The sequence below is a fragment of the Bradyrhizobium sp. CCGE-LA001 genome (assembly GCF_000296215.2).
Classification (GTDB): domain Bacteria; phylum Pseudomonadota; class Alphaproteobacteria; order Rhizobiales; family Xanthobacteraceae; genus Bradyrhizobium.
The window spans coordinates 562,139-618,331 of record NZ_CP013949.1 but is presented as its reverse complement, the minus strand read 5'-3'; the positions used below and the strand labels follow the sequence as shown (position 1 = coordinate 618,331).

The following is a 56,193-nucleotide window of genomic DNA, read 5'->3' as shown; positions in this document are numbered from 1 at the left end:
CACCGCTTCGGTGGCACCGGCCCAGACCACCCCGACGCCGCCGACGGCAGCCTCGCGGCTCAAGGCCGCGGTGACGAGATTCGTGCCGGGCAACGACAAGAAGGAAGCCGCGAAGGAGGCGCCGAAGCCGGCCGTTGCCGCCGCCAAGCCTGCCGAGCCACCGAAGCCGCAACCCGACACGCGGCTGGCCGCAACGCGCCCGGCGCTGAAGCCGTCAGTGTCGGATAGCGCCGCCGACAGCGGCCTGATGGCGGGTTCTGCACCGGTTGTGCAGTCGAACTCGTTCGAGAGCCGGTTTGGAGCGATGAGGTAGGCGGCGAGCGATAACCGCTCCCTCCTCCAGCCCATCCAAGCTTGACGCCGTCATTCCCCGCCACCGGGTCTCGCCTTCGGCGAGCCCGATGACAGGCTCCGGCGGGGAATCCAGTATTCCAGAGACAGTCGTTTTCAATCGAGACGCCGCGGCGTACTGGATGCCCCGCTTTCGCGGAGCATGACAGTTGAGGTTGGCGTAAGAGCGGAGCGCTTCACACGCGCTCCCTACGGTGCCAGATACCGCATCAGCTCCGGATTGCCCCGCACCTGCCCCGCCTCGCCTTGCAGCGCGACGCGGCCGCGGTCGAGCACGTAGGCGTAGTCGGCAACGCGCAGCGCCAAATCGAGGTGCTGCTCGACGATGATGACGGCGATCGACTTCGCGAGCTCGATCAGGCGCTCGGTGATCTCCTCGATCACGCCGATCCAGACGCCTTCGGTCGGCTCGTCCAGCAGCAAGAGTTTGGGATCGCCCAGCATGGCGCGGCCGATGGCGAGCATCTTGCGCTCGCCGCCGGAGAGCGTGCCGGCGGGCTGGTCGAGGCGCTGGCCGAGTTTCGGGAAGATGGTCAGCACGTGATCGACTGCATCGGCCTTCTTGCTCGCGAGCGAGCCGACGGCGAGATTGTCGCGCACCGACAGGCGCGCGAACACCGAATGCTCCTGCGGCACGTAGCCGATACCGGCGCGCACGCGCTCCTGGGTGGCGCGGCGGCTGATGTCGCGGCCGTCGAAGGCGACCTCGCCCTTCCACGCCGGCAACTCGCCGACAATGGTCTTCATCAGCGTGGTCTTGCCGGCGCCGTTGCGGCCGAGCACGGCGACGCCGCCGCGCCAGGGAATGCCGAGGGTGACGTCGAACAGGACCTGGCTGCGACCATAGCCGGCGTCGAGATGCTTGATATCCAAAAATTCAGGCACGGCGCAGATAGATCTCCTGGACGGATGTGTTGGCCTGGATCTCGGACACGGTGCCCGAGGCCAGCACCTTGCCCTGGTCGAGCACGGTGAGGCGATCACAGATGTCGCGGATGAAATCGAGGTCGTGCTCGACGATGACGAGCGAGCAGTGCTGCTTGATCGGCTGCAGCAGCTCGCCGGTGACGCGGCGCTCCTCCAGGCTCATGCCGCCGGTCGGCTCGTCCAGCAGCAGCAGTTTCGGCTTGCCCGCCAGCGCCATCGCGATCTCCAGCCATTGCTGCTGGCCGTGCGAAAGCGCGGCGGCCGCGTCGAAGGCGCGGTCGGCGAGGCGGAACTGCCTCAGCATGGTCATGACCTGGTCGTGCAGTGCGCCGCGCGTGCGCGAGAACACGAGGTCGAACAGCGAGCACTGCGCCTGCAGCGCGAGCAGGATGTTGTCGTAGAGCGTCAGCGACGGCAAGACCGACGTGATCTGGAATTTCAGGCTCATGCCGGCGCGGGCACGCTCGGTCGGGGTGAAGGCGGTGATATCGGTGTTGACGAAGCTCACGTTGCCCTGGGTCGGCACCTCCGCGCCCGCAATGCACTTCATCAGCGTGCTCTTGCCGGAGCCGTTCGGACCGATCAGCCCATGAAACTCGTTCTCGCCGACGCTGAGCGCCGCGCCGTCGAGCGCGGTGAGCTTGCCGAAGACCTTCTTGATGCCCGCGGCTTCAAGGAGCATTGCGCTTCTCCTTGACGTTTTCCTTGGGTTTGGCACCGAAGCTGCCGACCCGCTCGCGCTCGCCAAGCACGAAGCTGATCAGGCCGAGCGGCCGGAACAGGATCACGAGCAGCAGCAGCAATCCCAGAATGATGGGCCAGATATCGCGGTAATTGTCCGACAGCCAGAAGCTGACGCCTTCGACGATGACGGCGCCGATGACGGCACCGATCAGCGTGCCGGAACCACCGAACAGCACGTAGAGCACCACCTGCGTCGAGACCACGACCCCGACCATGTTGGGCCAGACGAAGCCCTCGTGGAACGCGTAAAGACTGCCGGCAAGGCCGGCGACGGCGCCGCCGATGGTGAAGATGATGGCTTTCAGGTGCTGCGCCTTGTAGCCGAAGAAGGCGATGCGCTGCTCATTCTCGCGGAGGCCTGCGAGCGCCAGGCCGAATTGCGAGCGCACCAGGAAGCGGCAGAGCAGATAGACCACGACGAGGATGCCGAGCACGAGATAGTAGAACGCCGGCCCTTCCGTGAAATCATATGACCCGAGCGACATCGGCGCGATCGAGGGGATGCCGTTCTGGCCGCCGAGATAATACCAGCCGCGCGCCAGGCGGTCCGCGGCATAGGAGCCCGTCAGCGTACCCAGCGAGACGAAGATCACGCTGGAAGGATGCCGTCCCAGCAGCAGGAAGCCGCCGAGCAGCAGCGCGAAAGTGAGGCCGATCAACGTGCCCGCCGGCAGCACCAGGAAGATATTGGTGATGTCGAGGTCACGCGCGAGCAACGCGACGCCATAGCCGGCCGATCCGAAGAACAGCGCCTGGCCGAAGCTCATGATGCCGGCATAACCCCAGACCAGGTCGAACGACAGCGCGAACAGCGCGAGGATGAGCACGCGCGTTGCGAACACGGTGAGATAGTCCTGCAGCACCAGCGGCGCGAGCAGCGCCGCGAGCAACACGACGCCGTCGACGATCGGCAGGATCTTGCGGCCTGACGAACGCTCGGCTCCCGCGCCTTCTGCCATTGCACCGCCCGCTTCGTCGCCGGCATCGGCGACGACGGCCTGTCTTACCACGCTCATCGGCTTCAGCATTCCACCTCAGCATTCCACTCTAGCATTCCTTGGGATCGACGAGGCCGCTGCTGCGCGCGACGATCTCATAGTTGCCGCCCTTGGCGACCGCGGTGTACATCTTCATCTTGCAGTGCCGCTTGCCCGGGACCATCTCGGCGGGCCCGCCGGGACCTTCGGCGATCTTGGCGTGGTCGAGCGCGGCGGCGACGGACTCGCGATCAATCTTGCCGGCTTCCTTGACCGCGGCTTCCCACAGCTTGAGGCCGCGATAGGTGCCGGTGGCGGCGCTGCCGGCGGCAAACAGGAAATTGCCGGGGAAATCCTTCTCGTAGGCCGCCTGGATTTTGGCGTCGAACGGGTTCTCCTTGGTCAGCACCTTGAAATAGTCGAGGCAGCTCGCGAGCCCCTCGATCTCGGCGGCCTGATTGATGTTGAGGGTATTCTCGTCATAGTAGACGCAGGCCAGGCGACCGCCATTCTTGAGGAAGCCGGCTTCGTAAAGCTGCTTGAAGAACGGACCGACGCCGGGCGGAATGACGGTGTTGAAGACGACGTCGACCTTGTTGGAGACGATGCGGTTGACGGTCGCGGAGAAGTCGACCTGGTCGAGCGGGTAATATTCCTCGAACACGACCTCGCCGCCATTCGATTCGATCACCTTGCGGGCGTAGACGTTGAGCGTGTGCGGCCAGACATAGTTGGCGCTCGGCAGCGCGAACTTCTTGCCGCCGTTCTTGATCAGCCAGGGGATGAACTCGTCGCATTGCTGCGCCGGGGTAGGCCCGGTGCAGAACAGATAGGGCGTGCACTCCTTGCCCTCGTAGAGCTGCGGATAGATGTAGAGGGTCTTGCCGCGTGCGACGATCGGGTCCTTGATCGCGTTGCGCATCGACGAGGTGATGCCGCCGAGCACCATGTCGACCTTGTCGCGCTGGATCAGCTTGCGCACGTTGCCGACGGCGACGGATTCATTGGACGCGGTGTCCTCGATATAGAGCTCGAGCGGACGGCCGAGCAGGCCGCCGGCGGCATTGATCTCCTTGATCACCATCTTGGCGACGTTGGCATCGGCATTGCCGGCATAGGCAATCGGGCCGGTGAGGTCGGTGGCGATGCCGACCTTGATCGGGCCTTCGGCCGCATTGGCCCAGGGGGCCGGAATCACCCAGCTGCCGACCCCGGTTGCGACTGCACCGGACGCGAAAGCGAAATTGGAGAGGAAGCGGCGCCGTGAAAGCTGCGTGCGATCGAACATGTGACTATACCCCTTTTCCAGCGATGAGGCCCTGCGGGCGGAATTTGATGAAGACAATGGCGAGCACGAAGACGAGCACGTCGGCGACGACGGGCGCCATCACCCAGGGCAGCGCCGCGCTGAGCGTGCCAATGACGCCGGCACCGGCGACCGGGCCGATGAAGGAACCGACACCGCCGACCATGACCGCGACGAAGCCCTGGATCAGGAAGCGCAGGCCGAGATCGGCATAGAGACTGAACACCGGAACGATCAGCGCGCCGGCAAGACCCGCGAGGGCGGAGCCGAACGCGAAGGTGGCGCCGTACATCAGCGGCGTGGAGATGCCCGAGGCGCGCGCCAGCGACGGATTTTCCAGCGTGGCGCGCATGCGCAGGCCGAAATTCGTGCGCGACAGCAGCAGGTAGCAACCCGCCATCACAAGCAACGTGATGAGGATGATGGTGAAGCGCCAGGCCGAGATATGGACTGTGCCGAAATCGATCGAGCCGCCGATCGGTTCGGGCACGGTGAGATAGAAGCCACCGATCAACCCGCGCACCGCTTCGCGGATGATGAGGCCGAGCGCATAGGTGCCGAGCATGGCGACGATGGGCGCGGCGTAGAAGCGGCGGATGATCAGCGCCTCCAGTACGAAGCCGAGCGCGCCGACCACGAAGGGGGCCGCGGCCATGCCGGCCCAGATCGGCAGTCCCTTTGCATAAGCGAGATAGGTGATGTAGGCCCCGAGCAGGACGAACTCGCCCTGCGCGAAGTTGAAGATGCCCATCATGCTGGCGATGATCCCGAGCCCCAGCACGATCAGGACGATGATCGCGCCGAAGCTCAGGATCTCGAACGCCGCGACGAACGCGTTAGCCATGCATCGGGTTTCCGTCGGTCTGCATCTGCTCTCCGCTCACATCTTCTTCCAGTCGCCGATCTGCTCGAAGGCATGGGCGGCGCGGTAGATGGTGGATTCCTCGAACATGCGGCCGACCAGCATCAGGCCGACGGGGAGGCCATCGACCATGCCGCAGGGCAACGACATCGCGGGGTGATGGGTGATGTCGAACGGCGCGGTGTTGGAGATCATCTCGAGCGCACGGGCGACGTATTCCTCGCGGCTGGCATTGGGCTCCGGCAGCTTGGTCGCCTTCATCGGCGTCGTCGGCATCAGCAGCAGATCGTAGTCGTTGAACGCCTTGTCGTAGGCCGCGGTCAGCCGGCGCGAGATGTTGAGTGCCTTACCGTAGAAGCGCGGACCGAAATTGTTGTTGATGTAGGTGCCGAGCATCATGAACAATTTCGTTGTCTCCGACAGCGAATCGGCCTGCCGGCGCCAGCCGCGATGGAAATCCATCAGCGAGGTAGAATAGAGATCGCCGCGGGACAGGCCGTAGCCGTCGCCGAACATCATGGTCTGGGTCAGGCCTTCGGTGCCGATCGGGGTCCAGATCGCGCCGCCCAACAGATGCATCGGGATCGACACGGTCTCGACGCTGGCGCCGAGGTCCTTGAAGCGTTTTGCCGCCTCGCGCACGCTCTCGTTCACCGCGGCCTCCGCGGTCGGCTGCTCGAAGCCCTCCTTGACGATGCCGATCTTCATGCCCTTGACGCCCTGGCCGAGCGCCTTGGTGTATTCCTCGACCTTCGGCGCCTTGATGCGGGGATCGTAACCGTCGTCGCCGGCGAGCACCTCGAGCAGCAGCGCGTTGTCCTCGACCGTCGCAGTCATCGGGCCGGTGTGATCGACATAGATCTCGATCGGCATGATGCCGGTATAGGGCACGAGGCCCCAGGTCGGCTTCATGCCATAGGTGCCGCAGAACGAGGACGGCATGCGGATCGAGCCGCCCTGATCGCCGCCGATCGCCATGTCGACCTCGCCGAGCGCGACCACGACGCCCGAGCCCGAGGACGAGCCGCCGGCCGAGTAGCCCATCTTGTGCGGATTATGCACCGGGCCGTAGGAGTTGGTGTGGCTGCCGCCGGACAGGCAGAAATGCTCGCAATGCACCTTGCCCTTGATCTCGGCGCCGGCGTCCAGCATCCGCGTGACGATGGTGGCGTCGAAATCGGGCACGTAGCCTTCCAGCGTCGACGAGCCGTTGGTCATGGGCACGCCGGCCAGCATGATGTTGTCCTTCAGCGCGACGGTCTTACCCTTGAGCTTGCCGCTGGCGGCGCCCTTCACGGTCGACTTGCGATACCAGGCGTTGCGCGGGTTCTCTTCCGCCGAGGGCCGATAGCCCGGCGTGCGCGGATATTTCACCTCCGGCAGTTCGTCCGGCATCGCGCCAACGAGATTGTAGGCCTCGATCGAGCCCTGCATCAGGCCTCGGAACGAGGCGACGTCGTCATCGGTGAGCGAAAGGCCGCACTGTTCGGCGACGGCACGAAGTTGGGCGGGCGTTGGAAGGGCAACTGTCACGGCGCTCTCCTGAGTTTTTTGGATCAGTCCTTGGGCGTGCGGCCGCGTTTGGCGCGACGAGCGCACCGGCCCGGCCGAAACATTCAAAACGGAAATATTTTCCTTTTCAAGTATTATTTTGCGACGGCGCGTGAGCCGATTGCCGCGCCGGGCTCAGATCGGCTTGATCAGCTTGAAGTCGAGGCCGTCGGCCTCGGCGAGATGCATCGGCATCCGCGCATGTCCGTTGCGCACGGTGACCTGGCCACGGGCGCCGCTGTAGACGATGTTACGTCCGGCTGCGAGCAGCGGTCCCATCGACAGCGAGCCCGCCTTGTTCGCGACCGCTTCGAGAAAGCGCAGGCCCTCATAGCTGGACTGCCCGACGGAGCCGATGGGAGGCGCGTTCGGCCCGAACATCGCGCGATAGCGACTCTGGAAGTCATCATTGGCGCGCGCGCCGGTGCCGATGAAATAGCCGGATGCGCAGAACATGTTCTCGCTGTTGTCCGCGCCGATGCCGAGCAGCACGGTGTCGTCCATGGCGCCCGCGAGCCGCAGCGTCGTGGCGCCGAGACCGCATTCGCCGAAAGCACGGTTGAAGGTGATGCTGTCGGTGCCGATCAGCGAGATCAGCACGACGTCGGGCCTCGCGGCCCGGATGCGCGCCAGATGCGCCTCGTGATTGTCCTCCCCGAGCGGAACGAACTCTTCGCCGACGACCTGTCCGCCGGTCTCCTTGATGTAGTTCTTCACCGCGCGGTGCGACTGCCAGGGCCAGACATAGTCGCTGCCGATCAGGTACCAGCGCTTCGCCTTCTTGACGTCGGCGAGCCAATGGATCGACGGCCGGCTCTGCCAGCGCGGCGTCTCACCGATCGCCATCACACCGGGCGTGCGCTCGCCACCCTCGTAGACCGGCGTGTAGATGTAGGGGATGCGATGACGCGTGGTGACGTCGCGCAGGCCGACGCGGACCGCGCTGGTGTGCAAGCCGACGATGAGGTCGACCTCGTCGAAGGCGATCGCCTGTTCGGCCCGGTTTAGGACCTCATCGAGCGGCCCGCCGGCGTCGTAGATCGACAACTCGATCTCGCGCCCGAGGATGCCGCCGCGCTTGTTGATCTCGGCAACGGCGAGCTGCGCGCTGTTGGTCGCACAAGGGCCCCAGACCCCGGGCGAGCCGGTGCAGCAGATGAAGCCGCCGATCCGCAGCTTGTTGGCGCCGCGCCGCCTGAAGAGAGCGTGATCGCTGGGCGACAACACGCCATCAGCCGCCGATGACGACAGATTCCTGAACAGCAAGGACGGCGGCAACGCCGGGCCGCCGTGAGCCGGGAAGTTCACCGTCGCGCGCACGCCAACTCCTGTCTGATATCAGACCCGAAAGCACATTGATCAGGCGGCCGCGGCTCTCCGCCCTTTTGTTGGGCAATGATCCTATTTTGAAAATATTGAATATTCAACAATTGAAGTGCATATAGATGCAGCATTGATTGCAAGACATTCACTCATTTGGGTCAAGACGAAGTCTTAGCCGTGGCAAAACCCTCGAAAGAAAACACCCCGATCACCGAACACCTCGCCTACCTGCTGGCGCAAGCCAACCGGGAAATCAACCGGCAGCTCGAACTGCGCTTGAGCAAGGAGGGCGTGCCGGTCGAGCAATGGCGCATCCTGAAAGTGCTGTCGGACGGCAACGGCCATTCGATGGGCGAGCTCGCGGACGCCGTGCTGCTCAACCATCCGACGCTGACCAAGATGATCGACCGCATGGTCTCGGACACGCTGGTCTACCGCGTGCAGGACCCGAACGACCGCCGCAAGGTGCTGATGTTCATCTCCGACCGCGGCAAGGTGCTGTGCAAGAGGCTGAACTCGCTCGCGGTCGACCAGGAGGAGCACATCCTGGAGAGCTACGGCGACAAGCCGACCAGCGAATTGAAGCGGCTGCTCGAAAGTTTAATCGACAGTTCGAATTGAGAAGGTGGCTTCTCACTCTCGTGGTCCGGCGAAGGGTGGAGCTGTGAGCCACTCACTCGGCTGTCATCGCCCGCGCAGGTGGGCGATCCAGTATTCCAGAGACTGATATGATTGAGTCGAGAGGCCTCGGCGTACTGGGTCGCCCGGTCAAGCCGGGCGACGACGGCGGAGAATGAGGCGCTGGCATCGCGCCTCACCATCCCATTCAGGCCTTACGCGTACCGCCCGTGGCAGTGCTTGTACTTCTTGCCCGAGCCGCAGGGGCAGTCCTCGTTACGGCCGATCTTGCCCCAGCTGGCGGGGTTCTTGGGATCGCGTAGCGAGGCATCCGTGGCCTGGGCCCCGAGGGTGACGCTGGCAAGCGCCATTTCGTCCTCGCCGGTATTCGGATCGAACTTGTGCGCTTCCATCGGCGGCAGCACGGGCGCTTCCTGCTCCGGCGGGACGATCTCGACGCGCATCAGCTGCGCCGTGACGGCCTCGCGCAGATGCGCGCTCATCTCCTGGAAGAGATTGAAGGCTTCGGTCTTGTACTCTTGCAACGGATCGCGCTGGCCGTAGCCGCGCAGGCCGATGACCTGGCGCAGATGGTCGAGCATGATCAGGTGCTCGCGCCAGAGGTGGTCGAGGGTCTGCAGCAGGATGGTCTTCTCGACGTAACGCATCACGTCGGGACCCCATTGCGCCACCTTGGCTGCCATGTGCTCGTCGGCCTTGGTCTCGATGCGCGTCAGCAGCTCCTCGTCGGCGATGCCCTCTTCCTTGGCCCATTCGTCGACCGGCAGGTCGAGATCGAGCACGCGCTTCAATTCGTCCTTCAGGCCGGCGACGTCCCACTGCTCGGCATAGGCATGCTCGGGCACGTGCTTGGCGACGAGATCGTCGATGAAGGCGTGTCGCATGTCGGTGACGGTCTCGGCGACGCTCTCGTCCTTCATCAGGTCGACGCGCTGATCGAAGATCACCTTGCGCTGGTCGTTCTGGACGTTGTCGAACTTGAGGAGGTTCTTGCGGATGTCGAAGTTGCGCGCCTCGACCTTCTGCTGCGCCTTCTCGAGCGCCTTGTTGATCCAGGGATGGATGATGGCCTCGCCCTCTTGCAGGCCGAGACGCTGCAGCATGCTGTCGAGACGATCCGAGCCGAAGATGCGCATCAAATCGTCTTCGAGCGACAGGAAGAACTTCGAGCGGCCGGGGTCGCCCTGACGGCCGGATCGGCCGCGGAGCTGGTTGTCGATGCGGCGGGATTCATGCCGCTCGGAGCCGATGATGTAGAGGCCGCCAGGCTTCTTCACGGTCTTGGCGGGCTTGGATCCCTTCGCCGGCTCGATCTCGACGGTCTCCTCGGCCTTCAGCACGATGTCGCGGAAATGGGCGATGTCGGCCTTGATCTGCTCGATCTTCCTGGCCTTCTCGGCCTCGTCCTCGATGCCCGCGGTCTCCTGCTGGATCCGCATCTCCAGCGAGCCGCCGAGCTTGATGTCGGTGCCGCGGCCGGCCATGTTGGTCGCGATCGTGATCGCGCCGGGCACGCCCGCTTCGGCGACGATATAGGCTTCCTGCTCGTGGAAGCGCGCATTCAGCACCGCGAACAGCTTTGCCGGCTTGCCGGCGCGGGCCGCGGCATAGAGCTTGTCGAGCGCGTGCTCCTTGCCGAAATCGATCTGCTTGTAGCCGTTCTTCTTGAGGAATTCGGCGAGCACTTCCGACTTCTCGATCGAGGCGGTGCCGACCAGGACCGGCTGCAGCCGCGAGTTGGCGCGCTCGATCTCGGCGAGGATGGCGGCGTATTTCTCCTGCTGGGTGCGGTAGACCTCGTCGTCCTCGTCGAGGCGCGCGATCGACAGATTGGTCGGGATCTCCACGACCTCGAGCTTGTAGATGTCGAACAGTTCGTCCGCTTCGGTCGCGGCGGTGCCGGTCATGCCCGCCAGCTTCTCGTACATGCGGAAGTAGTTCTGGAAGGTGATCGAGGCCAGCGTCTGGTTCTCGGGCTGGACCTGGACGTGCTCCTTGGCTTCCAGCGCCTGGTGCAGGCCTTCGGAATAGCGCCGGCCCGGCATCATGCGCCCGGTGAACTCGTCGATGATGACGACCTCGTTGTCGCGGACGATGTAGTCCTTGTCGCGGGTGAACAGCGTGTGGGCACGCAGCGCCTGGTTGATGTGGTGCACGACGGAGACGTTCTCGACGTCGTAGAGCGACTCGCCCTTGAGCTGGCCGGCATCGCGCAGCAGGGTCTCGATCTTCTCCATGCCGCCTTCGGTCAGCGTCACCGTGCGCTGCTTCTCATCGACCTCGTAATCGGTCTTGTCGAGCTTGGGCAGGAAGCCGTCGATGGTGTTGTAGAAGTCGGAGCGATCGTCGAGCGGGCCGGAGATGATCAGCGGCGTGCGCGCTTCGTCGATGAGGATGGAGTCGACCTCGTCGACGATGGCGAAGAAATGCGGCCGCTGGACCATGTCCTCGAGCCGGTACTTCATGTTGTCGCGAAGATAGTCGAAGCCGTATTCGTTGTTGGTGCCGTAGGTGATGTCGCAGGCATAGGCCGCCTTGCGCTCGGCATCGTCGAGGCCGTGCACGATCACGCCGGTGGTCATGCCGAGGAAGCCGTAGATCTGGCCCATCCAGCCGGAGTCGCGGCGGGCGAGATAGTCGTTGACGGTGACGACGTGGACGCCCTTGCCGGCCAGCGCGTTGAGATAGACCGCCAGCGTTGCCACCAGCGTCTTGCCTTCGCCGGTCTTCATCTCGGCGATGTCGCCCTCGTGCAGCACCATGCCGCCGATCAGCTGGACGTCGAAATGGCGCTGGCCAAGCGTGCGCTTGGCGGCCTCGCGCACCGTGGCGAAGGCGGGGACCAGGAGGTCGTCGAGGGTCTTGCCGCCCGCGAGCTGCTGCTTGAATTCCGCAGTGCGGGCCTTGAGCGCCTCGTCGGAAAGTTTCGAGACCTCCGGCTCCAGCGCATTGATCGCGTTGACGCGAGACTGATATCCCTTCACCCGCCGGTCGTTGGCGGAGCCGAAAAACTTGCGGGCGAGCGCGCCGATCATGCCTAGTTCCTGTGTTCGCGATTCAACCGCGTTGCAGCCAAGAAGTTGTCACCCGCCTGCCTATTCAACTCACCGTGACGCCGATGGCGCCCTCAGCCCGCGGGGGGTCGTCCGCCATATGGGTGGGAGTTGAGCAAGTCTGGGTTCAACGGCCAAAAACGCAGCAAAATAAACGCCATCGCCATGGACGCGACCGGCCAGAGATATGGCCGGCCCCCAGCCTTGTCAACGGCGGCCGCATTGCGGCTAATTCATCATTTTGACAGACTTTTCGCGTTGCCAAGCCACCTTGATTGGGCGAGTGTCCGCCCCGCTCGAGCAGCCCCCTGCTTCAACAAAAGGATTTTCCATGACCACCTCGTTCCCGGTAACCACCGGCCAGCGTTTCCGCCATGCGTCCGCCCTGGCTGGCTGCCTCACTTTGGCGCTGTCCCTGGCCTTCGCCGGGCCGTTGCGCGCCGCCGACGATCCGGTGCTCGCGAAGGTCAATGGCGCTGAAATCAAGAAGAGCGACGTGACCATGGCCGAGGAGGAGCTCGGGCCGAGCCTCGCCCAGATGGATCCGGCGACCAAGGACGAGAACGTCCTGTCCTTCCTGATCGACATGAAGATCGTCAGCAAGGCTGCCGAGGATAAGAAGATCGCCGACAACGAGGAGTTCAAGAAGCGCCTGGCGTTTGCCCGCAACCGGCTCCTGATGGACAGTCTGCTCGCCAATGAGGGCAAGGCCGCCACCACCCCCGACGCCATGAAGAAGGTCTATGACGAGGCCGCCAAGCAGATCACCGGCGAGCAGGAGGTGCGCGCCCGCCACATCCTGGTCGAGACCGAGGACGAGGCCAAGGCGGTGAAGGCCGAGCTCGACAAGGGCGCCGATTTCGCCGAGCTCGCCAAGAAGAAGTCCAAGGATCCGGGCTCGGCCGACGGCGGCGACCTCGGCTTCTTCACCAAGGAACAGATGGTGCCGGAATTCTCGGCCGTGGCCTTCGCGCTGGAGCCGGGCAAGATCTCCGACCCCGTGAAGTCGCAGTTCGGCTGGCACATCATCAAGGTCGAGGAAAAGCGCAACCGCAAGGCGCCGGACTTCGAGCAGGTCAAGGCCCAGATCGAGCAGTACGTGACCCGCAAGGCCCAGGCCGACTACGTCGCCAAGCTGCGCACCGAAGCCAAGGTCGAGCGGCTGGACCAGCCCGCGGCAGATGCCGCCAAGCCGGACGCCAAGCCCTCCGACAGCAAGATGGCGCCGCCGGCGAAGAAGTAAGAATTCGCTGTCACTTCGCGGACGCCAATAGTATCTAACGTCGCAATGGCCGGGGATTCCCCGGCCATCTGCATATCCAGACCCCACCAAGGCGCCCCGCGATGTCCTCCTCCGTCTCCCCGCTCGCCCCGAAAACCGTTCCCGACATGCCCGTGATCGCAGGCATCCGCCTCGCGACGGCCGAGGCCGGCATCCGCTACAAGAACCGCACCGACGTGCTGCTGGCGGTGATGGACAAGGGCACCGCGGTCGCGGGCGTGTTCACGCGGTCGAAATGCCCCTCGGCGCCGGTCGAATGGTGCCGCGCCAAGCTGAAGGGCGGCAAGGCGCGCGCCCTCGTCGTCAATTCCGGCAATGCCAACGCCTTCACCGGCAAGACTGGCCGCGCCTCCACCGCGCTGACCGCGAAGATCGCGGCCAAGGCGGTCGGCTGCAGCGAAAGCGAGATCTTCCTGGCCTCGACCGGCGTGATCGGCGAGCCGCTGGACGCGACCAAGTTCGACGGCGTGCTCGGCCGTCTCGCCGAAACCGCGGAAGCAGGCGATTATCTCGCCGCGGCCAAGGCGATCATGACCACCGACACCTTCCCGAAGGTCGCGACCGCGACCGTCAAGCTCGGCAAGGCCAAGGTCACCATCAACGGCATGGCCAAGGGTGCCGGCATGATCGCGCCCGACATGGCGACGATGCTGTCCTTTATCTTCACCGACGCGCCGATCGCGCCGGCGGCGTTGCAAGCGCTGCTCAAGGCCGGAGTCGAAGACACCTTCAACGCCGTGACGATCGACGGCGACACGTCGACGTCGGATACGCTTTTGGCGTTCGCAACGGGCGCCGCCGCCGAGCACGGCGCGCCGAAGATCAGCCGCGCCAGCGACCCGCGCCTGAAGGCGTTCGTCAAGGCGTTCAACCAGGTGCTCGCCAACCTCGCCGAGCAGGTGGCGCGCGACGGCGAAGGGGCCCGCAAGCTGGTGGAGATCACGGTCGAGGGCGCCAAGACCAAGGCTTCCGCGCGCAAGATCGCGATGTCGATCGCGAACTCGCCGCTGGTGAAGACCGCGATTGCCGGCGAGGATGCCAATTGGGGCCGCGTGGTGATGGCGGTCGGCAAGGCCGGCGAGCCCGCCGATCGCGACAGGCTCTCGATCTCCTTCAACGGCATCCGCGTCGCCAGGAACGGCGCGCGCGATCCGTCCTATGACGAAGCCCAGGTGTCGGAGGCGATGAAGTCGCCGGAGATCGCGATTCTGGTCTCGCTCGGCCTCGGCAAGGGCCGCGACCGCGTCATGACCTGCGACCTCACCAAGGAATATGTCGCGATCAACGGGGATTACAGGTCGTAAGCGGACGCCGATGGCCGATCTCAAACTGACATTGGTGGTGGCCTGCGCGCTGGTCGACGCCGACAAGCGCGTCCTGATCGCGCAACGCCCCGAGGGCAAGGCGCTGGCGGGCCTCTGGGAATTTCCTGGCGGCAAGCTCGAGCCGGGCGAGCGGCCCGAGCAGAGCCTGATCCGCGAGCTCCACGAAGAGCTCGGCATCACCGTGGCCGAGCCGTGCCTGGCGCCGCTGACGTTTGCGAGCTACGGCTACGAGACCTTCCATTTGTTGATGCCGCTCTACATCTGCCGGCGCTGGGAAGGGACGGTGACGGCGCGCGAAGGCCAGAACCTCGCTTGGGTCCGCGCCAACAAGCTGCGCGACTATCCGATGCCGCCTGCGGACATCCCGCTGATCCCGCATTTGATCGATCTGTTGATGTGAGGTCTGCCGTGCCCCGGACGCAGCGCAAAGCGCTGCAGAGCCGGGGCCCAGAGGCCGCAGACTGGGTCCCGGCCCTGCGCAGCAGCGTTTGACGCTGCAGCGCGTCCGGGACACACGTCACTTCTCTCCCGCCTTCTTCACCGCCTCGGCCAGGCTCGCTTTGGCCGATCCCGGCTTGAGCGGCTGCTGCTGGCTCGCATGCGGGGCCCAGCCGGAGAGCCAGATGATATCGAAGGTGGCACGAATGCGGCCGTCGGCGTCGGCGAAGCGCTCGGCATAGATTTCGGCCATGCGCAGCAGCGTCGCGCGCCGCGTCGGCGTCCGCCGCCGCTCGATCAGCATATTGGCCGCGCCCATGCGGCGCAGATCCTGCATCAGCGCGAACGCGTTGCCATAGCGCACCACGACGCGGTCGACGTCGGTGACCGGCAGCGCAAAGCCCGCCCGCTGCAACAGCGCGCCGATGTCCCTGAGATCAGCGAACGGCGCCACGCGTGGCGACACGCCGCCCTCGCACTCGGCTTCCGCCGCGGCAAAGGCCTGACGCAGCTCGGTCAGGCTGTCTCCGCCGATCATCGCGGCGAGCAGCAATCCATCTGGCTTCAGCGCACGGCGGATTTGCGCGAGCACGCCCGGCAGGTCGTTGACGAATTGGAGCGCCAGAGCCGAGACGACGAGATCGAGACTCTCAGCGGCGAGAGGGAGCTTTTCTCCGCCAGCCACATCGGGCGCAATCAGATCGAGCGAAGGCAGCCGCGTGCGCAACGCCGCGAGACCCTCGCCGGGCGTCCAGAGATCGACCGGTGCATGAAACTCGCGCATCACCGCAGCCAGCCGATCCGACATGTCCTCGGCAACACGGTCGAGCAGAAAACTCACGGCCCCTAGCGCCTGCGCACGCCGCTGCCGCGCGTGCAGCAAGGCACGATCGAACAAGGCGGGCGGGGTTTGCGGGGTCTGGGCCATGGCGCTGGTTACGCTCATGACGGCCACTCTGGCAACCCGCACAATGGCGACGCAGGTGGAAGAACCGGGCGCACCATTGTATGGTCAGGCGTCACCGAGGCTTGTGTCGTGTTCAGCATTTATCTTCGAGATATCAACGCAGACGTTGTCGAAGCATGGCGGACAGCGTTTGCCGACGCGGCAAACGTCGAGATTTCGCTCGGCGACATCTTTGCGCAACAGGCCGATGCGATCCTGAGCCCGGCGAACAGCTTTGGGCACATGGATGGTGGCATCGACCTGCTCTATTCGCGATATTTCGGCTGGGAGCTCCAGACCAATCTGCAAGACGTATTGTCGGAGCACCATTACGGAGAGCTTCCGGTCGGTCAAGCGATCGTACTCGCCACAGGCCACGAGCGCTTTCCGTTTCTGGTGAGCGCGCCCACGATGCGGGTCCCGGCGCGCATCGATCAGACCGTGAATGTATACCTCGCATTTCGGGCAGCTCTGATTGCCGTCCTGTCGCATAATGCCAGCGCCGACGAGACGATTCAGTCCCTGCTTGTCCCGGGTCTGGGGACAGGCGTGGGCGCAATGCCTCCCCTGCGAGCTGCGCGGCAGATGCGGCTTGCCTATGACTTGATCCTCGCGCCGGCCACAGAGCGGCGAAGCGCCCGCACCATTCTGAGACAGCATCACGACCTGCTCTCCTAAATGGCCCCTTTCAAGCCCGCGCCGCTTGAGCCTCCGCAAGCTCAGCGCTAGCCTCCCCGCATGGAAACCGACGCTGCCCCCACCCGTTCCATCGCCGCACCATTGCGCGCCGCGTGGATGGCCGGCCGCCATGTGCTGGCGCGCACCGCACGGCTCGCGCTCGACATCGCGCTGCCGACGCAGTGCGTGTCCTGCCACGAGCCGGTCGACGGTGAGGGCGTTTGCGCTGCGTGCTGGGCGCGGCTGTCGTTCATCGAGCGGCCCTATTGCCCGCGGCTCGGCATTCCCTTCGTCTACGATCCCGGCCCCGACATGCTGTCGATGGAGGCGATCGCGAGCCCGCCGGCCTACCAGCGGGCGCGCGCGGCGGTACGCTATGACGACGTCGCGCGCACGCTGGTGCATGCGCTGAAATACCAGGACCGCACCGATCTGGCACCGGCGATGGGGCGCTGGATGGCGCGCGCGGGCGGCGAGCTGCTCGCCGGCGCCGACATGCTGGTGCCCGTGCCGCTGCATTGGCGGCGAGCCTGGCGACGCCGCTTCAACCAGTCCGGGGCGCTGGCGCGGATCATCGCGCGGCAGAGCGGCGTGGAAGTGCGCGGCGAGTTCCTGCGCCGGGTGCGCGCCACCGAGCAGCAGATCGGCCTGTCCCGGGCCCAGCGCGCCAGCAATGTGCAGGGCGCGTTCCAGGTATCCCCGGGCCACCAGGCCGAGATTCAGGGCCGCCGCATCGTCCTGGTCGACGATGTCCTGACCACGGGCGCGACGCTGGATGCCTGCGCGCGGGCCCTGCTGCGCGCCAAGGCGGCCCAGGTGGACGTGCTGGTCTTTGCCCGGGTTGTCGAGGCCGGCCCACGTCCCATATAATTCAATGAATTCAGTTCATGACATGAAAGCGCTGGACGCCATGACTGCTGCTGTCGAGATGTATACCAGGCCGGGCTGCGGCTATTGTTCCGCGGCCAGGTCGCTGTTGACCCGCAAGAAGGCGGCCTTCACGGAATTCGACGTCGCCAAGAACCCGTCCTGGCGGCAGGAGATGTACGATCGCGCCGGCGAGGGCTCGACCTTCCCGCAGATCTGGATCGGCGGAACCCATGTCGGCGGCTGCGACGACCTCTACGCGCTCGATCGCGAAGGCAAGCTCGACGGCATGCTCGACAGCGCCAAGGCCGTCTCATGAGCGAGAACCGCACGTTCACCGCGGCCATGGTGCAGATGCGCACCGGCCTGATGCCGGGGCCGAGCCTGGAGCAGGCAACCAAGCTGATCCGGCAGGCGGCGGCGAACGGCGCCGACTACGTGCAGACGCCCGAAGTCAGCAACATGATGCAGCTGAATCGCAAGGCTCTGTTCGAGCACCTCCAGAGCGAAGAGGATGACAGCTCGCTGAAGGCCTATCGCGCATTGGCAGCGGAACTGAAGATCCATCTCCATGTCGGATCGCTGGCGCTTCGCTTCTCGCCCGAGAAGGCCGTCAACCGCTCCTTCCTGATCGGGCCCGAGGGCAATGTGCTCGCGAGCTACGACAAGATTCATATGTTCGACATCGAGCTGCCGGACGGCGAGAGCTATCGCGAATCCGCCAATTACCAGCCGGGCGAGACGGCCGTGATCTCCGACCTGCCTTGGGGCCGGGTCGGGCTGACGATCTGCTACGACGTCCGTTTCCCTGCGCTCTACCGTGCGCTGGCCGAGAGCGGGGCGTCTTTCATCACCGTGCCTTCGGCCTTCACCCGCAAGACCGGCGAAGCACATTGGCACGTGCTGCTGCGTTCGCGCGCGATCGAGACCGGCTGCTTCATCTTCGCCGCCGCACAGGCAGGTACCCACGAGAACAAGCGCGAGACCTACGGTCACTCCCTGATCATCGATCCCTGGGGCGAGATCCTCGCCGAGGGCGACGTCGAGCCCGGCATCATCATGGCCCGGATCGACCCGGCCAAGGTCGAGACCGCGCGCCGCGCGATTCCCTCGCTCCAGCATGGCCGGCGCTTCGGCGTCGCCGATGCCAAGGCCGGGCCGGACCATCTGCATCTCGTGCGGGGATCGGCATGATCCGCTACGCACTGCACTGCGACCGGAACCACGACTTCGAAAGCTGGTTTCAGAGCTCGTCAGCCTATGACCAGCAGGTCAAGCGCAAGCTCGTGACCTGCCCGATCTGCGGCTCGGCCAAGGTCGACAAGGCGATCATGGCACCGCGCATCGTCGGCAAGAAGGGCCGCGGGCGCGCCGCGCCGCCCCCGGAGCCCACCGCGAACGCCACGCCTGCACCCGAGGCTGCACCATCAGGGCCGACCTCGCTCTTGATGGCGCAGGAGCGCGAGCTGCGCACCAAGCTCAAGGAATTGCGCGACCACATCGTCAAGAACGCCGACAATGTCGGTGAGCGTTTCGCCAACGAGGCCCGCGCCATGCATTACGGCGACAAGGAGCACCGTCCGATCTACGGCGAGGCCTCGCCCGAGGAGGCGAAATCGCTGATCGACGAAGGCATCGATGTCTCGCCGCTGCCGACGCTGCCGGAAGACCGGAATTAAGCGCCCACGAGCACAGCCACACCGACGACGATCAGCGCGATACCCAAAAGCTCGCGCGGCGCGATCGGCTGCTTAAACGAATAATACGCCACGGCCTGCGCGAACAGCACCTCGATCAGCGCCAGCGTGCGGACATTGGCGGCGGCCGTCAGCGCGAACGCCAGGAACCAGAATTGCGAGGCGAAGGCGCCCGTGAAGCCCGCCAGCATCGACGGCCGCCATAGGCCGAGGATGCCCCGCAACACGTCCGGCGCGCGCCAGAGCAGATAGATCGTCAGCACCAGGGTCTGCACGAACAGGCCGAGCACCAGCGTGAACGACGCCGCCGTCACGAAAGAGACGTCGGGCACATTGATGATGGCGCCGCGAAAGCCGACCGCCGAGAGCGCGAACGCCGCAGCCGCGACGAGGCCGGTGATGGTCGGCTTCAATTCGGCAAAGCTCTTCTCGCCACCCGGCCGCAGCGCGGTGATAACGACGCCGACCGTGGCGATCACGATTGCCAGCACTTTCAGCCAGGTCAGGTGATCGCCGAGAAAGACGAAGCCGAAGATCGCGGTCTGGATCGCTTCGGTCTTCAGGTACGCCGTCGTCACCACGAAGGAGCGATCGTTCATTGCGAGCAGCATCAACCCGGTGGCGACGATCTGGCTGAGCGCGCCCAGCAGCAGCCACGGCCAGAACGCGGACGGCGGCATGCCGAGGTGATCGCCGGTCGCGACCAGCACCACGCCGAGGAACAGCAGCGAGAACGGAAAGCCGAACAGGAAGCGGATATTGGTCGCGCCCCAGGTCCCCAGCGGCTTCGTCAGCGACCGCTGCATCGCATTGCGCGCGACCTGGCCCAGCGCAGCAATGACGGTGAAGGGAATCCAGAGGCTGGCGATGGTGAGCATGGGGTGGTGGGGCAGGAAAGGATTTGCGACCAACGTGCAAGCTGCAACCTGCGCGGTCAACCGCAGGAATGTCATGGGAGCGATGCTCACACCACAAACTCGGTGTCGTCTCTTCGAACGCAGGGACCCATACCGCGGAATCTATCGGTAACAGAGGGTATTGGATACGCGGGTTAGCAGCCTCCGCATAACTGCTCCCTGGGGTTATGGGTCCCTGCGTTCGCAGGGACGACAGCGTTTGCTTGGCAAAATCACAGCGTCAAACCAAGAGATCGCTGAGATCACGCCACTCCGGATTGTCCCGCTCGATCAGCTCGATCTTCCAGTCGCGCTTCCAGCGCTTGAGCTGCTTTTCACGAGCGATCGCTTCTTCCGCCCGCTCGTAGGGTTCGGTGTAGACGAGGCGGTGCACACCGTAGCGCTTGACGAACTCCGAGCCTCTGCCGGCGCGATGCTCGTCCAGTCGCTTCTGGAGCGAGTTGGTTATGCCGATGTACAGCGTGCCGTGACGGCGGCTGGCGAGGATGTAGACGTAGTACATGCTCGGAGCGCCTATTCTTGCCAACCAGCGGCCGGTGGTTATGGGTCCCTGCGTTCGCAGGGACGACACCGCTTTTGGAGTGACAGGTCGCACTTCACCCTCCGCGGGCTCACACCATCCCTTCCGCCACCACCATGTAGTTCACGTCCATATCCGACGAGAGCGTCCATTTGTCGGCGAAGGGTGAGTAGACGACGCCGGTCTGCTCGGTGATGACGAGGCGGTTGTCGAGCAGATATTTCGCGAGCTCGTCGGGGGTGACGAACTTGTTCCATTCGTGGGTGCCACGCGGCAGCCAGCGCAGCACGTATTCGGCGCCGACGATGGCGAGCGCGAAGCTCTTCCAGTTCCGGTTCAGCGTCGACACCACCATCAGGCCGTTCGGCTTCAGCATCGAGGCGCAGCGCTTCAGGAAGACCCCGACGTCGGTGACGTGCTCGACCACCTCCATCGCCAGCACGATGTCGAAGCGCTCGCGCGGATCGATCTCCTCCACCGTGGTGCAGCGGTAGTCGATCGACAGATGGCTCTTGCCGGCATGCAGCTTCGCGGCGGCGATGTTGCTGGCCGAGGGATCGACGCCGATCACCTGCGCGCCCAGCCGCGACAGCGGCTCGCACAACAGACCCGCGCCGCAGCCGATGTCGAGCACGCGCAAGCCGCCGAGGCAGTTGAGACTGCGCACGTTGCGCTCGAACTTGCGGCAGGCGGCGTCGCGGATATAGCCGAGCCGCAGCGGGTTGATCCGGTGCAGCGGCGCCATCTTGCCCTTGGGGTCCCACCACTCCGCCGAGAGTTTCGAGAATTTCGCGATCTCGGCGGCGTCGACGGTCGAGCCCGGCGGGGCAGAAACGGAAGTATTTTGCTGCATGCTCATGGTTTACGCGCGGTCCTACCGCGTGGTGATCGAACTACGGAAGGCGAGCGGCGAGGCGATGGTCTTGATCGTCTCGATCCCCTCGCCGACGCCGCGAATCGTCACGTCGCCGTAGTTGAGAATACGTCCAAGAATGGTCTGGTCGACATCGACGCTCTCGACCTTATCCAACGCCATTTCAAAAGTGCGGCGCTTGATGAAGCCGGTCTTGTGCACGACGCGGAGGTTGGTGACGTCAGTCTCGGTGGTGAAGCGATGGAACCAGCCCTTGATGGTCCAATACAGGGCCGGCAGCGCCACGAGACCCGCGGCTCCGAGGCAAAGCATAACCAGCCCGTCCGTCGTCGCCTGCCGTGAGAGGACGAGCAGGGCCAGCGCCACGATCCAGGCCACGATGGCCGGAAAATAGAAGATCCAGTGCGCATTGGTCGAATACAGCACCCGCTCGCCCGGCTGCAGGATCTCGTCGATATAACGCGCCATGATCTCGGTTAACCCACTCCCCGCACCTGCCCCCGCAGGAACCCGCTTGCCCCCAGCCCCGCCGCTCTGTATACGCGCGGTCGGTATCCGCAAGGCATTCGTCCAGTGCGGTCACCATACTGATCCTTATGAGGGAATGCACGCGTCGTCATGAGCCGCCTCGTGATGAAATTCGGCGGCACGTCCGTCGCCAACATCGAACGTATCCGCAACGTCGCGCGCCATGTGAAGCGCGAGGTCGACGCCGGCCATGAAGTGGCCGTGGTCGTCTCGGCGATGTCCGGCAAGACCAACGAGCTGGTGGCCTGGTGCACCGAGGCCTCGCCCATGCACGACGCGCGCGAATACGACGCCGTCGTCGCCTCCGGCGAGCAGGTGACGTCGGGCCTGCTGGCCATCGTGCTCCAGGGCATGGGCATCCAGGCCCGCTCCTGGCAGGGCTGGCAGATTCCGATCAAGACCAGCGACGCCCATGCCTCGGCCCGGATCGAGGACATCGACGGCAGCGAGATCATCAAGCGCTTTAGGGAGCGCAAGGAGGTCGCGGTCATCGCCGGCTTCCAGGGCATCAACCCCGAGACCAATCGCATCACCACACTGGGCCGTGGCGGCTCCGACACCTCGGCTGTGGCCGTCGCCGCCGCCGTCAAGGCAGACCGCTGCGACATCTATACCGACGTCGACGGTGTCTACACCACCGACCCGCGAATCGTGCCGAAGGCCAAGCGGCTCGACAAGATCGCATTCGAGGACATGCTGGAACTGGCGTCGCAGGGCGCCAAGGTGCTCCAGGTCCGCTCGGTGGAACTCGGCATGGTCCACAACATGCCGATCTTCGTCCGCTCGAGCTTCGACAAGCCCGAGGATATCGACCCGCATGCCAACCAGCCGCCCGGCACGCTGATCTGCAGCGAGGAGGAGATCATGGAAAGCCACGTCGTCACCGGTATCGCCTTCTCCAAGGACGAGGCCCAGATCTCGGTACGCCAGATCGAGGACAAGCCGGGCGTGGCGGCCTCGATCTTCGGCCCGCTGGCGGATGCCAACATCAATGTCGACATGATCGTTCAGAACGTGTCCGAGGACGGCAAGACCACCGACCTCACCTTCACGGTGCCGGCCGCCGACTACACCCGCGCCAAGGACACGATTACCGCCGCCAAGTCCAAGATCGGCTATAGCAGGCTCGACACCGCCACCGACGTCGCCAAGATCTCGGTGATCGGCAGCGGCATGCGCAGCCATGCCGGGGTCGCCGCCCAGGCGTTCTCGGCCCTCGCGGGGCGGAATATCAACATCCGGGCCATTACAACCTCCGAGATCAAATTCTCGGTGTTGATCGACACCGCCTATACCGAGCTTGCGGTACGCACCCTGCACACGCTCTACGGCCTCGATCACACTTAGGCTAATTTTCTCTTAGCGGTCGCAGCAAACGCTGAAGTCCCCACACATTCGCGTTTGGCAGGCGTTTTGCTTGGCAAAACAAGCCCCAATTCGCTATAGGGCGGACAGGGTGGGCTGCCATAAACTGTGCCCCAGTTGAGGTGGTGCCGATTCGGCACAAGCGCCAAATCTGAGGAAGATTTGGGGCCTGGCCGGTGCCGGACGAGCAAGCTTATTGTTTTTCTGGAGTTCTGGGCGAGCCGCCGGCGGTCCTTTCGGGCCCGGCAGACGGAGGAGGTTGACGGTTCATGCGGAGCGCGTCGGGAGGTCCCCGCGTCTTGTTGAGACGGCTCCGCGAAACCATGGCGGAGCAGGTCTCGGCCCAGGAGCGGCTGGACAAGATCGTGGTGCTGATCGCCGCCAACATGGTGGCCGAGGTGTGCTCGGTCTACGTGCTGCGCATCGACAACACGCTGGAGCTCTACGCCACCGAGGGTCTCAATCGCGAGGCGGTGCACCACACCGTGCTCAGCGCCCATGAGGGCCTGGTCGGCCTCGTTGCCAGCGAGGCGACGCCGCTCAATTTGAGCGACGCGCAGAGCCATCCCGCCTTCTCGTTCCGCCCCGAGACCGGTGAAGAGATCTACCACTCCTTCCTCGGCGTGCCGATCCTGCGGGCCGGCAACACGCTCGGCGTGCTGGTGGTGCAGAACCGCGCTAAGCGTAACTATGTCGAGGAGGAGCTCGAGGCGCTCCAGACCACCGCCATGGTGCTGGCGGAGCTGATCGCCTCGGGCGAGCTCTCCGCGCTGGCGCAGCCCGGCCAGGAGCCTGCGGCGCGCCATTCCGCGCAGAAGGTCGGCGCCATCCTGTCGGAAGGCATCGCGCTCGGCCATGTCGTGCTGCACGAGCCGCGCGTCGTCATCAAGGACTACATCGCCGAGGACCTGCCGAAGGAGATCAAGCGGCTCGACACCGCGCTCGCCAAGCTGCGCGCCGATCTCGACCGCATGCTGGAGCGCGGCGACGTCGCCGAAGGCGGCGAGCACCGCGAGGTGCTGGAAGCCTACCGCATGTTCGCCAACGACCAGGGCTGGTCGCACAAGCTGCACGAGGCCGTCGCCACCGGCCTCACCGCGGAGGCCGCGGTGGAGCGCGTGCAGTCCGACACCCGCGCGCGCATGCTGCGCTCGACCGATCCGTATCTGCGCGACCGCCTGCACGACCTCGAAGATCTCGGCTACCGCCTGATGCGGCAGCTGGTCGGTCAGGACCACGCGCCGTCGCGCGAGCAGCTGCCAGACAACGCCATCGTCATCGCCCGCGCCATGGGCCCGGCGGCGCTGCTCGACTACGACCGCAAGCGCCTGCGGGGCATCGTGCTGGAGGAAGGCACTGCCAACTCCCACGTCTCGATCGTGGCGCGCGCGCTGGGCATCCCTGCGGTCGGCGAAGTGCCGAACGCGCCCGGCATCGCCGATCCCGGCGACGCCATCATCGTCGACGGCACCTCCGGCTCGATCTACGTGCGGCCCTCGCAGGAAATCGAGGCCGCCTTCGCCGAGCGCGTGCGCTTCCGCGCCCGCCGTCAGGCACAGTACCTGGCGCTGCGCGACCGGCCCTGCGTCACCAAAGACGGCCAGAAGGTCGAGCTGATGATCAACGCAGGTCTTGCCATCGACCTGCCGCATATCGAGGACACCGGCAGCGCCGGCATCGGCCTGTTTCGCACCGAGCTGCAATTCATGGTCGGCCAGAGCCTGCCGCGCACCAGCGACCAGCTCGCGCTCTATCGCACCGTGCTCGATGCCGCCGGTACCAAACCCGTCACCTTCCGCACGCTCGATATCGGCGGCGACAAGGCGCTGCCCTATATGGAAGCCGTGATCGAGGAAAATCCCGCGCTCGGCTGGCGTGCGATCCGGCTCGGGCTCGATCGTCCCGGCCTGCTGCGCGGCCAGATCCGCGCGCTCTTGCGCGCCGGGGGCGGCCGTTCGCTGAAGATCATGTTCCCGATGATCTCGGAAGTCGCCGAGTTCGATTCGGCGAAGGCGCTGGTCGAACGCGAGCTGACTTATCTGCGCCAGCATGGTCACACGCTGCCCGAAAGAATCGACATCGGCACCATGGTCGAGGTGCCGGCGCTGCTCTATCAGCTCGACGAGCTCTTGAGGAAAGTGGACTTCATCTCGGTCGGATCCAACGATCTGTTCCAGTTCCTGTTCGCGGTCGACCGCGGCAACGCCAAGGTCTCCGAGCGCTTCGACACCATGTCGGCGCCGATCCTGCGCGCGCTGCGCGACATCGCGCGCAAATCCGATGCGGCGAAGAAGTCGCTCTCGCTTTGCGGCGAGATGGCCTCCAAGCCGCTCGGCGCGCTGGCGCTGATTGCCCTCGGCTATCGCTCGCTGTCGCTCTCGGCGACAGCCCTCGGCCCGGTCAAGGCCATGGTGCTCGACCTCGATGCCAAGAAAGCCGAGGCGATGCTCGCGCCGCTGCTGGACGCGCCCGCCGGCAGCGTCTCGATCCGGCAGAAGCTGACGGAATTTGCCGAGGCCGAAGGCTTGGCGTTGTAGCGGGCCTGTCTCCGCGCCCTGCCGCCTCGCCTCCTCCCGCATTCGAGACTGAACCGATGTCGTCACTCCCCGAAGCCAAACTGGACGTCCTGCTCGCCCACCACGCCTCGCTCGAGGCCGAATCGCTGGGACAGCTCGCCTCCGAGCGCTACGTGCAGATCACGCGCGAGCTCGCCGAGATCACGCCACTGATCGAGCTGGTGAAGGCCTATCGCTCCGCCGTGAAAGAACTTGCCGACACCGAGGCACTGATCGCCGATCCCGCAACCGATCCCGAGATGCGCAGCATGGCGGAAGCCGAGCGCGACGAGCTCGCGCCAAAGATCGAGGAGCTGGTCCAGCAGATCCGCGTCGCGCTGCTGCCCAAGGACGCCATGGACGACCGTAACGTGATGCTGGAGATCCGCGCCGGCACCGGCGGTGACGAGGCCTCGCTGTTCGCCGGCGATCTGTTCCGGATGTACGAGCGCTTCGCCAGCCTTCAGGGCTGGAAGGTCGAGGTGATCTCGGCCAGCGAAGGCACCGTCGGCGGCTACAAGGAAATCATCGCGGAGGTGCAGGGCCGCGGCGCGTTCTCCAAGCTCAAATTCGAATCCGGCGTACACCGCGTGCAGCGTGTGCCCGACACCGAGACGCAGGGACGCATCCATACCTCCGCGGCGACGGTCGCGGTGCTGCCGGAGGTCGAGGATGTCGAGGTCGACATCAAGACCGAGGATTTGCGCATCGAGACCATGCGCGCGCAAGGTGCGGGCGGGCAGCACGTCAACAAGACCGAATCGGCGATCCGCATCACGCACATGCCGACCGGCATCGTGGTGATGATGCAGGACAGCCGCTCGCAGCACAAGAACCGCGCCTCCGCCATGAACATCCTGCGCTCGCGCATCTACGACGCCGAGCGCCAGCGCGTCGACGCCGCCCGCTCGGCCGAGCGCAAGGAGAAGGTCGGCTCCGGAGACCGCTCCGAGCGCATCCGCACCTACAATTTTCCGCAAGGGCGCGTCACCGACCATCGCATCAATTTGACGCTCTACAAGCTGCCGCAGGTGATCGCGGGCGAAGCGCTCGGCGAATTGATCGATGCACTGACCACCGAGCACCAGGCCGCGCAGCTCGCCGCGCAGGGCGCGGCGGCGTGACCCAGAACAATCCCTTCACCGCACAGCCCATCGAGAGCGCGCGGCGCGCGCTGGCTGCGAAGTTGAAAGCGGCGCGGCTGGACGAGGCGGAGCTCGACGCGCGCATCCTGCTCGGCGCTGTGCTCGGCCTCGACCTCACCGGCCTGATCGCGCAGGCAGCCCGCCCCCTCACCGCGGCCGAAGCATCACGATTGGTGGAGCACGCAGAACGCCGCATCGCCGGCGAGCCGGTTGCACGCATTCTCGGGACGCGCGAATTCTGGGGCCTGCCGTTCCGACTGTCCGAGGCGACGCTGGTGCCGCGTCCCGACACCGAGACGGTGGTCGAGCTTGCGCTCGAAATCCTTCGCGAACGGCCAACATCCCATCCGCCGCGGATCGCCGACATCGGCACCGGATCCGGCGCGATCCTGCTCGCGCTGCTGCACGACCTCCCTGATGCCTCCGGCGTCGGTACCGACCTCAGCCTGACCGCGCTCGTTACCGCCAGGGACAATGCCACGTCTCTCGGCCTCGCCGGCCGCGCCGCCTTCGTCGCCTGCTCCTATGCGGCGGCGCTCTCCGGCCCGTTCGATCTTATCGTGTCGAACCCGCCCTATATTCCCTCGGCCGAAATCCCGAAACTCAGCGTCGAGGTACGCGAGCACGATCCACATCTGGCGCTGGACGGCGGCAATGACGGATACGACGCCTATCGGGTCCTGATCCCGCAGGCGAGCGAGCGCCTCGCCGCTGGCGGTGCGCTGATCGTCGAGGCCGGACAGGGCCAGGCGCGAAATATTGAAACCTTGATGGTGGGTGCCGCGTTATCGGTGGACAGGCCACCCAAGGCCGACCTGGCGGGCATTCCGCGAGCCGTATCAGCCCGAAAAATGCCCCCATAAAAGCCGGATTGGCTTGCAAAAAGCTCTTGGAATATCCCGTGGGAACGACTACGTTCCGGTCAACACATCGGTGCCGGCCCCGTAGACCTACGGGTGAAAGCCGGGCTCTCGGGCGAGAGCTTTACTGATTATAGGTTCCAAGCCGCAGGTCCTGTTGAGCGCGATGGCCAGTGGAGCTGCGCTGCTCTCCGACCGCAACGTGAACGAAAGCCAGATATTGCGCTTGAAGACTTACGCAAGAAAGCTGGGCTTGTTTCGGCAGGCGATATGAATGGGTTCGCTGGCAATGAATGCTGGCGGGTGGGGAACGCGTCTTTGTTGAACGCGACGGTCGACAAACATCGGCAGGGTTCAGGCCGCTTTTGCGCGCGGTGCGCGCGAGAGCTGTGAACCGCTGTCACCAGGTCACTCCTAGCAATCAGTAATGCGTGCAACCTTTAGGGCTGGAATTAAAGGCAGGACATGAGAAACGGTCAGAACAAGCAGCGGATGCGCAACCGCAACAACAATAACAACAACAACCGGCGCGGCCAGAACCCGATGACCCGGGTCTACGAATCCAACGGACCCGACATCAAGATCCGCGGCACGGCTTCGCACATCGCCGAGAAGTATCTCCAGCTCGCGCGCGATGCGCGCTCCTCCGGCGACCCCGTTGCGGCCGAGAACTACTACCAGCATGCCGAGCATTATTTCCGCCTGATCGCGGCCGCCCAGGAGCAGTTCCGCCAGAACCAGCAGCCTCGCGGTGACGAGCCTGTCAGCAACAGCAGCGGCGAGGACAGCGAGGACGACGGCGAGAATTTCTCGGCCTTCGGCCAGGAGCCGGGTTTCGTCCCGCAGCCGCAGCAGCAGCCTTTCATGCGCGACCGGGACGGCCAGCGCGAGCATCACCAGCGTGATCACCAGCAGCGCGACAATCAGCCCTATCAACGCGAGCAGCAGCAGCCGCGCGAACACCGCGAACGCGACCATCGTCCGCAACCGCAATATCAGCCGCAGCCGCAACCTGCGAACCAGCCGCAGCCCGTCATCGCCGATGCCGGCAGCGTCGATCGCCTGCCGTCCTTCATCACCGGCGCACAGCCGCAAGTGAATGTCGGCGCGAGTGGCGGCCAGGGCGGCTTCGAGGGCGGCGGTGGTGGCGAGCGCTATCCAAGGCGACGTCGCCGGCCGCATGGCCCGCGCCCCGAGCGAGAGGCCGCCCCCGTCGCATCCAGCGACGAAGTGGCTCCCGGCGAGTAAGCTTCGACTAATTTTCCGAACTGCATCGTCCCGGCCTCGCCGGGACGATTTGTTTTTAACGATCGATGTCGGCCGGGCACAGACCCACGTCTCCCGTGGGGAGAAGTGAAGCTAACTGCGCGTCGCCGTCGTCGAGGACGGCACCAGCACGGGCTTCGCCAGCGAGGGAATCAGCCGCGCCCGCTCGCGCTTGGCGGGGATCGCGCGATAGACCTGCTTGGTGGCCTCGACGATGTGCACGCCGGCAAAGGGCAGCGACAGCGCTGCACCCGCGCGCTCCCACATCTGCGCCGATTTCAGCACCCAGCCGCCGGCATAAGGCGGCATGAACAGCGCCTCGCCCCAGGCGGTCGGCGTGAACCAGGTCTGGCGCAGGAGCTCGGTGATCTGCGAGCGCGAATAGGGCCGGCCATGGCCGAACGGCGTGCTGTCGGTGCGGGTCCACACCCCGCGCCGATTCGGGATCACGGCGATGACGCGTCCCGAAGGCGACAGCACGCGCCACACCTCGCGCAGCAGTGCGGCCGGATCATCCGACATCTCCAGCGCGTGAACCAGGAGGATGCGGTCGATCGCGGCGTCAGGAAGCGGCAGCGAGAATTCGTCGACCAGCGAGGCCAGCGCCGGCCGCCCCGTCGGCCATTTTAGGACACCCTGGGCCGCCGGCATGAACGCGATGCAGCGCTCGGCGTCCTCGCGGAACAGACCGAGATAGGGCGTGGGATAGCCGATGCCGAGCACGCGCTGGCCCTCGGCGCGCGGCCAGCGCTCCCTGATGCCGCGATTGATCATTTGCCGCGCCACGATCCCGAGGCGGCGGGAATAGAACTCGCGGAGGTCGACGACGTCGATGGTCATGACCGCAATGTAACATGCGCGAGGCCGCCGCCGCGCGCGGAATATTGCATTGCCTGCGCAACGCTAACGCCATATTTGTCTGGCGGGGCTGAGCGCGATGGAGATGTCATGGCCGCCGAAATTCGTACTTTCACCTGTTTAAACGACAATTTCGGTTATCTGATCCACGATGTGGAAACCAAGGCGACGGCGTCGATCGACGCGCCGGAGGCTGGCCCGATTCTCAAGGCGCTGGAGCGCGAGGGCTGGCAGCTCACCGACATCCTGATCACCCATCATCATGGCGATCATGTCGGCGGGGTCGCCGAACTCAAGCAGAAATTCAATTGCCGCGTCGTCGCGCCGCACGACAAGACCACTGAGATTGCCAACGTCGATCTGCGCGTCGCCAATGCCGACGTGGTCAAGATCGGTGCCCTGCTCGGGCGCGTCGTGGAGACGCCCGGCCACACGCTCGACCACATCTCCTACGTGTTCGACAATGAGAAGACGGTGTTCGCCGCCGACACGCTGTTCTCGATCGGCTGCGGCCGCGTGTTCGAGGGCACCTATCCGATGATGTGGGATTCGCTATTGAAGCTGCGCGCCCTGCCCGACGACTTCAAGCTCTATTGCGGCCACGAATACACCGCCTCCAACGTCAAGTTCGCGCTCACCATCGAGCCTGACAACGCGGCGCTCCAGGCGCGCGCGGCGGAGGTTGCCAAGCTGCGGGCGGAGAACAAGCCGACCATTCCCTCGCTGCTCGGTGAGGAGAAGCGCGCAAACGTATTTCTCCGGGCCGACGATCCCGCGGTTGCGGCCAAGCTGCACATGAAGGGTGCTGATGCCGCCGCGGTGTTCGGCGAGCTGCGCGAGCGCAAGAATAAATCCTAGAGAACAAGTCCTGACGGGATCAATGCCGACCGCAGCCGAGATCATCGCGCGCCTCGAACTCCGACCGCATCCCGAAGGCGGGCACTATCGCGAGACGTTTCGCGACCAGACCACGGATGCCAACGGGCGCTCGCGCTCGACCTCGATCTATTTCCTGCTCGTGCGCGGCGAACGCTCGCACTGGCATCGCATCGACGCGGTCGAGACCTGGCATTATTACGCCGGCAGCCCGCTGACGCTGCGCGTCGCGCATGACGGTCGCTCCCGGCACGAGGTGCGGCTCGGCACGGACCTCGTCGGCGGCGAGCGGCCGCAGGCGATCGTGCCGGCCAATGCCTGGCAGATGGCGGAGACGACGGGCGAATGGACCCTGGTCGGCTGCACCGTCGCACCGGCCTTCGAGTTCGCGAAATTCGAGCTCGCGCCGAGCGGCTGGGAGCCGTAGGCCTCGTTCACCGCTTCCGCAGCACCATGTCCTTGGCCGCGATCAGGCCGCCGCCGGCGATCAGGATCGCGGCGAGGGCGATGTTGGCGCTGGCTTTTGCAAAGCCGGCGGCGATGAGAAAGCCCGTCGAGAGCAAAGGCGTCGCGTAGGAGGCGGCGCCGAGCACGCGGATATCGCCGCGCTTCATGCCGATGTCCCAGGCATAGAAGGCGGCACCGACCGGGCCGATGCCGAGTGCGACCACGGAGAGCCATTGCAGCGTGGTTTCTGGCAAGACCGTAGTCTCGAGGGCAAGATGCATCAGCGCGGCGAGCACAGATGTGGCGAGGCAGAAGCCGGCGACGGCATCGGTCGGCACCGCTTTCAACCGCCGCGACGACACCGAATAGATCGCCCACACGAAGGCGGCGATGAAGGCCGCGACCAGCCCTGGCACCGCTCCCGGCGCAAAGCCTGAGGTATTGCCGGCGAACAGCAGCACGGTGCCGACGAGACCGAGCACGGCGCCAATGATGTGGTGCATGGCAAGCCGCTCGCCCGGCAGAAAGGACGAGAACAGCACGATCAGCAGCGGCCAGAGATAATTCAACAGACCGGCTTCCGCCGGCGGCGCGAAGCGCAGCGCGAGGAAATAGAGCGCGTGATAGCCGAACAGACCGCCAACGCCGACGGCCCAGACGATGGGTGGCTGACGCAGGCTCTTTGCCGCTTCGCCGCGCCCGATCCAGGTGAGCAGGCCGACGAGGCCGCCGATCGCAAAGGTCATCGCGGCGAGCTGGAACGCCGGAATCTTTCCGGTCGCCACCGTCATCACGGACAGCAGCGACCACATCAGAATCGCGGTCAGTCCGATCAGCGTCGCGGTGCGGGGAGTCATCGGCCCAATGTTTCCGTCATGGCCGGGCTTGTCCCGGCCATCCACGTTCTTTCGTGGCGACGGCTGTTGTAAGGCCGTGGATGCCCGGGACAAGCCCGGGCATGACGATGTGGGAAATATCCGCCCGCGTGATGCGATCGCATCACGCCTGATACTGGCCGCCGTTGATGGTCATGGTCGAGCCAGTGATGAAGCCGGCCTCATCGGCCGCCAGGAACACGACGGCGCGCGCAATCTCCTCGGGCTCGCCGAGCCGGCTGACCGGGATCTGCGGGATCACGTTCTTTTCCAGGACGTCCTTCGGCACCGCCTGCACCATTTCGGTGTTGATGTAGCCGGGGCAGATCGCGTTCACGGTGATGCCGCCCTTGGCGTTCTCGAGCGCGAGCGCCTTGGTGAAACCGATGTCGCCGGCCTTCGCCGCGGAATAGTTGACCTGACCGAACTGCCCCTTCTGGCCGTTGATCGACGAGATCGAGATGATGCGGCCGAACTTGCGCGAACGCATGCCCTCGATCACCTGGCGCGTCATGTTGAACAGCGAGCCGAGATTGGTGTTGATGACGGCGTTCCACTGCTCGAGCGTCATCTTGTGGAAGGCGGTGTCGCGGGTGATGCCGGCATTGTTGACGAGCACCTCGATCGGCCCGAGATCGGCCTCGACCTTCTTCACGCCCTCCGCGCAGGCGTCGAAATTGCTGACGTCCCATTTATAGACCGCGATGCCGGTCTCGGCCTTGAACTTCTCCGCCGCCGCATCGTTGCCGGCATAGCTCGCCGCAACGTTGTAACCGGCCGCCTTCAGCGCCTTGCTGATCGCCGCACCGATGCCCCGCGTACCACCCGTGACCAATGCAACACGTGCCATGTCGTATTCCTTCCCTTGGACTCTTCGGACGTTTCTGAATGATCGTTTTTAGCTGGGGATTATGCGGGACGTTTGACGGACATCAAGAACAAAACGCCCGGCGTTGAGCCGGGCGTTTCTCTTTAGTCGAGGCCTGCGCAGTTGCGAAGAATATTTGATTTGCAACCGCCGCCTTTTTAGTCGCGTGCAACGCACTCACCGACGTGTGCAGCGCACCCGTCAGCTACGCGCAAACTCAGTCGCGCGCCAGACACATCGCGATACCCATGCCGCCACCGATGCACAGCGTGGCAAGGCCCTTCTTCGAATCGCGCTTCTGCATCTCGTGCAGCAGCGTCACCAGCACGCGCGCGCCGGACGCGCCGACGGGATGACCGATCGCGATCGCACCGCCATTGACGTTGACCTTGGAGGTGTCCCAGCCGAGGTCCTTGTTGACGGCGCAGGCCTGCGCCGCGAAGGCTTCGTTGGCCTCGATCAGGTCGAGATCGCCGACGTTCCAGCCGGCCTTCTTCAGCGCGGCGCGCGAAGCCGGGATCGGGCCCGAGCCCATGATCTTCGGATCGACGCCGGCCTGCGCCCAGGACACGATGCGCGCCAGCGGCTTCTTGCCTTCCTTGGCGGCCTGCTTCGCGGTCATGAGCACCACGGCGGCGGCACCGTCATTGATGCCGGACGCGGAGCCCGCGGTGACAGTGCCTTCCTTCTCGAAGGCGGGCTTGAGCTTGGCCATCGCGTCGAGGGTGGCGCCATGACGCGGATATTCGTCGGCGCTGACGACGACGTCGCCCTTGCGGGTCTTGATGGTGACGGGGACGATCTCGTCGTTGAACTTGCCGGCCTTCTGCGCGGCTTCGGCCTTCTGCTGCGAGGCGACCGCGAACTCGTCCTGCTGGGCGCGGGTGATCTGCCACTGGCGCGCGACGTTCTCCGCGGTGTTCCCCATGTGATAGCCGTTGAAGGCGTCCCACAGACCGTCCTTGATCATGGTGTCGACCAGTTCGAGGCCGCCCATCTTGACGCCGCCGCGCAGATGCTGGGCGTGCGGGGCCATGCTCATGGACTCTTGTCCGCCGGCGACGACGATTTCGGAATCGCCGTTGAGCAGCGCCTGGTAACCGAGCGCGACCGTGCGCAGGCCCGAGCCGCAGAGCTGGTTGACGCCCCAGGCCGGGCTCTCCACCGGAATGCCGGCGAGGATCGAGGCCTGGCGGGCCGGGTTCTGTCCCTGGGCCGCGGTCAGGATCTGACCCATGATGACTTCGGAGACCCGGCCGGGCTCGATGCCACCACGCTCCAGCGCGGCCTTGATGGCGACGGCGCCGAGATCATGAGCGGGAAGGGTCGCGAAGGCTCCGTTGAAGCTTCCGACCGGGGTGCGGGCGGCGCTGACGATGACGACATCGTCTGACATGGGCATCTCCTGGGGCTTGAGGTTCTGAAGAAGGGGCGGACGGGCGCTTTGAAATGGCCCGTCAGTCTCGTCAGTCATCCTGTTAACGTCGTTGAGGCATGTCAATCGGCCGGCGACCGAATTCATGCCGCAGCGCATTCAAAATAGCGTTCTTGTCGCTTTCGCAAGCAGGATTTTGCTCTGCGATTAACCGTGCCGCACAAAACGGTAGCGTGACCCCTTTGAAAATGCTTATTTTGTTGCGTTGCGTACTCTTCCCGCCCTGCGGCATTGCCCGCCGGGTTCCCGTTCTCCGCGCTTGCAAGTGAGAGCCCATGGCGAAATCAGACCAACCCACCACGATCAAGAAATACGCGAACCGCCGGCTCTATAACACCGGAACGAGCACCTATGTGACGCTCGAGGACCTCGCCGCCATGGTCAAGGACGGGGAGGATTTCCTGGTCTACGACGCCAAGACCGGTGACGACATCACCCGCTCCGTGCTCGCCCAGATCATCTTCGAGCAGGAGAACAAAGCGGGTCAGAACCTGCTACCGACCACCTTCCTGCGCCAGCTGATCCGCTTCTATGGCGACAGCATGCAGATGGTGGTGCCGAAATATCTGGAACAGTCGATCGCGACCCTGACCCAGGAGCAGGAGAAGTTCCGCAAGCAGATCGCCAACACCCTTTCCGGCACGCCCTTCGCGCCGCTGGAAGAGCAGGTCCGGCGCAACATGGAGCTGTTCCAGCAGACTTTCTCGATGTTCAAGCCCTTCGCGCCGACGGGCCGCCCGGCAACCAGCCCGGAGCCGGAGCCCGATGCGAATGCCGAGGCGCCCAAGGACAGCAACATCGACGATCTGCGCCAGCAGATGAAGGAAATGCAGGAACGTCTCGAACGGATGTCGAAGAAGGACGAGTAGGTTCTCCCTCGCACCAGCGCGTCCGCATCCGCGGCACGCGTTGGCAGCTTTACCCGACTGTCTCCTGGAACTCGTCATTGCGAGCGAAGCGTAGCAATCCAGAAATCCCTTCGCGGAAAGACTCTGGATTGCTTCGCTGCGCTCGCAATGACGGAGTTCGCGGAAGCAGCGAGATCAAGCCGCCAGCTTCACCGCGTGCGCAAAATCCCAATAGAGTTTTCGCGCCTTGGTGTAGAACGTCCCCGGCCGCAGCTCCCGCTCATCGATGCGGATGACAGGTGCCACCTTCGCGAAATTGCCGGTGGAGAAAATCTCGTCGGCACTGAGAAAATCGGCATAGCGCAGGGTCTTCTCGATCACGGTGACGCCGTCGCCACGCAGCAGGCTGATGACGCGCTGGCGCGTGATGCCATTGAGGAAGGTGCCGTTCGGCACCGGCGTATAGACCACGCCTTCCTTGGCCATGAACACGTTGGAATTGCCGAACTCTGCGACATTGCCCAGCATGTCCAGCATCAGCGCGTTCTGGAAGCCGCGCGAGGCGGCCTCCGCCAGCGCGCGCGAATTGTTCGGATAGAGGCAGGCCGCCTTGGCCTCGACCGGCGCGCATTCGGCGGTCGGCCTGCGAAACGGCGACAGCGTGATGGCGTTGCCGACGGGCTTCGGCATCGGCGCCTCGTAGATGCACAGGCACCAATTGGTGGTTTCGGGGTCGAACAGCACGCCGCCACCCGAGCCGTTCTGCGCCCAATACATCGGACGGACATAGATCTCGGCATGGGGTGCAAAGCGCGCGATGCCCTCGCGCGCCAGCGTGAGCCATTTGTCGGTGTCGACCACCGGCTTCAGGCCGAAACTGAGCGCAGATTGATTGGCGCGGGCGACGTGGCGATCGAGATCGGGCGCCACGCCCTCGAACGCACGCGCACCGTCGAACACGACCGAGCCGAGCCAGGCCGCATGCGTCCGTGGGCCCATGATCGGCACATTGCCGTCATGCCATTTGCCCTCGAAGAAGGTCCAGCTCGGCGAATATTCGACCGGCTTCTTGATCTCGGCCATGACGAACTCCCCTGGCGCGATGCCGTATTTGTGCCCGCCACTATTGGTCGGAACTCCTAAATGATTTCCTGCATCGAAGCGGTGAGATACCCTGTCCAGCTAGGGGAGAAGGACATATCGATGCCGCTCGATCCGCTCGCGAAGCGTTTGTTGACCATGATGGCGGCGGCCGGGCCGCAAACGCGGAGCCGGCCGAGCGTGGAAGCGCGCCGGCAGTCGCTCGCGAAGTTGATGCAGTTCGCACGCGCTGACGCGCCGGATGTGATTGCGTCCGACGGCAGGCTGCCCGGCCCCGGCGGCGAGCTGCCCTATCGCCTCTACTCGCCCGCGTCTGCCGGCGAGCGCACGCCCGGCTTCGTGTTCTTCCATGGCGGCGGCCTCGTGGCTGGCAGCATCGCGACGCACGACCGCATTGCTGCCGCGCTGGCGCATGCGACCGGCTGCCGTCTCGTCTCGATCGACTACCGCCTCGCGCCCGAGCACAAATTTCCGGCCGCGGTCGACGACGCGACCGCTGCGACCGAATGGGTGGCGCGGCAGGCCGTATCGCTCGGCATCGATGCGGCACGTCTCGTGGTCGGCGGCGATTCCGCCGGCGCCACGCTGGCTGCGATCGTGTGTCAGGAGGCGATCCAGAACGCAGGCCTCTCCATCGTCGCGCAATGCCTGATCTGCCCGGTGCTGGATTTCGAGGAGACCTCGCCCTCGCGCGAGGAATTCGCCGAGGGCCATCTGATCGATCGCGCCACGATCGAAGCCGATCTCGCCGATTATCTGCCCGCGGGCGTGGATGCCACGGACCCCCGCATCTCGCCCCTGCGCGCGAGCCGGCTCGCAGGCCTGCCCACAGCAATCATCCACACCGCCGAATTCGACCCGATGCGCGACGAGGGCAATGCGTATGCGCGCAAGCTGCTGGCCGCCGGCGTTGCCGTCGAGCACGTCTGCCATGACGGCATGGTCCACAATTTCCACGCCATGGGTGCGATCCTGCCGCAGGCGCAGCTCGTGCTCTCGCAGATCGGCGAGCAGGTCCGGCGGGCGGTGGAGAGATAGCGGTTAACTCACACCCGCGCGCCGAGCACGGCACGCGCCGCCCCGACATATTCCAGCCAATGCGCATCCGCATAGCGCTCCGCCTGCCGAGCGCAGTTGACGTCGGGCGCATGGGCTGCCGCGATCGTGCGCGCAAAGCGTTCTTCCGCCACCGTCACGTCGGCTGGCTCGGCCGAGGGTACCGCGGCGGCGACGGCGGTGGGAGCGACAGCGAGCCCCGCAAGTCCGGTGAGCAGAATGCGGCGTGAGGTATGCATGGCTGTCGTCCTTCCATTGTCCGGCTGCACTCCGCCGGCGCGTGTGTCGGTGCGATCACGGCAGGGTAGCCGCACACGTCCACGCCGTCCATCGCTTGCCGATAGCGCTTGACCGCGCGAGCGATCACGTTCCATCTAACAACGGTTTCGCCATCAAAGCGCCACGCGCCGGATCGTCACGTGTCTCATCATAGCCAATCCTGCCGCCGGGCTTTCCGCGCTGTCGCGACGGGATTGCTCGGCCTGACGATTTCGGCTGGCGCCGCCTTCGCTGCGGACGATGAAAAGGACGCACCCACAGCCCCTGCGGTCCCCAACATCTATCTCGACCTGCGTACCACCTATGCGACGATTCCGGCCGGCACGCTGGGACTCGGTTTCGGCAACACCTCGCTATCGGCGGCCTTCCAGGCCTTGGCCGTACGACGCGGTGCGACGCTCCCGACCGGGTTGCCGGCGGCGAAAGCCATCGCCGTCGATCTGCCCATGACCGTCGACGTCAGCGACCGCGTATCGCTCTATGGCGGCGTGTCGGGATCGACGGCGGACATCGGCAGCGGGTGGTCCAAATTCGATATCACCAGCTGGAACATCGGCGTGCAGGCCGATCTCCATCAGCAGAACGGCGGCAGGATCCCGACCATCACATTGCAGTCGACGCTGACGCAGTCCGTGCCAAACGAACCAGGCATGACGAATTCCTTCAACAACATCTTGGAATTCGACTACGCGCTCGACGAGGACGAGACGCGGGGCTGGCTGGCGGGCGTGCAATACACCACCGCCACCATCGCCAGCCCGTTCGCCAGCATCCGGCCGAACACTGTCCTCTACGCCGGCGGCTACTACCAATGGCCCAGCAATTGGAAGTTCACGGGGCGCTTCGGCGTGCAGTCCTTCGGCGGCGCGCAACTCGCCGGCCGGACGCTGGCGGAGCCCTTCACCCAGCCGATCCTGCGGCTCGATATCGACCGCATGGATGACAACGACAACCGTCTGTTCGGCATCACTGCGCAGGTCGCGTGGATGCCGGCGCCGTCATACCAGGTGACCTTGCGCACGCCGCTCTACGCCGTACGCAACTGACTGGGTTCACAGTGGATTTTCGGTAAGCCGCGGCGGCGGCCCTTGAGCGGCCTCAACAGCATTCCGTACCGCCCGTCAACCGATCGTTAATCCTCATTCCAAAACATCGATTGCGTTACACCGGCGCAAGGAACCTTGCGCGAAACTACCGCAACTTTTTGCGTCGTATTCGCTTGGAGGCTGCGAATGTCCCGCTTGGTTTCGGAACGGACGTTCCTTGCTGGGAAGATCTTCTTCAATTTCGGCCAGTCATCGATCGATTGCGTCGTGCGCCGGCTGACCGAGGAGGCCGCGACACTCGAGATGGAAAGCGGCCTCGGCGTGCCCGAGCGATTCCAGCTGAGGCTCGCGGGGCGCGAGATCCTGACCTGCCGCGTGATCTGGCGATCAGACCGACAGGTCGGCGTCGCCTTCGAACAGCCGGGCCGCGTCGAGCGGGCGGCCGGCGAGGAGGGGGAACGCTCGTCCGATGCGCTGATGCGCGGCCAAATGCTGGCGCTGCGCGCCGCGCTCGATCATGTACCGACCGGCATCGTGCTGCTCGATTCGAGTCTCCGGGCACGTCTGATCAACCGGTCGTTCCGACAGATGTGGCGCCTGCCGGACGAAGTGGCCGACAGCCATCCATCCATCATGACGCTGCTCCATCACGGCCGCGACACCGGCGCCTATGAGGTGCCCGACCGCGAGCTCGATGCCCTGGTGGCGGAGCGCGTCCGCGTGATCGAAGCGGGAGATCCGACGCCAATCGATGTGCGCCGCACCAATGGCGATGTCGTGCGCGTGCAGGTCACGTCCTTGCCCGACGGCGGACGCATGCTGACCTATACCCCCGTCACCGACATCGTGCGCACCTCCGACGAGCTGAAGCTGCTGCGAGATGCGCTGGAGAATGTTCAGGATGGGGTCCTCCTCCTCGATTCCGACCTGCACGCCACGTTCATGAACCGGCGCATGCGTCGGTTCTGGGAGGTCAGCGATGAGGAGGCAACGAGCCGGCCAGCCTACTCATCGCTGGTGCGACGCCAGTATCGCGCCAGCGCTCCCAATCTTCCGACCAGCGACCTCGCGAAATTTCCGGCGCGGCGCGTCGAAGAGGTCAAGGCCGGCGACCATGTGCGCGACTTGCAGACGCCCGACGGTAGGCGCATCAGAGCGCATTGCACCACGATGTCGAATGGCGGCCGCATGCTGACCTATGTCGACATCACCGACCTGACGCAAAAAGCCGCGATGCTGGAGACGCTCGCCACCACCGATCCGCTCACCGGCCTCTACAACCGCCGCCACTTCCTCGACAGCCTCGATGCGGAGTGGAGCCGGTTTCAGCGTTACTATCGTTCGGTTTCGGTGCTGATGATCGACATCGACCACTTCAAGTCGGTCAACGATCGCTACGGCCATGCTGTAGGCGATGCCGCGATCAAGGCGGTCGCCGCCGCCTGCCTCGACGGCAAGCGCAAATCGGATATCGTCGGCCGGCTCGGCGGCGAAGAGTTCGCCGTTCTCCTGCCCGAGACCAGCCTGTCCCGGGCGAGGACTGTGGCCGAGCGGATCCGCAAGCGCGTGCTGAGCGCGCAGATCGTCGCCGACAGCATTCAGTTCGGCGTCACTGTGAGCGTCGGCATTGCGGAGGCCACCGTCAGCATGTCCGGCATCGACGCGCTGATGGGCGCGGCCGATCATGCCCTCTACCAGGCCAAGGCCGAAGGCCGCAATCGCTGCATCGCCTTCGTACCCCCGCCGCCGGCAAGCAAGGCGGCGGAGTGAGCGAAGGCGGCAGGCTTAGTCTGGCACCGGCACGTCGAACGTATTGAGCGTGACCGAGACCATGCAGTAGACGCCGACGAGATAGGACAGCTCGGCCGCGCCATGCTCGCCGAACTCCTTCACGGCTGCCCGATAAGTCAGCTCCGGCAGCACGCCGCCGCTCACGAGAGCGGAGGCCATGTCGTAAGCGACGGCTTCCTGTTTGGTGAGATCCACCGGCCGCTGGCCGGCGACGATGGTCGCGAGCTTCTCGTCGGAGAGACCGCGCTGCTCTGCCACCAGCACATGGGCATAGAGCTCGTAGCCGGAACGAAAATGCGAGCCGGTGACCAGGATCGCGACCTCGCGCACCGGCGCCGGCAGCAGCGGGTTCGATGCGATGGCCTTGACCAGCTCCCACACCGGCTTGCCGAAGCGCGGCTCGCGCAGCCAGGGATTCCAGGGCCCGAGCAGCGCGCCGTCATCGCGCATGTTCACAAAACCCTTGAAATGGTCCTGCATGCCGGCTCGCATGTCGTCATAGAGCGGCTTCTGTTCGTCGGTGAGCTCTTTCGGATCGAGAATGGGAAGGCGCACGGTGAACATCTCCTCGTTGAGAAAGAGATGAGGCTCGCCTGCATGCGCGCGCGGAGCAAGTGAAGTTGCTGTGACGGCCTGCTCAGAATTCCAGCGGCGCGTTGTCGACGACTTCCTTCATCACGAAGAAGGTGCGGGTCTGGCGCACGCCGGGCAGCGCGATCAGCTGCTCGCCGTGGATGCGGTTGAAATCCTCCATGTCGCCAACGCGGATTTTCAGGAAATAGTCGAAATCGCCGGCGACGAGATGGCAGTCGAGCACGAATTTCAGCTTGGCGATGGCCTGCTCGAAGGTGGCGAAGCTCTCCGGCGTCGAGCGGTCGAGCACGACGCCGACCATGACCAGCGTGCCTTTTGCCACCTTCTTCGGGGCGACCATGGCGCGCACAGCGGGGATAAAGCCATCCTCGAACAGGCGCTGGGTGCGGCGATGGCAGGTGGCGGGGCTGATCGCGACCGATACGGCGAGCTCCGCGTTACTGAGCCGACCGTTATTTTGAAGCAATCTCAATATCTTGAGGTCGATGCGATCGAGCCGAGCGGGCATGGAAGAAGCTTTCAGGAAAGCCGACTATATCGGAAGGAAATCTACCAACTTTCCCAAAATGCGCAAGTTTTCGCGCAACATAGGCGCAATATTTGAGAGCACATTTTCCCTCGCCGATGCTAGCTCCCTCCCCGACATCAACGCCAATCGGGATGACCCATGAAGCTGGACAAATTTCCGCGCTATCCGCTCACCTTCGGCCCGACGCCGATCGAGAAGCTGGAGCGGTTGTCAAAACATCTCGGCGGCCAAGTCGAGGTCTATGCCAAGCGCGAGGACTGCAATTCCGGCCTTGCCTATGGCGGCAACAAGCTGCGCAAGCTCGAATACATCATTCCCGATGCGATCGCCTCCAACGCCGACACGCTGGTGTCGATCGGCGGCGTGCAGTCCAACCACACCCGCATGATCGCCGCGGTCGCCGCCAAGCTCGGCATGAAATGCCGCCTGGTGCAGGAAGCCTGGGTGCCGCACGAGGACGCCGTCTATGACCGCGTCGGCAACATCATGCTCTCGCGCATCATGGGCGCCGACGTGCGCCTGGTCGACGACGGCTTCGACATCGGCATCCGCAAGAGCTGGGAGCAGGCGATCGAGGAGGTGAAGGCCGCCGGCGGCAAACCTTACGCGATTCCAGCCGGCGCCTCCGTGCACAAATTCGGCGGCCTCGGCTATGTCGGCTTCGCCGAGGAGGTGCGCAAGCAGGAAGCGGAGCTCGGCTTCAAGTTCGACTACATCGTGGTCTGCACCGTCACGGGCTCGACCCATGCCGGCATGCTGGTCGGCTTCGCCGCCGACGGCCGCGCGCGAAAAGTGATCGGCATCGATGCCTCCTTCACGCCTGATCAGACCAAGGCACAGGTGCTCGAGATCGCGCAGAATACCGCTAAGCTCGTCGAGCTCGGCAAGGATCTCGTTGCCGACGACGTCGTGCTGATCGAGGACTACGCCTATCCCGCCTATGGCGTGCCCTCGGAAGAGACCAAGGAGGCGATCCGCCTCACCGCGCGCCTCGAAGGCATGATCACCGACCCCGTCTACGAGGGCAAGTCCATGCAGGGCCTGATGGACCTTGCGAAGAAGGGCTATTTCGAGAAGGGCGCGAAGATCCTCTACGCCCATCTCGGCGGCGCACCCGCGCTGAACGGGTATGCGTACGCGTTCAGAAACGGGTGAGAAGCTCCTCTCCACTGTCGTCCCGGGCAAGCTAAGCGCAGATCCGGGTCGTGCGGCACTCGTTGCTGGGTCGCGCGTCCTCCGCCGAACACCCATACGCCGTAGCAATCGTTTGGCGAAGACTCGTGGTTGCGAGCTTCCATAATCGCATCGGCCTGTGGTTATGGATCCCGCATCGCGCTTCGCTTGTCCGGGATGACGGCGTGGAGAGATCGAGGCTGCCTACCGCGTCCTGACGATCTGCAGCAGCTCCTCGCCGTAATGCTCCAGCTTCTTGTCGCCGATGCCGGGGACGTTGCGGAGTTCGTCGAGGGTCGTCGGCCAGGCCCGGACGATGCCGTCGATGGTGGCATCGTGCAGCACGACATAGGCGGGCACGCCGCGTTCGCGGGCGATGTCTGAACGCCAGGACCGCAGCCGCGCGCGCAGCTCAGGATCGACATCGCCTTGCGGCGTCGCGCTCGCCGCCGGAGCGAGGTCGCCGCGGCGCGATTTGGCCCGGCTCGAGCGGACGCGGGTGCCGGGCGCCTCCTCACGCAGCCACACCTCGGTTTCGCCGCGCAGCACGCCGCGCGAGGAATCCGTCAGCTTCAGCGCACCATAGGCTTCGCTGTCGCTCTGCAGATGGCCCATCGCCACGAGCTGCCGCAGCACGGTGCGCCACTGCTTTTCGTTGAGCTCGCGGCCGATGCCGAACACCGACAGCTTGTCGTGGCCGAACTGCGTCACCTTCTCAGTCAAGCGCCCGACCAGCACGTCGATCAGATGCATCGCGCCGAATCGTTGCCCGGTGCGGTAGACGCAGGAGAGCAGCTTCTGCGCCAGCACCTTGCCGTCGCGCATCTTGGGCGGCGTCAGGCAATTGTCGCAATTGCCGCAGCTCTCGCCCATCACGATCTCGCCGAAATAGGCGAGCAGCCGCCGGCGCCGGCAGTGCGCCGTCTCGGCGAGGCCGACCAGCGCATCGAGCTTGCCGATCGAGACCCGCTTGAAATCTTCGGAGGCCGTCGATTCGTCGATCATGCGGCGCTGCTGCACGATGTCGGAAAGACCATAGGCCATCCACGCCGCAGACGGCTTGCCGTCGCGGCCGGCGCGTCCCGTCTCCTGGTAATAGGCCTCGATGCTCTTGGGCAGATCGAGATGGGCGACGAAGCGCACGTCCGGCTTGTCGATGCCCATGCCGAAGGCGATGGTCGCGACGATGACGATGCCGTCCTCGTTGAGGAAGCGGTCCTGGTTGCGCGAGCGCACGCTGCCGTCGAGGCCGGCGTGATAGGGCAGCGCCGCGATGCCGGCGTCCTGAAGCGCAGCGGCGACCTCTTCGACGCGATTGCGCGAGAGGCAATAGACCACGCCGGCATCGCCCATGTGGCGCTCGCGGATGAACTCCTTCAGCTGCGACACCGCATTGCGCTTGTCGACGATCTCGTAGCGGATGTTGGGCCGGTCGAAGCTGGAGACGAATTGCGGCGCGCCGGTCAGCTGCAGCCGCTCGACGATCTCCTTGCGCGTCAGCTCGTCGGCGGTCGCGGTCAGCGCGATGCGCGGCACTTCGGGAAAGCGCTCGGCAATGATGGAGAGGCCGACATATTCGGGCCGGAAATCATGGCCCCATTGCGAGACGCAATGCGCCTCGTCGATCGCGAACAGCGCCACTCTCGCCTGCGCCAGCATTGACAGGCAGCGAGGCGTCACCAGCCGTTCGGGCGCGACGTAGAGCAAATCGAGATCGCCCGCGATCAGGCGGCGCTCCACCTCTGAGGCTTCCTGCGGAGACAGCGACGAGTTCAGCGCAGCGGCGTTGACGCCGGCTTCGAGCAGGCCCGCGACCTGGTCGCGCATCAGCGCGATCAAGGGCGAGACCACGATGCCGCAGCCTTCGCGCAGCAATGAGGGCAGCTGATAGCACAGCGACTTGCCGCCGCCGGTCGGCATCAGCACCAGGCAATTGCCGCCATCCGTCACGTGCCTGACGATCTCACCCTGCGCGCCGCGGAACCCGGGCAGGCCGAACACCGAATGCAGCACCGACAGCGCATCGCGGCCATTGGCCGGCGCTGGCAGTGGAGCGGTGGAGGGAGAGGACATGAGGTTGGGAACAGGCAGTGGGATTCGTCACAAGGCCAGTCGCATGGCGGCGTCGGCGTGGCAAGACCGTTTGCGGAGCAGGCGCGACTCTTCCCCTCCCCCTTGCGAGAAGGCCATTGGGTATGAAGCAGCCTCCCCGCAGCACATCCTTCGAGACGCCCGCCGTTGGCGGGCCCTCAGGATGAGGGCGGAGTGTGCAGCGGCAGCTTCAAAGTACACTGGTGCAGTCGAGCCTCATCCTGAGGAGACCGCGAAGCGGTCGTCTCGAAGGACGAGGCGCTTGCTCCGTCGTCGCCGGAAAGCATATGCGCTTCCCCTGCCGCAAGCGGGGAGAGGTGAAACCTCTACGCCCCGATCCTTCGCAGCGCGTCTGCGACCGTGACGATCGGCATGCCGCGCTGCTCGGCCGCCTGCAGCGCATGGCGCATCAAATGCGGCGTGCAGCCATAGGGGCTAGGCTTGTCGGCGACGTCGTGGCCGTAGAAGATCAGCCATCCGCCGCTCTCGACCGCATCGTCCAAATAGCGATCGATGCCGGCCGCATCGATCTCGCAATCGATCAGCGGCGAGGCGCGCAGGAACTGGAGATCGATGACGTCGCGATTGACGCCGGGCAGGATACCGCGCGCCGAGCGATAGGCTCTTGCGAGCTGCGGCTTACGCCACACCGAGGCGAGGCCATACGGGTAAGCGAAATTCTCCAGCGTGATCGACGAATCGATGCTGCGGAAATAGTTTTGGTTCCGCGCGATCTCACGGGCCATCGCGGCCTCGTCGAGATCGACTGCGCAGTGGTGCGAGAACGTGTGGCAGGCGATTTCGTGACCGGACCGGTGAAGCCGCACGATCGCGTCATTCGACAGGCCGTGCCAATGGTCCGACGGTCGATCGATCAGGCTGCCGGAGAGATAGAAGGTACCGCGGCCGCCATGCTTCTCTAGCAGCTCGGCGCCCTCGCCCGCGGCGCTGTCGGGCGCATCGTCGAAGGTGAAGCTCACCATCGGCGCGCGCGCGGGCATGCGGTGCGGCGCGGCACGGAAGTGCCGGGCCAGCCGATTGCTCATGCGTCCCTGGAGTGCCGACAACACGATGCGTTTCCTGATTCCGTATGTCTGTACTGAAACATTCGTGCGCGGGACGAGGCAAGCCTAACGCTTGGGTAATGCTAACGCGGAACCAACAGCCGCCGGCTAGCGCGCAGGGACCGATGCGTCGGCATCCGCACCGAGATATTGCAGCCAATTGCGAAATAAGGCCGCCGCGGCGCTGCCGGCAGCGATATCTGCGCGCAAATTCAACGCGGGCAGTTCATTGGTGAGCGCCGGATGACGCTGGTGCCTTGCCTGCTTCTCGAAGCGGGCGAGCCTCTCTTCCGTCGCTGCGTCAAAATAACTCATGGGCAGGTGCGGATAAGTCTCGCGCTCGCGCGCGAGATATCGGCCGATGTCGCGCAGATATTCGCGCTGGAGCGACAATGCGTCGTATTCCGGGTGGCCCTGGAAGAACACGAAGCGGCTGGCATATTGGCGGACGAAGACATCGACGCCGGCCTGTTTCGAGCGGGTCAGCACCTGGTACCCGGACCGAACCAGATCGCTCTCGGCGACCTCGTTCAGGCGCGAATGCGAGACCTTGAGCGGCGCAGGCGCGTTGCGCGTCAGGGGATCGTGCATCACGGCTTCGCAATCGAAGATGCCGTGGCATTTCGCCGGCAGCCGCCGCCGCTGGATGCCATCGAGATGCAGCACCGCCGCATGCGCGGCGAGGCACGACCAGATCGTCGAACGGGTGTTGACCTTGGCCCAGTCGATCAGTTCGGTCAGGTCGCGCCAATACGGCTCCTGATCGAGCTCGGGCGCGACCGGCTCGGCGCCGGTGACGATCAGCCCATCGAATCTGTGGCGTCTTAGCTCGGACAGTTCCGAATACTCACTCTCGACGTGCCATCTTGCTTCCGGCGAGCGCTTCACTGACGGCAGCGAGAAGCAGTAGAAGCGGATGCGGCGCGCGCCCGCGGCCGCCTGAAGCAGCTTCATGAACTGCCGCTCGGTCGCCTTCAGCGCCGGATCAGGCATGTTGTTGATCAGCCCGATGGTCAGCTCCGCGCCGCCATGGTCGCGCGCGAGATCGCCTGCCGCCGGCACCAGTGCCGGGCTCGATATGACTTGATCCCTGTCGATCAAGATCGTCATCAACGCGACCGCCTACTCCGCGGCCTCGAGACGCGACGACGGACAGGCCTTTTCCAGTGCCTGGTCGATGTCCTCGATGATGTCAGAGGCATGCTCGATGCCGATCGACAGACGGATCGTCTCCGGCAGAACGCCGGCCGTGCGCTGCTGCTCTGCCGACATCTGCCGGTGCGTGGTCGAGGCCGGATGGCAGGCGAGCGACTTGGCATCGCCGATATTGACGAGACGCGTGATCAGCTTCAGCGCGTCGTAGAAGGCCTTGCCGGATTCCATGCCGCCCTTGATGCCGAAGGTGAACAGCGAGGAGGCGTTGCCATCGAGATATTTCTGCACCAGCCGATAATAGGGGCTATCGGGGAAGCCGCTGTAGTTGACCCAGGCGACGCGCGGATCATCGCGCAAAAATTCGGCGACCTTGCGGGCGTTCTCGACATGGCGCTCCATGCGCAGCGCCACGGTCTCGATGCCCTGCAGCAGCAGGAAGGCGTTGAATGGCGACAGCACCGAACCCATGGTGCGCTGATAGACGCTGCGCGCGCGCTCGATATAGGCGGTGCGGCCGAAGCGCTCGGCATAGACGAGGCCGTGATAGGAGGCGTCGGGCTTGTTGTAGGCCGGGAAGCGGTCGGCATGCCTGGCCCAGGGGAAATTTCCGGAATCGACGATGGCGCCGCCGAGCGTGGTGCCGTGGCCGCCCAGGAACTTGGTCAGCGAATGCACGGCAATGTCGGCGCCGTAGTCGAACGGCTTGAGCAGGATCGGCGTGGCGACGGTGTTGTCGACGATCAACGGGACGCCATGCGCATGCGCGATTTTCGCCAGCGCCTCGATGTCGCAGACATTGCCGGCGGGATTGCCGATGGTCTCGGCGAACACGGCGCGGGTGTTCTCGTCGATCAGTCTTTCGATCGCTTCCGGCTTGTCGCTTTCGGCGAAGCGGCCGGTGATGCCCTGCCGCGGCAGGATGTGGGAGAGCAGCGTGTGCGTGGTGCCGTAGAGCTGCGGCACCGACACGATGTTGCCGCCGTGGTCGGCGACGTTGACGAAGGCGAAATGCAGCGCCGCCTGGCCGGTCGAGACCGCGAGCGCGCCGACACCGCCTTCGAGCTGGGCGATGCGCTTCTCGAGCACCGCGCTGGTCGGGTTGGCGATGCGGCTGTAACGAAAGCCCTCGGCCTCCAGATTGAAGAGCGCCGCACCATGATCGGCGCTGTCGAAGGCGTAGGCTGCGGTCTGATAGATCGGCACGGCAACGGCGTGCGTTGTTGCTTCGGGTTCGTAGCCGGCGTGAATAGCGATCGTCTCGTTGCGCATCGTGCCACCTCCGCGTGGAGCGGGCCGCACTTATTGGCCTAGAATGAGGCATGTGCGTTGTCCGCCGTCCCGGTGTTAGAGGCGGGTGGTAAAGCGGACAATAATTCGCCTAGAGATCGAGGAAGTAACCCTAACGCTTGTCGACGAATTGGCCCAAATCCGGGTTAAAGCGGATTAACGAATGCTGCGCGGTACGACTTGCCGGTCTGGACACTCATCGCTTGGCAGACGGCCATGAATCGAGATCGCACTCCCGATACATCCCATGCAGCTGTTTGCCTTGAAGAAAAACCGTACGAGACGTTAGTCCTCCTCGACGATCGAGCCATTGCTGAATTGGCGAGGGATACATCGAATACAGCATTCGGGTCGCCGCCCGGTGGGTAAATGCGCGCCCATTCCTGCCGAAGTCCCACGCAGCATGAAAGGCAAGTCTTGCCTTTGAGGTGACGCAGATGTCGTCCGATGCAATTGTCCCCAGGACGATCGTGCAGGCGGAGGCGCAAAGGCCATCTATGACGACCGACTGACGCGCGGCGCGCAATTTTTCGTATCTCTCGATGTAGTAGGCAATCGACCCGCCTCGATCATTCGCAATGCGAACCACGGCATGGCTCGCTCCCGTGCCAGTGAGTAAGAGCAATCCCGCAACGACCCCTGCCAGAAATCTCATGCTGCTCGCTCGATCGATGTGATGCCGCAACTCGGCAAGATTACTGCTGATGCTGGGCCACCTTGATGCTTTCGGTCCTGGGAATCTTGACTTTGGTCAACGAACCAGTGCGGCGCGTCGCCAGAGGGAATCTGGAAACGCAGGTCACGGCGGGGTTTAGCGAGGAACTCCGGCAGCCCCGACGGACGGCAGCGGCGCTGGCCGCTACCGTCCCGCCAACCTCAATATCGATACCCGTACGGATATTGTCCGGGGCAAACGTAATTGCCGTAAGTGTCATACGTGCAGCTGTTATAGCCGCCGTAGTAGCCATATGCGCCGGCCGCGGCGGCTCCTACTGCTGCCGCACCCAGACCATAGGCTGCGCCCCTGTAAGCGCCGCGATAGGCTGCATTGCGATATACCCCTCGGGCCACAGGGCGCCCCGCTATCGGGCGATAGCCATAACCACGGCCGGCGACGCCGTAGCGGCCTCCCGCAACCCGGTATCCGCCGCCCCGGACATGGGCGACGCGGGCGCCGCCGCCATGGAAACCTCCGGCGCGCATACCACCACCACCATGGAAGCCGCCACCTCCACGGCGAGCATAGGCGTCATCGGGAATCAGACAGACAGTGATCAGAACCATCGCCGCCAAAGCAGCGAGAAGGCATCGAAGCATGGCGTTCCTCCATTACTTGGGGTGCCGCGCTCATGATAAGGCGATGCCGCTCACGGATCGGCACCCGGCAGAAACCTCTTCTCCTGCTCAGGATCGGATTTGACTTAAATCAAGGAGTGAAAGATTGAGGGCCTCCTCATCGGATGGTGCGAGCCGAACGCGATTATGGAACTTGGTGCAGCTTCCTTGCCTTATGAGATCGAGAGGCTGACAGCGGCGGTGATCCACCTCGAAATGCTGACCGCCCCTACGAGCTTCGCGCGGAATGCGCGAAGCTCTGAATCGATCGCTGGAGCGGGTTAGGCCAGTGTCTGCCAGAGACGGTGCGCAAGCACGCCGGCGCGCTTCTCGATCGCGGCGGCGGCATCGAGCGCGAGGTCCTCGCGATAGCGGCCGGCAATGAGCTGCACGCCGATCGGCTTGCCGTCATGCAGGGTAACCGGCACCACCGCGCCGGGCAGGCCCAGCACGTTGATGGCGGAGATGAAGCGGATCTCGCCCCAGAAGATCTCGCGCACGCGCTCGGGACTGATCGTATCTTCGCGCGGGCCCGGCGTCGGCTTCACCGTGGTCGGCGCCAGCACCACCGGATATTCCTCGAAAAACAATTGCCAGGCGCGGATATGGCCGTTGCGCGCGGCAGCCGCCTGCATCCAGCCCTTGAGATCGAGCACATTGGCCTTGCCTTTCATGCCGCCCCAGGCCTTGTGAAAATCCTCGGAGGTGACCTTCAGCATATTCGCCTCCTGCATCACCACGGTCTCATTGGTGATGATGTCGCACCAGGTCTGCCAGACACCATTGATATCAGGCACCTCGACCTCGCTGACGCGATAGCCGGACCGCTCCAGATGATCCGAGGCCTGGCGCAGCGCCGCGGTGACGGAGGGATCGACGTCCATGTCGTCGGGGATCTTGGCCAGCGCCACCTTGATCGGTCCCTTCGGCCTCGCGCCGGTCAGCGGCGCCGGCACCCACCAGGGGTCACGCGGATCGCGCTGGCTCATCACCTCCAACGCAAGACGGACGTCGGCGACGTGGCGGGCAAGCGGCCCCTGCGCCGACATCAGATGCGCCAGCATCGGCCGCTCCGCCGTGGCGCTGGCGTTGAAGGCGGGGATGCGGCCCTGCGTCGGTTTGATGGTGGCAACGCCGTTGCAATGCGCCGGCCAGCGCAGCGAGCCGCCGATGTCGTTGCCATGGGCGATGGTGCCGATGCCCGCCGCCACCGCCGAGCCCGCACCGCCCGAGGAGCCGCCGCAAGTGATATCAGGATCCCAGGGGTTCAGCGTCAACCCATGCAGCGGATTGTCGGTGAAGCCGCGGAAGGAGAACTCCGGCGTGTTGGTGAGGCCAATGACGATCGCGCCGGCCTTCTTCAGATTGCGCACGACAGGGGAATCCGACGGTGCAATCAGGTCCTTGTTGTCGGGAACGCCGTTGAAATTCGGCCGTCCCTCGTAATCGACATTTTCCTTGATGGTGATGGGCACGCCGTGCAGGAGGCCGAGCTCGCCGCCCTTCGCGCGCTGCCTGTCGGCCGCATGCGCGGCCTTCAGCGCTTCCTCCGAAAGGTCGACGACGACAGCGTTGAGCTTCGGATTGACGGTGCGCATCCGTTCGAGATGCGCCTCCACCGTCTCGACGGCGGAGATGGCGCCGGAGCGGATCGCGGCCGCGGTCTCCACCGCCGACCATTGCCAGGCCAGCCCCTTGGGCCGGCGCGCTGCGGCCGTCCTCTGCTGCGCGGCCGTCTTTGCCTTCTTGGCAATGACGGCCTTTGGTGCGGCCTTCTTGCTGGAGGTCTTTGCCCGTTTCTTCGAAGCAGTCTTCTTGGTCTTCTTAGCCGTCTTCTTCGCCACGTCGCATCTCCTGAAATTGCGCCGCGGAGGTTACGGATGGCGAATGGGCGTGTACAGGTGCGTTTTCTGCATGGCGCGATGGCGCGACGCGGCGAATTGTCCGCGATCGCGCCGCTTGCGCTATTCGGCAGGACAGGCGGCAACGGCCGCCTGCGCGCGGTCGAGCCGCAGGCTCCACAGCGCCAGCACGAGCCCGACGGCGGTGATGCCGGCTGCGACCACGGGCAGCGCCGATAGGCCGAGCCCGCGCTCGATGGTGACGCCGCCGGCCCAGGCGCCGAGCGCATTGCCGAGATTGAACGCGGCGATGTTGAGGCTGGACGCCAGCGTGCGGCCACTGGGGCCGGCCGCCTCCAACACGCGCAGCTGCAGCGGGGCGACGGTCGCAAAAGCCGCGATGCCCAGCAGCAGGATCAGCACGATCGCCGCGATCTTGACCGACAGCACGGTGGCAAGCCCAAGCAGCACGATGGCGAGCGCGGCGAGCGTTCCGATCAGCGCGCCGCCAAGGCCGCGGTCGGCAAGCTTGCCGCCGGCGACGTTGCCGATGGCGAGCCCGACGCCGAACACCAGCAGGATCGGCGAGACCGCGCCTTCCGAAAAGCCGGTGAAGCGCGTCAGGATCGGCTGGATATAGGTGAAGACGACGAACAGGCCCGCAAAGCCGAACACGGTCATGGCAAGGCCGAGCAGCACCTGCGGGCGGCCGAGCACCGCAACTTCCTCGGCGAGCGATACCGGCTTGTCGCCGTTGCCGACATGACCGGGCACGAGGGCTGCGACCACGGCAAAGGCGATCACGCCGATCACGGTCACGGCCCAGAACGCCGCGCGCCAGCCGAGCATCAGGCCGAACCAGGCGCCGAAGGGCACGCCCAGAAGCGTTGCGACCGTGAGGCCGATGAACATGGTGGCAATCGCGGAGGCGCGCTTGTCCTCGGCAACGAGGCTGGTGGCCACCACCGAGCCGACGCCGAAGAAGGTGCCGTGGGCGAGCGAGGTCAGCACGCGCGCGGCCATCAGCAATTCATAATTTGGCGCCAGCGCGCAAGCGGCATTGCCCAATGTGAAGATCGCCATCAGCGCCAGCAGCACGGTTTTCCGCGGCATCCGCCGCGTGGCCAGCGTCAGCACGGGCGCGCCGACGAACACGCCGAGCGCGTAGCCGGAGATCAGCAGGCCCGCGACCGGCACCGAGACGTGCATGTCGGCCGCGACCTGGAGCAAGAAGCCCATGATGATGAATTCGGTGGTGCCGATGCCGAAGGCACCGGCGGTGAGCGCGAGAACGGCGGGAGGCATGCGTAGCTCCGATGGATTGAGACGAGCCACGCAGATAGCCGTCTGCGCGCAAAACCATTAGAATGTCCGCAATCCAATCATTTGTGACGTGAATTCAACATGGCCCGTTTCGACACCAACCGCTCCGCCGAGATGGAGGTCTTCGTCCGCATCGTCGATCTCGGCGGATTCACGCAAGCCGCGCGAAAGCTGCGGCTGACGCCGTCGGGTGTCAGCAAGCTGATGTCGCGGCTGGAGGCGCGGCTCGGCTCGCGCCTCGTCAACCGCACCACGCGCAAGCTGACCCTGACCGAGGAGGGTCAGGCGTTCTACCAGCGCGCCGTGCGGATCCTCGCGGAGATGGAGGAAGCCGAACGCGAGGCGGCCTCCGGCGCGGCGCCGCGCGGCCGCCTCACGGTGAACAGCAACATCCCGTTCGGCATGCTGCATCTGATGCCGCTGATCCCTCGCTTCCTGGAAGAGCATCCCGAAATCACGCTCGACCTCGTGCTGACGGACACGACGATCGATCTGATGCAGGAGCGTGCCGACGTCGCCATCCGGGTCGGCCCGTTGCGTGCCTCACGTCTCGTCGCACGAAAGCTCGGCACCAGCCGCATGGTCGTGGTCGGCACACCCAGCTATCTTGCCCGCTGCGGCACGCCGAAGACGCCGGCGGACCTCGCTGCGCATCGCGGCATCGGCTGGACCTTTCCGCGTATCCGCGGCGGCTGGCCGTTCAAGCGCGGCGACCGTACCGAGGAAGCCGTGCCGCCGCCGGTCGCGCGCGCCAGCGACGGCGAAGCCGCCCGCCGCCTCTGCCTCGGCGGCGTCGGCCTTGCCCGCCTCGCCCTCTTCCATATCGGCCCTGACATCGAATCCGGCCGGCTCGTGCCGGTGTTGCAAAGCTACAATCCCGGCGACCGCGAAGACATCCACGCCGTCTATGTCGGCCACACCGCGCCCCTGCCCGCGCGCGTGCGCGCGTTCATCGACTTCCTCGCCGAGCACGTGCGGGTGAGCGATCCCGCGCTGAAGCGCGCGGCGGATGGGAGATGGAAGGTGGCGGGATGAGGGGCGATGACAGAGAGAGCGTCGGTCAATCCCGATTGATGCGACAATGTTCCGCGCGGCCAGCCCGTTGCGGCACGTCGCTGTCGCTTGCGCGAGGGTGCCGAAACCGCGAAAATCCGATCGGCTTCAGAACTCGTCAGGGGAATTCCACACACATGCAGTTTGATGACGTCATCCTCGGTCGCCGGAGTATCCGCGGCTACAAACCGGACCCGGTCCCCAAGGAGCTGATTGCGGAAATCATCGGTTTGGCGATGCGCGCCCCGTCGTCGATGAACACCCAGCCCTGGAATTTCTACGTCATAACCGGCGAACCGCTGGATCGGATCCGCGCCGGCAACACCCAGCGGATGGTGGCGGGCATCCCGCAATCGCGCGAGTTCCGCACGGGCCAGGCCTTTGCAGGCAAGCACCGCGACAGGCAGGTCGGCGTCGCCAAGCAATTGTTCTCCGCAATGGGCATCGAGCGCGACAACATGGAGAAGCGCCAGGACTGGGTGCTGCGCGGCTTCCGCCAGTTCGATGCGCCGGTCTGCGTGATCATCACCTATGACCGCGTGCTTGACGGGAGCGACGATACGCCGTTCGACTGCGGCGCCGTGGCGACCGCCCTAGTCAATGCCGCGTGGTCCCGCGGGCTCGGCGCCGTGATCAACAGCCAGGGCATCATGCAATCCCCCGTGGTGCGCGAGCACGCGGGCATCGCCGACGATCAGGTCATCATGAAAAGCATCGCGCTGGGCTGGCCGGATGAAACTTTTCCGGCCAATGCCGTGGTGTCGGAGCGGAAATCTGTCGAGGAAGCGACGGTGTTCGTCGGCTTCGAGACGTAGCGGCGTGCGATCGGAAGGGCTGGAGGCATTTTGGTGATCCGCGCCATCATCCGACATGCGCTCGTGCTGGCGGCGGCTCTTGCCGCTGCCTTGGCGCCGGTGATTTGTCTTGGGGAAACCAGCAAGCCGTTGCCGGCCAAGGCAACAAGGGAGCTACCCGCTGAGCTGCTCTCGCTGCTCGAACAAAAGAAGATGCCGAAATATTCACCGATCCTCGTGCGCCTCTTCAAGGAGGAGGCCGAACTCGAGGTCTGGAAACAGGACGCCACCGGCCGTTTCCAGATGCTCAAGACCTATCCGATCTGCCGGTGGTCGGGCGATCTCGGGCCGAAATTGTACGAGGGCGACCGACAGGCTCCAGAAGGGTTCTATGCGATTACGCCCGAATTGATGAACCCCAACTCCAACTTCTATCTGTCGATCAATGTCGGCTTCCCCAACGCGTTCGACAAGGCGCACAAGCGCAACGGCAGCTTCCTGATGATCCACGGCGATTGCTGGTCCAGCGGCTGCTATGCCATGACGGACGAACAGATCAGCGAAATCTATTCGCTGGCGCGCGATTCCCTCAGCGGCCGGCCATCGTTCCAGGTCCAGGCCTATCCGTTCCGCCTGACGCCGGGAAATCTGGCGCGGCATCGCAATAGTCCCAATCTCGCTTTCTGGAACATGCTCAAGGTCGGCAATGATCATTTCGAGACGACGCGACTCGAACCGAAGGTGGATGTGTGCGACCGCCGCTATGTCTTCGATGCGCAAGCTCCCCCGAACTCGCCGTCCCCTCCAGTGTTCAACCCGACCGAAAAATGTCCTCCCTTCGTCGTCAATCCGGACGTCGCGCGGCGGGCGCTGGAGAAGCGGCGCACCGACGAGCTCGAATATGCGCGATTGATCGAAGACAATGTGCCGGCGGCCCCGATCTACAGCGGACTCGACGGCGGAATGAACAAGGCGTTCCTGACACGGTTTCCGGGCCGGGTGACGCTTGCGAAAGTCATGCCGTATGCATCCTACCTGCCGCAATTGCCACCGATCCCCTGGACCGACAATGATGGCTCGTTGACGAGCAGATGGTTTGGGAGGTCGTTCGCCGGGCTGGCCGTGTGCGATGCGGCTCGTGTCGGCTTCCCGCCGGGCCGGTGCTGAACGCTCGTGCGGCGTCCGCGGCGGATTATCAGCAGATAGGGCGCGGACGATCTATTGCAGCAACACAGCCTTACTCGGCAGCCAATGCTGATCGCAATTCCGGCTCCTCGTGCGAAGCTCGTGCATGTCATCTGCGGTCGGCTTGACCCGGAACCAGGTGGCATAGAGCGCCGGGAGGAACAGCAGGATCAGCACCGTTCCGACCGCGGTGCCGCCGATCAGCGTGTAGGCCATCGATCCCCAGAAGACGGAGTGCGTGAGCGGGATGAAGGCGAGCACGGCGGCCAATGCAGTGAGGATCACCGGCCTCG

53 protein-coding genes and 1 pseudogene (2 of these 54 only partly in view) are annotated in these 56,193 nt (G+C 64.9%); 25 read left to right on the top strand and 29 right to left on the bottom strand.

Annotated features, from left to right (window positions below):
* A protein-coding gene (locus BCCGELA001_RS02895) for a L,D-transpeptidase family protein (protein WP_162492951.1) crosses the window boundary here: on the top strand, positions 1–313 show its 3' portion. The gene continues 1,250 nt to the left of window position 1, outside the view; the window shows 313 of its 1,563 coding nt (coding positions 1,251–1,563); its start codon lies off the left edge, out of view; it ends in the stop codon at positions 311–313.
* A gap of 227 nt (positions 314–540) precedes the next feature.
* Here BCCGELA001_RS02895 and BCCGELA001_RS02890 read toward each other — a convergent pair whose 3' ends face one another.
* From BCCGELA001_RS02890 to BCCGELA001_RS02860, 7 genes are all read right to left on the bottom strand, one after another.
* Entirely contained in the window at positions 541–1,236 is a 696-nt protein-coding gene (locus BCCGELA001_RS02890) for a branched-chain amino acid ABC transporter ATP-binding protein (RefSeq protein WP_060734578.1), read from the bottom strand.
* On the bottom strand, positions 1,229–1,960 hold the full coding sequence (locus BCCGELA001_RS02885) for an ABC transporter ATP-binding protein (RefSeq protein WP_060734577.1): 732 nt from the start codon (positions 1,958–1,960) through the stop codon (positions 1,229–1,231). The genes BCCGELA001_RS02890 and BCCGELA001_RS02885 overlap by 8 nt, the downstream gene beginning before the upstream one ends.
* Complete coding sequence (locus tag BCCGELA001_RS02880) at positions 1,950–3,050, bottom strand: branched-chain amino acid ABC transporter permease (RefSeq protein WP_060734576.1); 1,101 nt, start codon at positions 3,048–3,050, stop codon at positions 1,950–1,952. Before BCCGELA001_RS02880 ends, BCCGELA001_RS02885 begins: the two co-directional genes overlap by 11 nt.
* A 19-nt stretch (positions 3,051–3,069) precedes the next feature.
* Positions 3,070–4,287, bottom strand: a complete 1,218-nt coding sequence (locus BCCGELA001_RS02875) for a substrate-binding protein (protein ID WP_008542079.1) — start codon at positions 4,285–4,287, stop codon at positions 3,070–3,072.
* 4 nt (positions 4,288–4,291) lie between these two features.
* Positions 4,292–5,149, bottom strand: a complete 858-nt coding sequence (locus BCCGELA001_RS02870; protein ID WP_008542076.1) for a branched-chain amino acid ABC transporter permease — start codon at positions 5,147–5,149, stop codon at positions 4,292–4,294.
* 36 nt (positions 5,150–5,185) lie between these two features.
* Positions 5,186–6,700: an amidase gene (locus tag BCCGELA001_RS02865; protein WP_008542075.1), complete on the bottom strand. Its 1,515-nt coding sequence runs from the start codon at positions 6,698–6,700 to the stop codon at positions 5,186–5,188.
* Positions 6,701–6,853: 153 nt separating this feature from the next.
* Positions 6,854–8,038, bottom strand: coding sequence for a substrate-binding domain-containing protein (locus BCCGELA001_RS02860; protein WP_008542074.1), 1,185 nt, complete (start codon positions 8,036–8,038; stop codon positions 6,854–6,856).
* 180 nt (positions 8,039–8,218) lie between these two features.
* On the opposite strand from BCCGELA001_RS02860, the gene BCCGELA001_RS02855 reads away from it, so the two are divergent.
* A complete protein-coding gene (locus BCCGELA001_RS02855; protein WP_008542071.1) occupies positions 8,219–8,662 on the top strand; it encodes a MarR family winged helix-turn-helix transcriptional regulator in 444 nt (147 codons plus the stop codon).
* A 212-nt stretch (positions 8,663–8,874) separates the two neighbouring features.
* On the opposite strand, the gene secA is transcribed toward BCCGELA001_RS02855, so the two are convergent.
* Complete coding sequence (gene secA / locus BCCGELA001_RS02850) at positions 8,875–11,715, bottom strand: preprotein translocase subunit SecA (RefSeq protein WP_060734575.1); 2,841 nt, start codon at positions 11,713–11,715, stop codon at positions 8,875–8,877.
* Positions 11,716–12,064: 349 nt separating this feature from the next.
* Here secA and BCCGELA001_RS02845 point away from each other — a divergent pair, with 349 nt between their 5' ends.
* From BCCGELA001_RS02845 to BCCGELA001_RS02835, 3 genes are all read left to right on the top strand, one after another.
* A complete protein-coding gene (locus BCCGELA001_RS02845; protein ID WP_008542060.1) occupies positions 12,065–12,976 on the top strand; it encodes a peptidylprolyl isomerase in 912 nt (303 codons plus the stop codon).
* A gap of 101 nt (positions 12,977–13,077) precedes the next feature.
* Positions 13,078–14,319: a bifunctional glutamate N-acetyltransferase/amino-acid acetyltransferase ArgJ gene (argJ, locus tag BCCGELA001_RS02840; protein ID WP_060734574.1), complete on the top strand. Its 1,242-nt coding sequence runs from the start codon at positions 13,078–13,080 to the stop codon at positions 14,317–14,319.
* 10 nt (positions 14,320–14,329) lie between these two features.
* Positions 14,330–14,740, top strand: coding sequence for a (deoxy)nucleoside triphosphate pyrophosphohydrolase (locus tag BCCGELA001_RS02835; protein ID WP_008542055.1), 411 nt, complete (start codon positions 14,330–14,332; stop codon positions 14,738–14,740).
* Between the two features lie 117 nt (positions 14,741–14,857).
* Here BCCGELA001_RS02835 and BCCGELA001_RS02830 read toward each other — a convergent pair whose 3' ends face one another.
* The gene (locus BCCGELA001_RS02830; RefSeq protein ID WP_008542054.1) at positions 14,858–15,724 is read right to left on the bottom strand and encodes a methyltransferase domain-containing protein; all 867 of its coding nucleotides are present in this window, start codon (positions 15,722–15,724) and stop codon (positions 14,858–14,860) included.
* Positions 15,725–15,814: 90 nt separating this feature from the next.
* On the opposite strand from BCCGELA001_RS02830, the gene BCCGELA001_RS02825 reads away from it, so the two are divergent.
* Genes BCCGELA001_RS02825 through BCCGELA001_RS02805 form a run of 5 tightly spaced genes read left to right on the top strand, consistent with a single transcriptional unit; the run spans position 15,815 to position 18,948 of the window.
* Positions 15,815–16,402, top strand: a complete 588-nt coding sequence (locus BCCGELA001_RS02825) for a macro domain-containing protein (RefSeq protein WP_008542051.1) — start codon at positions 15,815–15,817, stop codon at positions 16,400–16,402.
* A 60-nt stretch (positions 16,403–16,462) separates the two neighbouring features.
* A complete protein-coding gene (locus BCCGELA001_RS02820; RefSeq protein WP_060734573.1) occupies positions 16,463–17,272 on the top strand; it encodes a ComF family protein in 810 nt (269 codons plus the stop codon).
* Positions 17,273–17,312: 40 nt separating this feature from the next.
* Entirely contained in the window at positions 17,313–17,588 is a 276-nt protein-coding gene (gene grxC, locus BCCGELA001_RS02815) for a glutaredoxin 3 (RefSeq protein WP_008542040.1), read from the top strand.
* Complete coding sequence (locus BCCGELA001_RS02810; RefSeq protein ID WP_060734572.1) at positions 17,585–18,463, top strand: carbon-nitrogen hydrolase family protein; 879 nt, start codon at positions 17,585–17,587, stop codon at positions 18,461–18,463. The genes grxC and BCCGELA001_RS02810 overlap by 4 nt, the downstream gene beginning before the upstream one ends.
* The gene (locus BCCGELA001_RS02805; RefSeq protein ID WP_060734571.1) at positions 18,460–18,948 is read left to right on the top strand and encodes a DUF1178 family protein; all 489 of its coding nucleotides are present in this window, start codon (positions 18,460–18,462) and stop codon (positions 18,946–18,948) included. The genes BCCGELA001_RS02810 and BCCGELA001_RS02805 overlap by 4 nt, the downstream gene beginning before the upstream one ends.
* Here the strand turns inward: BCCGELA001_RS02805 and BCCGELA001_RS02800 are convergent.
* From BCCGELA001_RS02800 to BCCGELA001_RS02785, 4 genes are all read right to left on the bottom strand, one after another.
* A complete protein-coding gene (locus BCCGELA001_RS02800) occupies positions 18,945–19,844 on the bottom strand; it encodes an EamA family transporter (RefSeq protein ID WP_008542029.1) in 900 nt (299 codons plus the stop codon). The two genes, BCCGELA001_RS02805 and BCCGELA001_RS02800, sit on opposite strands and share 4 nt — an antisense overlap.
* Positions 19,845–20,103: 259 nt before the next feature.
* Positions 20,104–20,385, bottom strand: a complete 282-nt coding sequence (locus tag BCCGELA001_RS02795) for a GIY-YIG nuclease family protein (protein WP_008542028.1) — start codon at positions 20,383–20,385, stop codon at positions 20,104–20,106.
* A 109-nt stretch (positions 20,386–20,494) separates the two neighbouring features.
* Positions 20,495–21,262, bottom strand: coding sequence for a bifunctional 2-polyprenyl-6-hydroxyphenol methylase/3-demethylubiquinol 3-O-methyltransferase UbiG (gene ubiG, locus BCCGELA001_RS02790; RefSeq protein WP_060734570.1), 768 nt, complete (start codon positions 21,260–21,262; stop codon positions 20,495–20,497).
* 15 nt (positions 21,263–21,277) lie between these two features.
* The gene (locus BCCGELA001_RS02785; protein ID WP_008542021.1) at positions 21,278–21,745 is read right to left on the bottom strand and encodes a PH domain-containing protein; all 468 of its coding nucleotides are present in this window, start codon (positions 21,743–21,745) and stop codon (positions 21,278–21,280) included.
* Positions 21,746–21,895: 150 nt separating this feature from the next.
* On the opposite strand from BCCGELA001_RS02785, the gene BCCGELA001_RS02780 reads away from it, so the two are divergent.
* The 5 genes from BCCGELA001_RS02780 (at position 21,896) to BCCGELA001_RS02760 (ending at position 28,978) form a co-directional block, all read left to right on the top strand.
* Entirely contained in the window at positions 21,896–23,152 is a 1,257-nt protein-coding gene (locus BCCGELA001_RS02780; protein WP_008542019.1) for an aspartate kinase, read from the top strand.
* A 287-nt stretch (positions 23,153–23,439) separates the two neighbouring features.
* Positions 23,440–25,707: a phosphoenolpyruvate--protein phosphotransferase gene (ptsP, locus tag BCCGELA001_RS02775; RefSeq protein WP_060734569.1), complete on the top strand. Its 2,268-nt coding sequence runs from the start codon at positions 23,440–23,442 to the stop codon at positions 25,705–25,707.
* A gap of 56 nt (positions 25,708–25,763) precedes the next feature.
* Positions 25,764–26,849 carry a peptide chain release factor 1 gene (prfA, locus tag BCCGELA001_RS02770; protein WP_008542008.1) on the top strand — a complete coding sequence of 362 codons (1,086 nt, stop codon included), beginning with the start codon at positions 25,764–25,766 and terminating at the stop codon, positions 26,847–26,849.
* Positions 26,846–27,733 (top strand): peptide chain release factor N(5)-glutamine methyltransferase, encoded by an 888-nt coding sequence (gene prmC, locus BCCGELA001_RS02765; RefSeq protein WP_008542006.1) that lies wholly within the window; start codon positions 26,846–26,848, stop codon positions 27,731–27,733. Before prfA ends, prmC begins: the two co-directional genes overlap by 4 nt.
* Before the next feature lie 462 nt (positions 27,734–28,195).
* The gene (locus tag BCCGELA001_RS02760; protein ID WP_008542004.1) at positions 28,196–28,978 is read left to right on the top strand and encodes a DUF4167 domain-containing protein; all 783 of its coding nucleotides are present in this window, start codon (positions 28,196–28,198) and stop codon (positions 28,976–28,978) included.
* A gap of 111 nt (positions 28,979–29,089) precedes the next feature.
* Here the strand turns inward: BCCGELA001_RS02760 and BCCGELA001_RS02755 are convergent, their stop codons facing one another.
* Entirely contained in the window at positions 29,090–29,836 is a 747-nt protein-coding gene (locus BCCGELA001_RS02755) for a methyltransferase domain-containing protein (protein ID WP_060734568.1), read from the bottom strand.
* Between the two features lie 108 nt (positions 29,837–29,944).
* Here BCCGELA001_RS02755 and gloB point away from each other — a divergent pair, with 108 nt between their 5' ends.
* A complete protein-coding gene (gene gloB / locus BCCGELA001_RS02750) occupies positions 29,945–30,712 on the top strand; it encodes a hydroxyacylglutathione hydrolase (RefSeq protein WP_008541993.1) in 768 nt (255 codons plus the stop codon).
* A 22-nt stretch (positions 30,713–30,734) separates the two neighbouring features.
* Positions 30,735–31,157, top strand: a complete 423-nt coding sequence (locus BCCGELA001_RS02745; protein WP_008541991.1) for a cupin domain-containing protein — start codon at positions 30,735–30,737, stop codon at positions 31,155–31,157.
* 7 nt (positions 31,158–31,164) lie between these two features.
* On the opposite strand, the gene yddG is transcribed toward BCCGELA001_RS02745, so the two are convergent.
* From yddG to BCCGELA001_RS02730, 3 genes are all read right to left on the bottom strand, one after another.
* Complete coding sequence (gene yddG / locus BCCGELA001_RS02740) at positions 31,165–32,034, bottom strand: aromatic amino acid exporter YddG (protein WP_008541990.1); 870 nt, start codon at positions 32,032–32,034, stop codon at positions 31,165–31,167.
* A gap of 142 nt (positions 32,035–32,176) precedes the next feature.
* On the bottom strand, positions 32,177–32,902 hold the full coding sequence (gene phbB / locus BCCGELA001_RS02735) for an acetoacetyl-CoA reductase (protein WP_008541988.1): 726 nt from the start codon (positions 32,900–32,902) through the stop codon (positions 32,177–32,179).
* 235 nt (positions 32,903–33,137) lie between these two features.
* Positions 33,138–34,316, bottom strand: coding sequence for an acetyl-CoA C-acetyltransferase (locus tag BCCGELA001_RS02730; RefSeq protein WP_008541986.1), 1,179 nt, complete (start codon positions 34,314–34,316; stop codon positions 33,138–33,140).
* Positions 34,317–34,630: 314 nt separating this feature from the next.
* On the opposite strand from BCCGELA001_RS02730, the gene phaR reads away from it, so the two are divergent.
* Positions 34,631–35,224 (top strand): polyhydroxyalkanoate synthesis repressor PhaR, encoded by a 594-nt coding sequence (gene phaR / locus BCCGELA001_RS02725; protein ID WP_008541984.1) that lies wholly within the window; start codon positions 34,631–34,633, stop codon positions 35,222–35,224.
* A gap of 174 nt (positions 35,225–35,398) precedes the next feature.
* Here the strand turns inward: phaR and BCCGELA001_RS02720 are convergent, their stop codons facing one another.
* A complete protein-coding gene (locus BCCGELA001_RS02720; RefSeq protein ID WP_008541982.1) occupies positions 35,399–36,286 on the bottom strand; it encodes a branched-chain amino acid aminotransferase in 888 nt (295 codons plus the stop codon).
* Between the two features lie 120 nt (positions 36,287–36,406).
* Here BCCGELA001_RS02720 and BCCGELA001_RS02715 point away from each other — a divergent pair, with 120 nt between their 5' ends.
* Positions 36,407–37,342 carry an alpha/beta hydrolase gene (locus BCCGELA001_RS02715; protein ID WP_008541980.1) on the top strand — a complete coding sequence of 312 codons (936 nt, stop codon included), beginning with the start codon at positions 36,407–36,409 and terminating at the stop codon, positions 37,340–37,342.
* Positions 37,343–37,350: 8 nt separating this feature from the next.
* On the opposite strand, the gene BCCGELA001_RS02710 is transcribed toward BCCGELA001_RS02715, so the two are convergent.
* A complete protein-coding gene (locus BCCGELA001_RS02710) occupies positions 37,351–37,599 on the bottom strand; it encodes a hypothetical protein (protein WP_008541978.1) in 249 nt (82 codons plus the stop codon).
* Positions 37,600–37,779: 180 nt separating this feature from the next.
* Between BCCGELA001_RS02710 and BCCGELA001_RS02705 the strand changes: the two genes are divergently transcribed.
* Both BCCGELA001_RS02705 and BCCGELA001_RS02700 read left to right on the top strand, forming a co-directional pair.
* Positions 37,780–38,685, top strand: a complete 906-nt coding sequence (locus BCCGELA001_RS02705; RefSeq protein WP_060734567.1) for a hypothetical protein — start codon at positions 37,780–37,782, stop codon at positions 38,683–38,685.
* A gap of 186 nt (positions 38,686–38,871) precedes the next feature.
* On the top strand, positions 38,872–40,455 hold the full coding sequence (locus tag BCCGELA001_RS02700; protein ID WP_060734566.1) for a sensor domain-containing diguanylate cyclase: 1,584 nt from the start codon (positions 38,872–38,874) through the stop codon (positions 40,453–40,455).
* 15 nt (positions 40,456–40,470) lie between these two features.
* On the opposite strand, the gene BCCGELA001_RS02695 is transcribed toward BCCGELA001_RS02700, so the two are convergent.
* A complete protein-coding gene (locus BCCGELA001_RS02695; protein WP_060737454.1) occupies positions 40,471–41,031 on the bottom strand; it encodes a carboxymuconolactone decarboxylase family protein in 561 nt (186 codons plus the stop codon).
* An 82-nt stretch (positions 41,032–41,113) separates the two neighbouring features.
* Complete coding sequence (locus tag BCCGELA001_RS02690) at positions 41,114–41,578, bottom strand: Lrp/AsnC family transcriptional regulator (protein WP_008541963.1); 465 nt, start codon at positions 41,576–41,578, stop codon at positions 41,114–41,116.
* 159 nt (positions 41,579–41,737) lie between these two features.
* On the opposite strand from BCCGELA001_RS02690, the gene BCCGELA001_RS02685 reads away from it, so the two are divergent.
* Positions 41,738–42,754: a 1-aminocyclopropane-1-carboxylate deaminase gene (locus BCCGELA001_RS02685; RefSeq protein WP_008541961.1), complete on the top strand. Its 1,017-nt coding sequence runs from the start codon at positions 41,738–41,740 to the stop codon at positions 42,752–42,754.
* Positions 42,755–42,976: 222 nt separating this feature from the next.
* Here the strand turns inward: BCCGELA001_RS02685 and recQ are convergent, their stop codons facing one another.
* The 7 genes from recQ to BCCGELA001_RS02645 all read right to left on the bottom strand — a co-directional run bounded on the left by recQ (position 42,977) and on the right by BCCGELA001_RS02645 (position 52,850).
* Positions 42,977–44,845 (bottom strand): DNA helicase RecQ, encoded by a 1,869-nt coding sequence (recQ, locus tag BCCGELA001_RS02680; RefSeq protein WP_060734565.1) that lies wholly within the window; start codon positions 44,843–44,845, stop codon positions 42,977–42,979.
* Positions 44,846–45,189: 344 nt separating this feature from the next.
* On the bottom strand, positions 45,190–45,933 hold the full coding sequence (locus tag BCCGELA001_RS02675) for a polysaccharide deacetylase family protein (RefSeq protein WP_060734564.1): 744 nt from the start codon (positions 45,931–45,933) through the stop codon (positions 45,190–45,192).
* 102 nt (positions 45,934–46,035) lie between these two features.
* Positions 46,036–47,037: a homoserine O-succinyltransferase MetA gene (gene metA / locus BCCGELA001_RS02670; protein WP_060734563.1), complete on the bottom strand. Its 1,002-nt coding sequence runs from the start codon at positions 47,035–47,037 to the stop codon at positions 46,036–46,038.
* A gap of 12 nt (positions 47,038–47,049) precedes the next feature.
* Positions 47,050–48,351, bottom strand: a complete 1,302-nt coding sequence (locus tag BCCGELA001_RS02665; protein ID WP_060734562.1) for an O-acetylhomoserine aminocarboxypropyltransferase/cysteine synthase family protein — start codon at positions 48,349–48,351, stop codon at positions 47,050–47,052.
* A gap of 214 nt (positions 48,352–48,565) precedes the next feature.
* Positions 48,566–49,024: a hypothetical protein gene (locus BCCGELA001_RS02660; protein WP_008541943.1), complete on the bottom strand. Its 459-nt coding sequence runs from the start codon at positions 49,022–49,024 to the stop codon at positions 48,566–48,568.
* 961 nt (positions 49,025–49,985) lie between these two features.
* On the bottom strand, positions 49,986–51,548 hold the full coding sequence (locus tag BCCGELA001_RS02650) for an amidase family protein (protein WP_008541942.1): 1,563 nt from the start codon (positions 51,546–51,548) through the stop codon (positions 49,986–49,988).
* Between the two features lie 120 nt (positions 51,549–51,668).
* On the bottom strand, positions 51,669–52,850 hold the full coding sequence (locus tag BCCGELA001_RS02645; protein WP_008541937.1) for an MFS transporter: 1,182 nt from the start codon (positions 52,848–52,850) through the stop codon (positions 51,669–51,671).
* Positions 52,851–52,949: 99 nt separating this feature from the next.
* Between BCCGELA001_RS02645 and BCCGELA001_RS02640 the strand changes: the two genes are divergently transcribed.
* From BCCGELA001_RS02640 to BCCGELA001_RS02630, 3 genes are all read left to right on the top strand, one after another.
* On the top strand, positions 52,950–53,903 hold the full coding sequence (locus tag BCCGELA001_RS02640) for a LysR family transcriptional regulator (protein ID WP_060734560.1): 954 nt from the start codon (positions 52,950–52,952) through the stop codon (positions 53,901–53,903).
* Between the two features lie 155 nt (positions 53,904–54,058).
* Positions 54,059–54,736, top strand: coding sequence for a nitroreductase (locus BCCGELA001_RS02635; protein WP_008541927.1), 678 nt, complete (start codon positions 54,059–54,061; stop codon positions 54,734–54,736).
* Between the two features lie 33 nt (positions 54,737–54,769).
* A complete protein-coding gene (locus BCCGELA001_RS02630) occupies positions 54,770–55,882 on the top strand; it encodes a L,D-transpeptidase family protein (RefSeq protein WP_236840815.1) in 1,113 nt (370 codons plus the stop codon).
* 70 nt (positions 55,883–55,952) lie between these two features.
* Here the strand turns inward: BCCGELA001_RS02630 and BCCGELA001_RS02625 are convergent.
* A pseudogene (locus BCCGELA001_RS02625) lies at positions 55,953–56,193 on the bottom strand (efflux RND transporter permease subunit) (it continues 2,869 nt past the right edge of the window).

Bases quoted from the DNA above. Each gene is read 5' to 3' on its own strand.
- BCCGELA001_RS02885 (WP_060734577.1), bottom strand. From the start codon at position 1,960: ATGCTCCTTGAAGCCGCGGGCATCAAGAAGGTCTTCGGCAAGCTCACC.
- BCCGELA001_RS02880 (WP_060734576.1), bottom strand. From the start codon at position 3,050: ATGCTGAAGCCGATGAGCGTGGTAAGACAGGCCGTCGTCGCCGATGCC.
- BCCGELA001_RS02875 (WP_008542079.1), bottom strand. From the start codon at position 4,287: ATGTTCGATCGCACGCAGCTTTCACGGCGCCGCTTCCTCTCCAATTTC.
- BCCGELA001_RS02870 (WP_008542076.1), bottom strand. From the start codon at position 5,149: ATGGCTAACGCGTTCGTCGCGGCGTTCGAGATCCTGAGCTTCGGCGCG.
- secA (WP_060734575.1), bottom strand. From the start codon at position 11,715: ATGATCGGCGCGCTCGCCCGCAAGTTTTTCGGCTCCGCCAACGACCGG.
- BCCGELA001_RS02845 (WP_008542060.1), top strand. From the start codon at position 12,065: ATGACCACCTCGTTCCCGGTAACCACCGGCCAGCGTTTCCGCCATGCG.
- argJ (WP_060734574.1), top strand. From the start codon at position 13,078: ATGTCCTCCTCCGTCTCCCCGCTCGCCCCGAAAACCGTTCCCGACATG.
- BCCGELA001_RS02835 (WP_008542055.1), top strand. From the start codon at position 14,330: ATGGCCGATCTCAAACTGACATTGGTGGTGGCCTGCGCGCTGGTCGAC.
- BCCGELA001_RS02830 (WP_008542054.1), bottom strand. From the start codon at position 15,724: ATGAGCGTAACCAGCGCCATGGCCCAGACCCCGCAAACCCCGCCCGCC.
- BCCGELA001_RS02820 (WP_060734573.1), top strand. From the start codon at position 16,463: ATGGAAACCGACGCTGCCCCCACCCGTTCCATCGCCGCACCATTGCGC.
- grxC (WP_008542040.1), top strand. From the start codon at position 17,313: ATGACTGCTGCTGTCGAGATGTATACCAGGCCGGGCTGCGGCTATTGT.
- BCCGELA001_RS02810 (WP_060734572.1), top strand. From the start codon at position 17,585: ATGAGCGAGAACCGCACGTTCACCGCGGCCATGGTGCAGATGCGCACC.
- BCCGELA001_RS02805 (WP_060734571.1), top strand. From the start codon at position 18,460: ATGATCCGCTACGCACTGCACTGCGACCGGAACCACGACTTCGAAAGC.
- BCCGELA001_RS02800 (WP_008542029.1), bottom strand. From the start codon at position 19,844: ATGCTCACCATCGCCAGCCTCTGGATTCCCTTCACCGTCATTGCTGCG.
- BCCGELA001_RS02795 (WP_008542028.1), bottom strand. From the start codon at position 20,385: ATGTACTACGTCTACATCCTCGCCAGCCGCCGTCACGGCACGCTGTAC.
- ubiG (WP_060734570.1), bottom strand. From the start codon at position 21,262: ATGAGCATGCAGCAAAATACTTCCGTTTCTGCCCCGCCGGGCTCGACC.
- BCCGELA001_RS02785 (WP_008542021.1), bottom strand. From the start codon at position 21,745: ATGGCGCGTTATATCGACGAGATCCTGCAGCCGGGCGAGCGGGTGCTG.
- BCCGELA001_RS02780 (WP_008542019.1), top strand. From the start codon at position 21,896: ATGAGCCGCCTCGTGATGAAATTCGGCGGCACGTCCGTCGCCAACATC.
- ptsP (WP_060734569.1), top strand. From the start codon at position 23,440: ATGCGGAGCGCGTCGGGAGGTCCCCGCGTCTTGTTGAGACGGCTCCGC.
- prfA (WP_008542008.1), top strand. From the start codon at position 25,764: ATGTCGTCACTCCCCGAAGCCAAACTGGACGTCCTGCTCGCCCACCAC.
- BCCGELA001_RS02760 (WP_008542004.1), top strand. From the start codon at position 28,196: ATGAGAAACGGTCAGAACAAGCAGCGGATGCGCAACCGCAACAACAAT.
- BCCGELA001_RS02755 (WP_060734568.1), bottom strand. From the start codon at position 29,836: ATGACCATCGACGTCGTCGACCTCCGCGAGTTCTATTCCCGCCGCCTC.
- gloB (WP_008541993.1), top strand. From the start codon at position 29,945: ATGGCCGCCGAAATTCGTACTTTCACCTGTTTAAACGACAATTTCGGT.
- BCCGELA001_RS02745 (WP_008541991.1), top strand. From the start codon at position 30,735: ATGCCGACCGCAGCCGAGATCATCGCGCGCCTCGAACTCCGACCGCAT.
- yddG (WP_008541990.1), bottom strand. From the start codon at position 32,034: ATGACTCCCCGCACCGCGACGCTGATCGGACTGACCGCGATTCTGATG.
- phbB (WP_008541988.1), bottom strand. From the start codon at position 32,902: ATGGCACGTGTTGCATTGGTCACGGGTGGTACGCGGGGCATCGGTGCG.
- BCCGELA001_RS02730 (WP_008541986.1), bottom strand. From the start codon at position 34,316: ATGTCAGACGATGTCGTCATCGTCAGCGCCGCCCGCACCCCGGTCGGA.
- phaR (WP_008541984.1), top strand. From the start codon at position 34,631: ATGGCGAAATCAGACCAACCCACCACGATCAAGAAATACGCGAACCGC.
- BCCGELA001_RS02720 (WP_008541982.1), bottom strand. From the start codon at position 36,286: ATGGCCGAGATCAAGAAGCCGGTCGAATATTCGCCGAGCTGGACCTTC.
- BCCGELA001_RS02715 (WP_008541980.1), top strand. From the start codon at position 36,407: ATGCCGCTCGATCCGCTCGCGAAGCGTTTGTTGACCATGATGGCGGCG.
- BCCGELA001_RS02710 (WP_008541978.1), bottom strand. From the start codon at position 37,599: ATGCATACCTCACGCCGCATTCTGCTCACCGGACTTGCGGGGCTCGCT.
- BCCGELA001_RS02700 (WP_060734566.1), top strand. From the start codon at position 38,872: ATGTCCCGCTTGGTTTCGGAACGGACGTTCCTTGCTGGGAAGATCTTC.
- BCCGELA001_RS02690 (WP_008541963.1), bottom strand. From the start codon at position 41,578: ATGCCCGCTCGGCTCGATCGCATCGACCTCAAGATATTGAGATTGCTT.
- BCCGELA001_RS02685 (WP_008541961.1), top strand. From the start codon at position 41,738: ATGAAGCTGGACAAATTTCCGCGCTATCCGCTCACCTTCGGCCCGACG.
- recQ (WP_060734565.1), bottom strand. From the start codon at position 44,845: ATGTCCTCTCCCTCCACCGCTCCACTGCCAGCGCCGGCCAATGGCCGC.
- metA (WP_060734563.1), bottom strand. From the start codon at position 47,037: ATGACGATCTTGATCGACAGGGATCAAGTCATATCGAGCCCGGCACTG.
- BCCGELA001_RS02665 (WP_060734562.1), bottom strand. From the start codon at position 48,351: ATGCGCAACGAGACGATCGCTATTCACGCCGGCTACGAACCCGAAGCA.
- BCCGELA001_RS02660 (WP_008541943.1), bottom strand. From the start codon at position 49,024: ATGAGATTTCTGGCAGGGGTCGTTGCGGGATTGCTCTTACTCACTGGC.
- BCCGELA001_RS02645 (WP_008541937.1), bottom strand. From the start codon at position 52,850: ATGCCTCCCGCCGTTCTCGCGCTCACCGCCGGTGCCTTCGGCATCGGC.
- BCCGELA001_RS02640 (WP_060734560.1), top strand. From the start codon at position 52,950: ATGGCCCGTTTCGACACCAACCGCTCCGCCGAGATGGAGGTCTTCGTC.
- BCCGELA001_RS02635 (WP_008541927.1), top strand. From the start codon at position 54,059: ATGCAGTTTGATGACGTCATCCTCGGTCGCCGGAGTATCCGCGGCTAC.